Genomic DNA, 53,714 nt, shown 5'->3' on the forward strand with positions numbered 1-53,714 from the left:
GGTTCGATGTCATCACCATCGAAGGACACACGGACCGGCTCGGGCGCGATGCATACAACCAGAAGCTCTCGTTGCGGCGCGCGGAGTCGGTGAAGGCGTACTTTGTCGCAGGCGGACGCTTTGCGCCTGACAAGTTCTCTGTGACGGGCAAAGGCGAGACTGCGCCAGTCACCCGTCCGGAAGACTGCAAAGGCACGGCGCCGACTGCGGCGTTGATCGCCTGCCTGCAGCCTGATCGCCGTGTGGTGGTCGAGGTCACCGGCGTCCCGTGACGACGGGTGCGAGGTCTTACTCGCGCGCGAAGAAGGCCTCGACCAGCCGCACCCAGTAGGTCGAGCCCACCGGCAGCAACGCGTCGTTGAAGTCGTAGTTCGGGTTGTGCAGCTCGCACGGGCCCATGCCGTGGTAGGTCTCTTCGCGGTGGCCGCCGCCCCCGTTGCCGACGAAGAGGTAGCAGCCGGGCACCTTCTGCAGGTAGAACGAGAAGTCCTCGGCGCCGCCGTGCTGCGGCGTGTTGCCGTCGACCTTGTCGGCACCGAAGGTGTCCTTGGCGACCTGCATGGCGAAGTCGGTCTGCGCGTCCCAGTTGACCAGCGGCGGGTAGGCGCGGTGGAACTTCAGCTCGCCGGTGCCGCCGTGCGCCTGCGGCAGCATTTCGGCGATGCGGCGCATGTTGGCCTCGATCTCGTCGAGCACCTCGGTGCTGAAGGTGCGCACGGTGCCTTTGATCACGGCCTCGCCGGGCAGCACGTTGTAGGCATCGCCCGCATGGATCTGCGTGACGCTCACCACCGCGACGTCGATCGGATTCTTGTGGCGCGAGATCAGCGTTTGCAGCGCGCCGACCATCTGCGCGGCGATGACGATGGTGTCGACCGACTTGTGCGGCTGCGCCGCATGGCCGCCGGTGCCGCGCACGATGATGTCGAAACGGTTGCTCGAGGCCATCGTCGGGCCCTTGCGGAAGGCGAAGTGGCCGACCTCGAAGCCCGGCATGTTGTGGATGCCGTAGATCTCTTCGCAGGGGAATTTGTCGAACAGGCCGTCGTCCATCATCGCCTTGGCACCGGCGTTGCCGCCCTCTTCCGCCGGCTGGAAGATGAAGTTGACGGTGCCTTCGAAGTCGCGGTGGGTCGACAGGTAGTGCGCTGCGCCCAGCAGCATCGCCGTGTGGCCGTCGTGGCCGCAGCCGTGCATGCGGCCGGGGTTCTTCGAAGCGTGCAGGAAGCGGTTGTGCTCGGGCATGGGCAGCGCGTCCATGTCGGCGCGCAGGCCGATGGCGCGCTCGCCGGGGCCGCGCGTGCCGTGCAGCACGCCGACCACGCCCGTCGTGCCGAGCCCGCGGTGCACCTCGATGCCCCACGCCGCGAGGCGCTCGGCCACCAGGTCGGAGGTGCGCGTTTCCTTGAACGCGAGTTCGGGGTGCGCATGGATGTCGCGGCGCAGCGCGGTGAACTCCGCGTGCTTGTCTTCGATGTCGGCGATGACGGTCATTTCAGGTGGTCCTTCACGTAGGTTGCGATGTCCTGGGAGACGCCCTTGAGCGCATCTTGCAGGGCCTGGAAACCTGCACTGCGCTCGCGGGTGATTTCGTTCATGTAGAGGCCGCGGTGCACCTCGATCTGCAGGCTGTGCCGGCGTTCCGCCGGCCGGCCCAGGCGGGCGATCAGCGCCACGCCCTTGAAGGGGTCGTTGATGGCGACGTTGAAGCCACGCTTCTTGAGCGCCTCGGCCACCATCGCGGTGAACTCGGGCGCGGCGGTGGTGCCGTCGCGGTCGCCCAGCACGAAGTCCGCGAGCGGATGGTCGCTCTGGATCTGCAGGCCCTCGTACGAGTCGGCGGGCATCGAGTGCAGGTTCAGGTGCCACACGGCACCGAAGCGCGCATAGGCGGCCTCGATGTGCTCACGCATCGCTGCGTGGTAGGGCGCGTGGTAGGTCGCGATGCGGTTCTGGACCTCGGCCACCGGCAGCTTCCGGTCGTAGATGGCACCGTTGCCGTTCTTCTTCGCGTCGCGCCAGATCAGGCCGATGCCCAGGCGCGTCTTCTCACTGGGGTTGAGTGGCGTAGGCCAGGGTTCGGCGAGCATGCCCGCGTCGATGTCCTCGATGTCGCGGTTCGGGTCGATGTAGGCGCGCGGGAACTCGGCCGCCAGCAGCGTGGCGCCGACGGAAGGCAACGCGTCCCACAGCACATGCACGTCGGTGTCTTCGCCGGCACGCAGCAGGTTGAAGGGCACGGCATAGCCGAAGTCGTCGGGGTACTTCGTGCCGCTGTGCGGCGAGTCGCAGATCAGCGGCAGCGGCTCGCCTTCGGGCAGGCGCAGCGTGAAAGGCGGGAACGGCGTGGGAACGCTGGGGAGAACGGTTGTCGAAGCGGTCATGCAGGAAGGTCGTTGAGGTGGCACGCGCTGGTGTGGCCGGGCTGCAGGGTGCGCAGCTGCGGCGCCTCGACCTGGCAGCGCGGCATCGCATGCGGGCAGCGCGGATGGAAGGCGCAGCCGGAGGGCGGCGCCAGCGGGGATGGCAGTTCGCCCTTGATGGGCTGGTAGGCGCGGCGCGTCGTTTCGAGCGTCGGCAGCTCGGACAGCAGCGCCTGCGTGTACGGATGGTTCGGCGCGTTGAAGATGGTCTCCGTCGGCGCCACCTCGACGATGCGGCCGAGGTACATGATGACCACGCGGTCCGACACATGCCCCACCACCCCGAGGTTGTGGCTGATGAAGAGATAGGTCAGATCGAACTCGCGGCGCAGTGCCAGGAACAGGTTGAGCACCTGCGCCTGGATCGACACGTCGAGTGCCGCCACCGCTTCATCGCAGACGATCAGCCGCGGCTTGAGCGCCAGCGCCCGTGCGATGCCGATGCGCTGGCGCTGCCCGCCCGAGAACTGGTGCGGGTAGCGCTGCGCGTAGTCGGGGTCGAGCCCGACCTGGCGCATCAGCGCGCCGACATACTCGGCCTTGTCCTTGGCCTTCACGAGCCCGTGCACCACCGGCGCCTCGCCCACGATGTCCATCACCCGCATGCGCGGGTTGAGCGAGGCCATCGGGTTCTGGAAGATCATCTGCACGCCCAGGCCCCAGGCACGGCGCTCGGTCGCGTTCATGTCGCCGATCGGCTTGCCGAGGTAGCTGACGGTGCCTTCGGTCGGCGGGTTGATGCCGGCGATGACGCGGCCCAGCGTCGACTTGCCGCAGCCGGACTCGCCGACCACGCCGATCACCTCGCCGGGCCGGATCTCCAGGTCGACATCGGCCACCGCATGCACGACGGACGCGCGGTTGTCCGCGCCCATCAGGTTCGCGATGCGCCCGGCCAGGTCGATGTCCTGCACGAAGCGCTTGGAAATGCCCTGGAGCTGCAGCAGCGGCGTGCCGGTGCCGACATGGCTCACGGGGGTGGGTTCGAGAAGGGTTTCCATTGAACGTTCAGGCCATCTCGGGGGTCAGCATGTGCCAGCAGCGCACCGTCTTGCCCGCCGGTGCGGGCTCGGGCTGCGGCACGGCCAGGCAGGTGTCGGTCGCGTGGCTGCAGCGCGGGCGGAAGGCGCAGCCCTGCGGCAGGTGCAGCAGGGACGGCGTCATGCCCGGGATCTGCCGCAGCAGCGTGCCGTGCGTGGCGCGCGTGGGAATCGAATCGATCAGCCCGCGCGTGTACGGGTGCGATGGCGCGCGGATCACGTCGGCGGTCGCACCGCTCTCGACGATGCGCCCGGCATACATCACGGCGATGCGGTCGGCCAGACCCGACACCACGGCCAGGTCGTGCGTGATCCAGATCATCGCGGTGCCGGTCTCGCGGCACAGCTTCTGCACCTCGTAGAGGATCTGCGCCTGGATGGTCACGTCGAGCGCGGTGGTCGGCTCGTCCGCGATGATGAGTTTGGGCCGGTTGAGCAGCGCGATGGCGATCGCCACGCGCTGACGCATGCCGCCCGAGAGCTGGTGCGGGTAGGTCTGCAACCGCTCTTCGGGCGACGGGATGCCGACCATCGCGAGCGCATCGCGCGCCCGCGCCAGCGCGGCCTTGGCACTGACCTTCTCGTGCGCGTGGATCGCCTCGACCATCTGCGTGTCGACCCGCAGCACCGGGTTGAGCGTCATCATCGGGTCCTGGAAGATCATCGCGATCTCCTTGCCGCGCAGCTTCTGCAGCCGCTGCTCGGTCGCGCCGACCAACTCTTCACCGAGGTAGCGGATGTGGCCGCCGGCGATGCGGCCGGGCGCATCGATCAGGCCGATGACGGAGAAGCCGGTGATGCTCTTGCCCGAGCCCGATTCGCCGACCAAGCCGAGGATCTCGCCGGCATGCACCTTCAAGTCGACGCCGTCGACCGCCTTGACCACGCCGCCGTGGGTGAAGAAGTGCGTCTGCAGGCCCTGCACCTCGAGCACGGGTGTCGAATGATCGTGCGTCATCTGGCGTTGTGCGGGTTGAGGATGTCGCGCAGATGGTCGCCCACCAGGTTGATGCCCACGATCGACAGCGCCAGCGCGATGCCCGGGAAGAACGAGATCCAGTAGTTGCCCGACAGCAGAAACTCGAAGCCGTTGGCGATCAACATGCCCAGCGACGGCTCGGTCACCGGCACGCCGACGCCGAGGAAGGACAGCGTCGACTCGAGTGCGATGGCGTGTGCCAGGTCGATGGTCGCGATCACGATCAGCGGGGGCATGCAGTTGGGCAGCATGTGACGCAGCAGCACGCGCGGCCAGCCGAGCGACATGCACTGCGCGGCCTCGACGTATTCCTTGGCACGCTCCACCAGCGCGGCACCGCGCGCGGCCCGCGCGAAGTAGGCCCACTGCACGATGATGAGCGCGATGATCACCTTGTCGACGCCCTTGCCCAGGATGGCCAGCAGGATCAGCGCGACCAGGATGGCCGGGAACGACAGCTGGATGTCGACGATGCGCATCAGCAGCGCGTCGATCCAGCCGCCGAAATAGGCGGCCGCCAGCCCGACCACGCTGCCGATGGCGAGCGCCGCCGCCACCGAGATGCCGCCCACCATCAAGCTGGTGCGCAGGCCATAGAAGATGGCCGAAAGCAGGTCGCGCGCCTGGCCGTCGGTACCCAGCCAGTAGGTCATGGTGTCGGCCGCATCCCGGCTGCCGGGCGGCAGCTTCGAATCGAAGATGTCGAGCTTGCCGATGTCGTACGGGTTCTGCGGCGAGATCCACGGCGCGAACACCGCGGCGAACACCGCCAGCGCGAGCAGCACCAGGCCGAACATCGCCAGCTTGTTGGCCATGAACTCGCGGCGAAAGCGCTGCCACGGCGTCTCGGGCGGCGGCAGCTTGGCCACCGGCCCTTCGGCCACGATGGCCGGTACGACTTCGGGAAGCTGAGCCACGTGGTTAGATGCAGGAAGGATCGTGTCGTTCATGCCTTGGCTCCCTGCAAGCGCACGCGCGGGTCGAGCACCGAGTAGAGGATGTCCACCGCGAGATTGAGCATCACGAGGAAGAACACGATGAGGATCAGGTAGGCCACCACCACCGGGCGGTCCAACGTGATGATGGAGTCGAGCAGCAGCTTGCCCATGCCGGGCCACGCGAAGATGGTTTCGGTGACCACCGCGAAGGCGACCACCTGGCCGAACTCCAGCCCGCCGACCGTGATGATCGGGATCATGATGTTCTTGAGCAGGTGCACGCGCAGGATGCGGCTCCAGCCCAGGCCCTTGGCACGCGCGAACTTGATGTAGTCCATCGGCAGCGCCTCGCGCGTGGCGGCGCGCGTGACGCGGATGATCAGCGCGCCCTTGGCCAGCGCGATGGTGACGGCCGGCAGCAGCAGGCGCGACCAGCCGTCGAGCGTGAGCACGCTTAGGTCGAGCGGCCCGATGTGCCGCGTGGCCCCGCGCCCGCTCGCCGGCAGCCAGCCCAGGTACACCGCGAACACCATGATGAGCATCAGCCCGACCCAAAAGTTGGGCAACGAGAAACCCAGCACCGAGCCGGTCATGATGCCGCGCGTGCTGATCGCGTTGGGCCGCAGCCCGGCCCAGATGCCCAGCGGCACGCCGACGAGCATCGACAGGCCCATCGACACGATGGCCAGTTCGAGCGTCGCCGGCATGCGCTCCAGGATCAACCCCATGGCCGACTGGCCGGTGAGGAAGCTCTTGCCGAAGTCCAGCTGCAGCGCATGCGACATGAAGATGCCGTACTGCTGCCACAGCGGCTTGTCGAGCCCGAAATTGGCGCGGATCTCGTCGCGTTCGAGGTCGGTCGCCTCGGCGCTCGCCATCATCGACACGGGGTCGCCGACGACGTAGAGGCCGACGAAGACCAGGCCCGACATCACGGCCATGACGAGCATGGCCTGCAGCAGGCGGCGAATGATGAAGGCCAGCACCTGCTACTTCTTGGCGGGCACCGCGTACTGGATCATCGTCTGCTGGTCGGCGCGGCCCTTGAAGCTCACGTCCTTCTTCATCGCCCACACCGAATGCTCGAAGTGGATCGGCAGCATCGCGAAGTCGGCCATCGCGAGCTCGCTGGCCTTGGCCAGCGTGGCGGCGCGCACCGTGTCGTCCATCTGCGTCGCCGAGTCGGCGACCAGCTTGTCCATCGCCGGGTTGGAGTAGCGGCTGCGGTTGGTCGTGCCCACGCCCTTGTCCTTGTTCGGCGTGACCAGCAGCGAATTCAGCGTGTTCGACATCTCGCCGGTCGCTGTGCCCCAACCGGCCAGGTAGGCGCTGTAGACATAGCTGTCGCGGTTCTTGAAGAACACGGCCGGCGCGTTGGCATCGATCGAGGTCTTCACGCCGATGCGCGTCCACATGGCGGCGAGCGTCTGCGCGACCTTGCTGTCGTTGATGTAGCGGCCGTTGGGCGTGCCCAACACGAGCGTGAAGCCGTTCGGGTAGCCGGCTTCCTTCAGCAGCGCCTTGGCCTTCTCGGGGTTCGGCTTGGCGGCGGTCGTGAGGTTCTTGCTGGCGCCGAACATCGGGTACGGCAGCAGTTGCGCGGCCGGCGACGCGACGCCGCCCATGGTGCGTGCGACCAGCGCCTGCCGATCGATGGCCAGCGACAGCGCCTCGCGCACACGCTTGTCGAGCAGCGGGTTCTTGCCGTTGGTGTCGGTGATGCCGGGCGTGGTCTCGCCGTTCTGGTCGAGCGCGACATAGATGACGCGGTTCGAGGCCTTGGTCTCGACCGTGAGCTTGGGCTCCTTCTTCAGGCGCTCCAGGTCGTCTGTCGGCGGGTCTTCCACCAGGTCGACGTCCCCCGCAAGCAGCGCCGCCGTGCGGGCGGCCGGGTTGCTGATGGGGCGGTAGATCACCTTGTCCCACGCGGGCGCCTTGCCCCAGTAGTTCGGGTTGCGCTCGAAGATGATTTCCGAGCCGCGCTTCCACGACACGAACTTGTACGGGCCGGTGCCCACCAGGCCGGTGCCGGCGTTCAGCTCGGTGGTGGTCTTGCCCTCGGGTGCCGAGCCCGCAGCGGCCTTGGCCGACATGATGGGCAGGCCCACCATGTTGATCGGCAGCAGCGGGTAGGGCTCGGTCGTGGTGATGCGCACCGTCAGCGCGTCGGGCGCCTCGATCTTCTCGACCTTCTGCAGATAGATCTTGAAGGACGACGGGCTGTTGGGCACCTTGGGCACGCGGTCGAAGGTGAACAACACGTCGGCCGAGGTCATCGGCGAGCCGTCGGAGAACTTGACGTTGGGCCGCAGCTTGAAGGTCCAGACATTGCCCTCGGCTTTCCAGGACTCCGCCAGGCAGGGCTCGGGCTTCAAGTCGGCATCGACGCACACCAGCGGGTCGAACAGTGTCTGCGACAGCTGGATGTTCGGCGTGAGCGCGTGGTACTGCGGGTCCATCGACGTGGGCTCGGTCTTCAGGGCGACGACCAGGTCACGCGCAAACACAGAACCCGAAAACGCGGCACCGGCAACGACGGCGGCGATCAGCAGGCGGCGCGCATGAGGCCGAAAGGATGCGGTTGAAGCAATGCCTCGCATGTGTGTATCTCTCCAGAGCTGGGTCATAAAAAAAGCGCCTCGGCGCGTTGCGGGAGGAGCATGCAAGAAGTGCACCACTTTGCAGGTGCCCGCCGGATCAGGATAGGCGTGTGCACCAGGGTGATGCACCCGTGATAACCCGCTTCACATGCGAGCAGGCGCGCCGCCGTTCAGAGCGGCCGGGTGAGGTAGACCGCCTCGCGTCCGACGATCGTCCGCTGCGCCGGCATGAAGACGGTGCAGTCGTCACAGGGCGAACGAATTTCCTCGTCGCCGTTGGTCGCAATGAGCTCGCCCTTGGCGAAGGTTTCGAAGCCGATCAGCGGGCGCACGAAATGGAAGTTGGCGTCCTTGATCATGTGTGTCTGCAGCAGCTCGAAGCGCCGTTGCGGGCCGGGCGCCGGCGCCGCCGGATCCTTGTCGATCAGGCCGAAATGCGCGAGGAAACGCAAGGTCACGGTGGTGGCCAGGTCGGCGGCCGACTGCTTGAAATGCTGGCCGCACTCGACCACCATCGCCGCGCCCTTGCCGTCCGCCTTGCCGTGGTGGCCGTACTGGATCAGCGGCGTGCCGGAGCCCAGGCCGTTGGGCATGACCAGGTGCACCGCCGGAATGCCGACGGCCAGCGCCACTTCGGCGTTGCGCTCGTAGGCGGGGTAGACCCAGAAGGGCACCACGTCCTGGCTGGTGGAGTGGATGTCGAGGATGTAGTCGGCCGCGTCGATCACCGGGCGCAGCACGCGTGCGCGCCGCAGCTCGGGGCTGTCTTCGGTGCCGTCGAGCATCTCGGCCGACCAGATGCGGTTGAGGTTGTGCACGATCTGCCGGTTGTCGAAGGGCTTCTCGGCATCGAAGGCGTTGTAGGCCTCGATGTGCGAGAAGCTCACGGTCAGCGTCCCGATCTTCGGGCGCACGCCGGTGTCGAGCAGGTGGGTGGCAGCGACCATGCCGCAGATCTCGTTGCCGTGCGTCAGGGCGTTGATCAGCACGTGCGGGCCCGGCTGGCCGGACTCGAAGCGGTGGACATACGCGATGCCGATGTTGCCTTCGCGGTAGGCGGCGATGTCGCGCGGCAGGACTTCGAGAACGGGTGGGGCTTGCGTCATGGGGTGGGAGAAAGGTGGAAGTTTTTTTCGGACGAACGCCGGAGCGCCTTCGAAGTTTGCTACAAGTACAGGCGTCGCATGACGAGGCGGCCATTTCTCCGACAGGCGCGCTCGGCCGGATCGCGTCCAATCAACGTTTCATCCATGAAGGAGGATCCAAGAATGAGCCAGTTCGCCACCATCCAGGGCCACGTCAGTTATTCGCCGGGGGACGGCGTGCCGCTGATCATCCCGGTCGGCACCCTCGTCGAAGTGGTGCTCGCACCGGACAGCGCGACGCTGAGCTGGGAAGCCGAGAAAGGCGTGGTCGGCCTCACGGCCATTCCGCGGATGCAGTACGACGAGTACGTCGAGGCCGGGAAGATCGTCCTGAAGCCCTGAGAAGCTGTGAACGAATCATCCACAGCCTCTGACGCGATCTAGGTGCCCGCGTCCGCCGCGGGCGCACGCTTGCCCTTGCCGCTGCGCGCCTCCTTCTTGGCGCGTCGTTCGGCATCGAGCTGCTCGCCCTCCGCGAGCCAGGCCGCGAATTCCTCCGGCGTCTCAAGCGTGATGCGACCGAGGCTGCCGTCGCGGAAGGCATGCATCACGATCTCCGCCGCCTTCTGCAGATTGACACGGCCCTTGCCCAGCAACGCACCGCGCTTGCGACCGATCGCGTCGAGCAGTTCTTCGTCCTGCATGTCCGCGACCGTTGCCGCATCGAGGTCGAGCTTGAAGCGCGCCGCGAGCCCCTTGGCATAGTGCCGCTTGACATAGTCGAGCAGTTCCAGCGCGACTTCCTCGTCGTCGAAGGCATTGCGCCCCACCGCACCGCTCGCCGCCAGGTTGTAGCCGCTCTTGGCCACGATGATGCGCGGCCACAGCATACCGGGCGTGTCCCACAGGTAGAAGTCGTCGGCCAGCGTGATGCGCTGCTCGAGCTTGGTGATGCCGGCCTCGTCGCCGGTCTTGGCCTTGCGCCCGCCCGCCAGCGTGTTGATCAGCGTCGACTTGCCCACGTTCGGGATGCCGCAGATCAGCACCCGCATCGGCTTGGCCATGCCGCCGCGGTTGGGCGCCAGCGCGTGGCAGGCTTCGACCAGTTGCCGGGCCGGCGTCGTCTGGCTGGCGTCCAGGCCGATGGCGCGCGTGTCGGGCAGCGCGTTGTAGTGCGCCAGCCATTGCTGGGTGCGTTCGGGGTCGGCCAGGTCCTGCTTGTTGAGCACCTTCAGGCCGGGTTTGTGGCCGGTGAGCTCGGCCAGCATCGGGTTCGCACTGGAAGCGGGCAACCGGGCGTCGAGCAGCTCGATCACCACGTCGATGTCCTTGATGCGCTCGCCGATGGCCTTCTTGGTCAGGTGCATGTGACCGGGGAACCACTGGATCGCCATCGGTGTATCTCTTTCTATCGTTCGTCCGGAAGGGACTGCATTGTGCGGGACGCTTGCGGCGGCCCCCAAAACGACGAAAAGGGACCGAAGCCCCCTGTCGCGTACGGCGGGGTCGCCCTACTTTCGGATCGTCACCTCGACACGCCGCGATTCGGCGTTGGTGTCGCCCGTGCCGGTGATGTCGGCCGGCTTCTCGAGCACGATGCTCGATGCGGGCACACCGGCGGCCTCGAGGGCGCCCGACACGGCCTGCGCGCGCTGCTGCGACATGGCGACATTGGCCGTCGCGCTGCCGGTCGGGTCGCTGTAGCCCGACACCACCGCCTTGGCCTCGGCGTGGGTGCGCAGGTAATCGACCAGCGCCTGGGCGCGCGCGGCGAACTCCGGCGAAATCTCGGCCTTGCCGCTGTCGAAGTACACCTTGAGCGACGGCTGTCCATCGATCAACGAGGCGAGCGCACCGGCGCCCGCCGGAATGGCCTCGACCGTCGTCGGTTGCGCGGCACCCGAGACGGCCGGCACCACCACCGGCGCGGGCGGCGCGACATCGGTTGCGGGTTGTTGGCAGCGCGTGACGTAGAACAGGATGGCCAGCAGCAGCACGAGCCATGGCAGCCACGTCAGAAGCCCGCCGCGACGCGCAGGGCGTGTGCGGGGTGACGCCTGGGCGCCGAGGCTGGGCCCACCGGCCTGCATCGACTCGATCTCGCCCGGCGTGAACGCGCGCCAGCGGCCCCCGACGGCCAGGCGCCGCATGATCACCGGCGCGGCGAGCGCGACGGCGCTGGCGACGGTCGCCGAGTCGAGGCCGAGCCGCCCCGCAAAGCGCGCCAGGAGTCCATCCGGCCCGCCCAGCACGGTGTCGACCTGCGTCGCGCTGAGGACGGGCGCCGACGTCGCACCGGAGGGCGGCGTCAGCCAGCCCTGCACGACATCGCCGAAACCGCGCTGCGTGAAGCGCTCGGCAAAGCCCTCCAGGCCGTCGGTGTCGGGGTCGGCCATGGTGCCGAGCAGCATCTGCACGAGTTCGCCGGCCTTGGGGCCGAGCGCGAAGCGTTCGGCGATATCCCGGCTGAGTTCATCAAACATGTTGTTTCTCCCTGAGTGAAGCCGCGGTCGAAGCGCCGCCGGCGGCGCGGACCATAGCCCACGCCGCCGTGCAGCGAAACCGGGCATCGCGCAAAGAACCGCAAAGGCGGGAATTGCGCACGCCAACTGGCGTTCAGGCCATGTCGGTGCGGTGGATGCGCGGGTCGATCAGCGCCTGCGGCACCAGGTAGGCCCGGTCGTCGAACAGGTCGATGCCGCACATCAGCGACTCGACCCAGTCGAAGAAGTCCGAGATGGCCGCCCGCCCCTCGATGGGCGCGCCGTGCTGCGGCACGAGCATCGCGATGTCGAGCGTGCGCGCCATGCGCGCCCACAGCCGCAGGATCTTGTTCGACACCATGTAGCGGCGATGGAAGGCTTCCATGCGCGGGATGTGCGGCGCCAGGTCGCGCACGGGGGTCCGGGCCTCGCGGCCGCTGGTCATCGACACGCCGAGGTCGCCGGTGAAGAGGATGCGGCTGACCGGATCGTAGAAGTGGAAGTTGCCCTCGGCGTGCAGGAAGTGCGCCGGCAGCAGCCACAGCTCGCTGTCGCCCAGGGGCAGCCGGCCGCCGAGGTCGGGCACGCCGATGATCCGCTCCTCGGTCTTGCCGACCTTGGTGAAGTGCGGCACGAAACGCTCCCACACGCGCGAGATCACGAGCTGTGCGCGGGTCGAGGTCAGCCAGCGGTCGAGCGAGGCGATGATGTCCGGATCGGCATGCGAGGCGACGATGTACGACAGCTTGTGCGGGCTGAAGTGGCGCGTCATGCCGAGGTACAGCTCGTTGAAGGCGAGGTTGCCGCCCGGATCGATGACCGCACCGGTGCCGTGGTCGACGATGAGGAACTGGTTCGCCTGCACCGCCTGGCCATCCGCGCCGACCAGGTCGGTGAACATCAGGCAGGCATGCTGCGGGTCGCGGTAGAGCTCGATCGGCACGGGCAGGTCTGGAAGGTCGGAGGAAAGAGGCCCGACTGTAGAGAGCCCGGCGGTGTCGGCGGTTGATGGGGATCAAGGGCACAGAAGCCGTTCACCCATTTGTCTACCTAGCCACGGAGCCCGAGCCGCCCCTATGATGAATCCGATGCACCCGCGCATCGTTCCCCCACTGTCCGGAGAAAGCTCATGAAACCCGTGTCCGCCCTGCTCGCCCAACGACGAAATGCCGGCCTCTGGCACACCACCCCCGACGCCACGGTCTTCGACGCACTGCATGTGCTGGCCAAGCACGAAGTCGGCGCGCTGGTGGTGATGGAAGGCGACCGGCTCGCGGGCGTTTTCTCCGAACGCGACTACACGCGCAAGGTGGCCCTGCTGGGCAAGAACTCGAAAGCGATGCAGGTGGCAGAGATCATGACCGCCCATGTCATCACCGTGACGCCGAACACCCCCACCCACGACTGCATGGCGCTCATGAGCCAGAAACGCATTCGTCACTTGCCGGTGGTCGACAACGGCAAGGTGGTCGGCATGCTGTCGATCCGCGACCTGATGGACGACATCATTGCCGATCACGAGAAGACGATCGAGCAACTGACAACTTACATCCAGAGTTGATCAGATCGATTGCGTGTTCTTCGCACGCTGGTACGCGGCGTGCAGCCGCGCGAAGACCGGGCCGGGCGTGCCGCTGCCGATGGGCCGGCCATCGAGCAGCGTCACCGGCATGATTTCCTTGCTGGCCGAACTGAGCAGCAGCTCGTCGGCGGCGCGGACTTCCGCCTCGGCGATCGGGCGCAGGTCGTAGGGAATGCCTTCGGCCTCGCACAGCTCCCGGATCAGGTCGTAGCGAATGCCTTCGAGCACGTGCTCGCTCTTGGGCGCACCGAACAGCGCGCCGCCCTGCACCACCCACACGTTCGACGACGAGGCCTCGGTCAGCAGCCCGTCGCGGAACAGGATCGTCTCGACCGCCCCGACGTCGGCCGAGATCTGGCGCGCCAGCACATTGCCCAGCAGCGAGGTGCTCTTGATGTCGGCACGCTCCCAGCGGAAGTCTCGCGAGGTGACGCAGGCCACGCCCTTGGCGAGCAGCGCTGCCGATGGCGGCTTCATGGCGTTGGTCATCATGAAGACCGTGGGCACGACGTCCTCAGGCATCACGTGGTCGCGCGGCGCCACGCCGCGGCTGACCTGGATGTAGAGCATCTGGTCGTCGGCGGGATGCTCGGCGACGAGGCGGCGTGCCCGCTCGAGCCAGCCGGCTTCGTCGAACGGATTGACGATGCGCACGCTGCCCAGGCTTCGGTTCAAGCGCGCCATGTGCTGCGCGAAACGGAAGAACCTGCGCCCGTACACGGGCACGACCTCATAGATGCCGTCGCCGAAGATGAAGCCGCGGTCGAGCACGGAAATCTTGGCCTCGGCCAGCGGCGTGTAGTCGCCGTTGAGGTAGCAAAGGGAGTCGGGAAGAGCCTGCATGCGGAAACCGAAAGGAGATGAAGCCCGCCATTCTCCCCGCAGTGCACTCGCGATGCCCGCTCGACCGTCGCGCACCCGCTTTTGGCCGGACGGCCTACGCGCGCGCCCGGCGAGCTGCGAAAGACTCGACCTCCCATTCCTTCCGAAGAAAGTTCTAGCTCGATGTCTGTTGCAGCCCATGCATGGCAGTTCTTCCGCGCTGGCGGCGTGGACCAGGTGCTCATTCGAAACGGCGCGGACCTCGCCCACCTCGGCGAACTCGACCAGAAACTGTGGGTCGCGCTGGCCTGCCCCACCCGCGGCACGGAACTCGACCCGCGCACGCTCGACCTGATCGACACCGACCGCGATGGCCGCATCCGGCCCCCGGAACTCATCGCGGCCTGCGCCTGGGCCTGCCGGCATCTCGCGGACCCTGACCTGCTGCTGCAGGGCGGCGACAGCCTGCCGCTGTCGGCGATCACCTCGGGCGACGGCAGCGAGACCCCGCTGGTCGACGAGGCGCGCCGCATCCTGCAACTGCGCGGCAAGGAAGGCGCCGACACGCTGACCCTGGCCGACGTGACCGACCGCAGCGACCTGCTGGCCGCGATGCGTTTCAACGGCGACGGCGTGATCCCGCCGGAAAGTGCGGACGACGAGGCGGTGCGAAGCCTGATCCGGCAGATCATGAAGGCGCACGGCCACACGAAGGACCGCGCGGGCGTCGACGGCCTTCACCGCCAGCAGGCCGAGGCCTTCTTCGCCGAAGCCCATGCGCTGCACGACTGGCAGGCCGGCGCCGGCAGCGATGCCGCGTCCGACGCCGCGACGCTGGCGGCGGCCCAGGCCGTGGGCGCCGTGCGGGAGAAGGTCGACGACTTCTTCGCGCGCTGCCGCGTGGCCGCCTACGACCCGCGGTCGATCGCGGCACTGAACCCGTCCAAGGAAACCTACGAAGCACTGGCCGCGCAAGGCAGCCTCGCGCTCGGCACCGAGAGCATCGCGCAACTGCCGCTGGCGCCGATCGCGCCGGGCCGCACGCTGCCGCTGCGCCAGGGCGTGAATCCGGCCTGGGCCGACGCGCTGGCGGCGCTCCATCGCGACGCCGTCCTGCCCATGCTGGCGCGCGCCGCGGGTACCGCCGACGTGCTCGCCGAAGACGACTGGCACGCATTGCAGGCGCGCGTGGCCTCGTGTCGGCGATGGCTCGCGGCCAAGCCGAGCACGAAGCTCGGCGCGCTGTCGGCGGCCCAGGTGCAGGAAGCGCTCGCGTTGCAGGGCGCGGTGATGGGGCTGATCGACGAGGACGAGCGGGTCGAGCCGCACAACGCGCGCATCGCCGACCTCGAGAAGCTGCTGCGCTTCAAGCGCGACCTGCTCACGCTGGTGAACAACTTCGTGGCCTTCAAGGACTTCTACCGGCGCGAGGGTGCGATCTTCCAGGCCGGCCGGCTCTACCTCGACGGCCGCAGCTGCGACCTCAGCGTGGCGGTGGCCGACGCGGCCCGCCACGCACCGCTGGCCGGCCTGGCCAAGGCCTACCTCGCCTACTGCCTGTGCACGCGCCAGGGCAAGACGATGACGGTGGTGTCGGCCTTCACCGCGGGCGACACCGACTTCCTCTTCGTCGGCCGCAACGGCGTGTTCTACGACCGCCAGGGCCAGGACTGGGACGCCACCATCACCAAGGTGATCGAGAACCCGACCAGCGTGGCCCAGGCCTTCCTCTCGCCCTACAAGAAGTTCCTGCGGCTCATCGAGGAGCAGGTCGCCAAGCGGGCGGCCGCCAGCGACAGCCTCGCGCAGGGATCGCTCGGCACCCTCGCCAGCACGCTCACGACCGCGGACAAGGCCGCCGCCCCCGGGGCGAAATCTGCCCCGCCCGTGAAGCTGCCCGGCCGGGTCGACGTCGGCACCGTGGCGGCGATCGGCGTGGCCCTGGGCAGCATCAGCGCCGTGCTGGTGGCGGTGTTCAGCAAGTTCGTCGACCTGGGCGTGTGGATCCCGATCGCGATCCTCGGCATCGTCATGGCCATCTCCGGGCCGAGCATGCTGATCGCCTGGCTGAAGCTGCGCCAGCGCAGCCTGGGGCCGATCCTGGATGCCAGCGGCTGGGCCATCAACGGCCGGATGCGGGTGAACGTGCGGCTGGGCGGCTCGCTGTCGCAGGCTGCGCGGCTGCCGGCGCATGCGCATCGGGCGTTGCGCGACCCCTTCGCGGAGACGCACGGCACGGCCACGCTCGTCGCCGGGCTGGTCGTCGTGACAGCCTTCGCCGTGCTGGCGTGGCGCATGGGGTGGATCGATGCGCACTTGCCAGCCGCCTGGCAGCGCACGCCGCCGGCCGTCACGGCGCCGGCGGCCTAGCGTCCCGCGGCCTGGGTCGCCTTGGCGATCTCGACGGTGCCCTGGGCGGCGCCGCTCTGCGGCACCTGCTCGCCCTGGCGGTCGGTGACCTCGGCCAGGCGTGCGGCGAGCTGCTCGGGCGCGTCCGCGCCCAAGCCGACAAACACGCCCTGCGTCAGGGTGACATGCGCGGCCTCGAAACCACCCGCACCGGCGCAGAGAATGGTGCGGTTCGGTGCGTCCTGCGAGGCCAGCACGAGCATGGCCGGCACCACCGCCTCGGGCTTAAGGGCATCGAGCACGGCCTGCGGCATCAGGTCCTCGGTCATGCGGGTGGCGGCCGTGGGCGCCAGGCAATTGACGCGGATGTCGTGCTTGGCGCCTTCCAGGCTCAGCGTCTGCATCAGGCCGACCAGCGCCATCTTGGCCGCGCCGTAGTTGCTCTGGCCGAAGTTGCCGTACAGGCCCGACGACGAGGTGGTCATCACGATGCGGCCGTATTTCTGCTCGGTCATGACCGGCCAGACCGCCTTGGTGCAGTGCACCGCGCCCATCAGGTGAACGTCCATCACGAGCCGGAAGTCCGCCAGCTCCATCTTGGCGAAGCTCTTGTCGCGCAGGATGCCGGCGTTGTTGACCAGCACGTCCACGCGGCCCCAGGTGTCGATGGCCTGCTGCACCATGGCCTGCACCGCGGCAAAGTCGGTGACCGACGCGCCGTTGGCGATCGCCTCGCCGCCGGCCGCACGGATTTCGGCGACGACGGCTTCGGCCGCGCCCACCGAACCGCCCGATCCGTCGCGTGCGCCGCCCAGATCGTTCACCACCACCCGGGCACCCCGTGCCGCAAGGGCCAGGGCGTGCTGGCGGCCCAACCCACCGCCTGCGCCGGTGACGATGGCGACACGGCCCTTGAAGTCGATCGATGCATTCATCTCGTTGAAATTCGTGGTTGCGAGGGCTGCGGTTGTACCGCAGCGGCGCTGCCACGCCGGGAACGCGCGAGACAGCCCGGCTACCGATGCGCGTGTTCGAAATAGTCGAGCAGCTGGTCGATCTCGGCGGACTTGTCGAAGAAGGCATCCGCGCCCAGTGCCCGGGAGCGTTCGCGCATGTCGGCCGTGGCGTAGTTGCTCAGCACGACCACCTTCTGGTGCGATGCGCGGTTGCGGCACGCATCGACCACGCCGAAGCCATTGCCCTCCTGGAGGAACAGGTCGACGATGGCCATGTCCCATTCGTCGCGATGGCCGTCCAGCCACTTCACGGCCTCCTGCTCGCCGCTGGCATGCGCCACGACCGTGGTGTCGGCCACGTCCTCCAGGAAACCGACGAGGTTCTCGCGGATCACGGGGTTGTCTTCGACCAGGTAGGTCTTGTAGGGCTTGGTGGAACGGATCACGGCGAACGATGTGGCTGGTGTGCTTGCTTGAAAGCCATCATCCGCACCGCTCGACGCCCGGCAGTGAGCCATGCCGGCCAATCGAGGTAGGCGAGCACCTACTGGGTGCGTGCGCCGGGGCGCGCCCGGCCTGATGCGCGCCCCCGATCGCCCTCAGACCGGGACCGGGCTGCGTGCCCGCACGCCGAGGCCCAGGCGGGCCGGCGACACGTACTGCTGGCGGTAGATCTCGAAGGGCATGGTGTCGGCCGCTTCGATGGCCTTCTGCGCCTCGATCGAATCGGCGCTGGCCTGGACAAAACGTGCGTGGTCCTCCGCAGCGAAGGGCCGCAGCAGCAGCGCCTGGCGGGTCGACTCGGAACGCGCCCGCACGAAACCGGTGAACGAATCGCCGTGGTCGGCCGCCATCGCGGCCAGCACGCGGGCAGACGGCAGGCTGTGCGGATCGCGCAGGCCGGTGACGGCCGCGTCGAGCGATTGCGTGTAGTCGGAACCGCCATGCGCCGCATCGAGCGCCTGGGCGATCGGCCGGCATTGGGCGACCAGGTCGGCGCCCCATTCGGTCAATGCGATCTCCTGGCCGCCGCGCAGCAGCTGCAGGCCGGGCTCGCGCCCGCGCGCCGCCGTCAGGTGCTGGTTGTGGGCCAGCTCGGCGATCTCCTGCGGCGTGTCGTCCGGGCTGTCGCTGAGCAGGCAGTGCAGCAGGAAGACGTCGAGGAAGCGGATGGTCTGCGCCGTGATGCCGACCGGCACGAAGGGGTCGAGATCCATCAGGCGCACCTCGACGTATTCCACGCCGCGCTCGCGCAGCGCATGCAGCGGGCGCTCGCCGGGGTAGATCACGCGCTTGGGGCGGATGGTGCCGTAGAACTCGTTCTCGATCTGCAGCAGCGTGGTGCCCAGCTGGTTGTAGTCGCCGCCGGGGTTCCGGATGCCGATGCTCTCGTACGCGGGCCAGGGGCGGGTCAGTGCGTCCTGCAGCGATGCGCCATAGCCTTCGAGGCTGTTGTAGCTGACCTGCAGCGACGACTGCGCCTCGCTCTGGTAGCCCAGGCGACCCATGCGCAGCGACGTGCCGAAGGGCATGTGCATGCTGCCCTCGCCGATCGGACGCAGCTCGTGCGGCCGGCCGGCCACGAAGCTCGAGCACAGCGCCGGCGACGCACCGAAGAGGTACAGCAGCAGGAAGGCGTGCCGGCGGAAGTTGCGGATCAGCGCGAAGTACTGTTCGCTCGACACCTCGGGCAACGACCAGTTGTAGTGGATGCCCGAAATGGTCTGCATGCGCCGGCCGTAGCGGTGGCTCAGCCCCATGCGGTAGACGCTCTTGGCGCGGCCCACGTTCGAGCTGCCGTAGCGGCCGATCGGGATCGTCTCGTCGGTCGGCAGGCCGCAGGGCATGCTCGACACCCACAGGCGCTCGTCGCCCAGCTCGTTCAGCACGCGGTAGGTGAACTGGTGCACCTGGGTCAATTCGTCGAGCGCGGCTTCGACGCCGCTGTGCACGCCGGTGATCAGCTCCAGCTGCGATTCGCTGAAGTCCGTGGTGATGTGGGGATGCGTGAGCGCCGAGCCCAGCGCCGCCGGGTGCGGCGTCAGCGCGAGCTGCCCATCGGGCTGCGCGCGCAGGCTTTCCTTCTCGATGCCCCGCCGCACGCCCCTCAAGCGTGCGGGCGAGAGCGCGGCGAGCCGCTCCTGCAATGTGCTCATGTTCTTATCACTTGTCCGTCTTTGGTGGGGCTGGAAGGTAGCACTTCTGGCGGACGGCTGCTGGCACGGGGAAACTGCCCGGATTCGGCTTCGGCTCAGCCCAGCACACGCTGCAGGAAGGCCCCCAGGTCGGCGATTTCCTCCAGGCAGACCGAATGCGCCATCGGGTAGTCGTGCCATTCCACCGCGTACCCCAGCCGCTCCAGCGCCGCGCGCGTGTCGAGCGCGCGTGGCAGCACCACCACGCCGTCCTGCGTGCCGTGCGCCAGGAACACCGGCGTCGACTGGTTGGCCGGATGGCGTTCGGCCTCGGTCGTGGCCGCCAGCGGCAGGTAGCCCGACAGGCCGACGATGCCGGCCAGCCGCTCCGGATGGCGCAGCCCGGTCATGAGTGCCATCGCGCAGCCCTGCGAGAAGCCCATCAGCACGATGCGCCCGGCCGGGATGCCGCGCGCCTTCTCCTGGGCGATCAGCGCCTCGATGGCATCGCGCGAGTGGCGCAGGCCCGGTTCGTCCTCGCGGCGCACCAGGTCGGGCGCGAAGATGTCGTACCAGGCAGGCATGGGGTAGCCGCCATTGATGCTCACCGGCATCGACGGCGCGCTGGGGAAGACGAAGCGCACCGGGCCGACGTCGCCGAGGTCGAGCTCCTTGGCGATCGGCACGAAATCGTTGCCGTCGGCGCCCAGGCCGTGCATCACGATGACGGAGGCGGTGGGGTTGGGCGCGGTTTCGATCTCGATGGTGGGCAGGGACATGGCGGGTAGGGCAACGGGTGACAGACCGACACGATAGCGCACGGCGTGCGGCTACCCTGTCCGGATATCCCGAGGAACCGCATGTCCCACACGCCCATCGCCCTCCCCGATGCACCGCCGCCCCCCGACGCGCCGGCGCCGGCCGAGGCGAGCTTGCCCTTCGCGAAGGCCAAGTTCGACGCCCTGCTCATGGTGTGCAGCCGGTGCGCCGAGCGCAGCAGCGGCCCGTCCAGGCGAAAGGCGAAGAAGCTGCCGGGCGAATTCAAGAAGGCGCTGGGCCCCGAACGGCCGCGCTTTCGCATCGTCGAGTCGTCCTGCCTGGGCCTGTGCCCCAAGAAGGCCACCGCCGTGGCCGCCGCGACCGGCGAAGGCCCGTTGCGGCTGGCGGCGGTGGGCGGCAAGTCGGACGTGCAGGCGGTGGCCGATCGCCTGCGGGGCCGCCGCTGAGCGCGCCTGCAGCGCACAAGCCGCCGGCACGCAATACTCGCTGCATGCACAGCACCCACGCCACCCGCCATTTCTCCGGCAGCTACGCCGAAGCCCGCCGCAAGTTCCTCGACGCGGCCAGCGACCGCCAGGCCAGCGTCCAGACCTACCCCATGGACGGCCATGTCGGCGCGCTGGGCGAGGCCCTCGCCACCGACACCGCTTACCTCGGCACGCCGGGCGCCGACAAGCTGCTGATTGTCAGTTCTGGCACGCACGGACCGGAGGGCTTCTGCGGCTCCGGCTGCCAGGTCGCCCTGCTGAAGGACGCCGACCTGATGGCGCGCCTGGAACGCGCCGGCGTGGCGCTGCTGCTGGTGCATGCGGTGAACCCGTACGGGTTCTCGCACCTGCACCGCACCAACGAAGACAACATCGACCTCAACCGCAACCACATCGATTTCGGCGCGCCGCTGCCGGTGAACCCCGCCTACGCCGATGTCGAGCCCTTCGTGCTGCCGCCGCAGTGGCCACCGACCGCGGCCGATGACGCCGCGATGGCCGCGTACATCGAGAAGCACGGCGTGCGCGGCTACCGCGCGGCCGTGACCACCGGCCAGTACACCTCGCCCGACGGCGTGTTCTACGGCGGCACGGCGCCGTCATGGAGCAACCGCACGATGCGCAGCATCCTGCGCCAGCACGGCGCGGCCGCCCGGCATGTCGCGTGGATCGACGTGCACACCGGCCTCGGCCCCTACGGCCACGGCGAGAAGATCTACCCCGGCCGGCCCGACGGCCTGCCGCGCGCGCTGGCCTGGTGGGGCGCCGACGTGTTCGCGCCCTTCGAAGGCACGTCCGCCTCGGCCGACGTGACGGGGCCGGTCGTGACCATCGTCTACGACGAGTGCCCGCAGGCCAGTGCCACGTTGATGGGGCTGGAATTCGGCACCCTGCCCGACCTGCAGGTGCTCGACCGGCTGCGCGCCGACACCTGGCTGCGCCGCCACCCGGAAGCGCCCGATGCACAACAGCGCGCCATCCGCCGCGACCTGCGCGACGCGTTCTACTGCGACAACGAGGAATGGAAGGGCATGGTGCTCGGCCAGGCCCGCGTGGTGATGCTGCAGACGCTGCAGGGCCTGCAGAAGGCGGTCTGAGCGCGCGCCGGTTCCGCTGACAGGCCGCTCAGCGGGCCGCCGCCTGCCGGCACTGACGCAGGTTGGCGTCGAAGCGGCTGGCGAGCATCGCGTCGCACTCGCTGCCGTTGGGCATGAGGCGGCAGAGGCCGACGATCACGAAGTCCGACACGGCCTCGGTGCAGCTGCGGTACGGCGCCAGCGCGGGGTTGGCGTGGGTCTTGAAGCCCCAGTCGGCCGAAAACGCCACGGTGCGGCCCATCGCCTCCTCGAAATAGTCGCGGTCGCGCTCCTTCACGGCGTTTTCCATCCGCGGCAGTTCCCCGTCGAGGAAACGCACGGCGGCCGCAGGGAACTGGGCAGCGTCCTGTGCTGCGGCACCGCCGGCCGCGAAGGCGGCCAGCGCGAGAAGGCGCCGGAGGGCGCGCAAGGGCGGAAGGGCTCGGGTCATGGGTGCCGATTCTCCTATGCGCCGCCCCTACACTCGCCGGATGGCATCCAAACCTTCACGCGCACCACGCATGGCCGAACGCGGCGTTCTCTGTCTGCTGATCGGCATCGCGGTGCTGGTCGCGCCGCACTTCCTGACCTCGCCCGGCTGGCACGACATGATCGCGGGCGCCGCGACGGTCGGCTGGTTCGCCCTGGTGCTGGGCGTGGCGCTGATCGTGGTCGACTTGGTGCAGCGGGCCAAGGGCAAGACACGACGCTAGCGCCTGCCCAGCGCTTTCTTCACGAGTTCCACCACCCCCAGCACGACCGCGCCGGCGACGATGCCGACGCCCGCGTTGACGAGCATCGACCCCACGGTGCCGAGCGCGCCTGCGCCGGCGGCCCAGGCCTCGACCGCATGGCCCAAGGCCGGCACACCGTGCACCAGGATGCCGCCGCCGACCAGGAACATGGCGGCGGTGCCGGCCACCGACAGCGCCTTCATGAGCCAGGGCGCGGTCGCCAGGATGCCGCGGCCCAGGGCCTGCTGCGCAGCGCTGGCGCGGCGGGTCAGCCAGAGGCCGGCGTCGTCCAGCTTCACGATGCCCGCCACCAGCCCGTAGACGCCGACGGTCATGATGATCGCGATGCCCGACAGCACGGCGACCTGCGTGCCGAAGGGCTGGCCGCCGACCGTGCCGAGGGTGATGACGATGATCTCGGCCGACAGGATGAAGTCGGTGCGCACCGCGCCCTTGACCTTGGCCTTCTCGGCCGCGACGACATCGACCGCCGGGTCGGCCACGGCCTGCAGGTGCTGCGCCACCTCGGCGTCATGCTCGGCCTTGTGCAGGAACTTGTGGGCCAGCTTCTCGACGCCTTCGAAGCACAGGAAGGCACCGCCGATCATCAGCAGCGGCGTGATCGCCCACGGCAGGAAACTGCCGATGAGCAAGGCGGCCGGCACCAGGATCAGCTTGTTGACGAAGGAGCCCTTGCACACCGCCCAGACCACCGGCAGCTCGCGGTCGGCCTTGACGCCGGCCACCTGCTGGGCGTTGAGCGCCAGGTCGTCGCCCAGGACGCCCGCGGTCTTCTTGGCGGCCACCTTGGTGAGGATGGACACGTCGTCCAGGACGGTCGCGATGTCGTCGAGCAGGAGAAAAAGGCTGGCGGCCATGGGGCGGGACGTCGAAGTGATGAAGCCGCGCAGCTTAGCCGCTGGTCAGCCCCGGGTCAGGGAATCCCGCAACCGTCCTACGCCGCCACGAGCGATACAGGCGGCGCAGACAAAACGCTCAGCTCACGCTGCGCTTGAGGCGGATCTCTTCGATCTTCACCGTCCCGACGGCGGTGGTCTTGGCGGTCTTCATCTCGCGCTTGAAGCCGGCCAGTTCGTGAAAGCGCATGGCGCGCTCGTTGCGCAGCGGCACCCAGATGGTGACGGTGGTGCAGCCCTCTTCCTCGAGGCCGTCGCGCGCGGCATCCCAGAGGGCCACGCCGGCGCCCTTGTCCCAGTGCTCGGGCTTGAGGTAGATGGCCCAGATCTCGCCCGTGGTCGAGGGCGTCTTGGGGTCGCGCGAGCGGTCGTAGCCGACGAAGCCGACGACTTCGCCGTCCAGCACCGCCACCTGCACCTGCGGCTCGCTGAATTCGATGGCCTCGCGCCACTTGGCTTCACGGGTGGCCGGCGCCAGGGCCAGGAGCTGGTCTTCGGGCAGGATGTCCGCATAGGCCGCGCGGGCGGCGGCGGCGTGGATTTCGGCGATGGCTTTGGCGTCGCGCATCGTGGCGGGACGGACTTCGTAGTGGGACATGAATGCTGAGTTCTTCGATGGAACCGCGTATTGTCGCCGCCCGCTAAACTCGCCGCCACCTTCATCATTCATCCCCGGAGAGTCCACCATGGCCAAAGGTCAGCAACGCGCCAACAAAGAGGCGAAGAAGCCCAAGAAGGACACCTCGCCACCGAAGGTTCCGTCGTCGTCCTCCGACGAGCCGATCCGCACCATGACCACCGCCGTGATCCCGCGCGGCAAGCTCAAGAACAAGTGACCGAGGACGCCGCCCCGCCGACGCCAGCCCCCCAGCCGCGCAATCCGCTGCACGGCCTGACGCTGGAGGCCATCGTGCGGGCGCTGGAGGCGGAATACGGCTGGCCCGGCCTGAACGAGCGCATTCCGCTGCGCTGCTTCGGGCAGGACCCGAGCGTGGGCTCGAGCCTCAAGTTCCTGCGCAAGACGCCCTGGGCGCGCGAGAAGGTCGAGAGCCTCTACCTCTTCATGCTGCGTGACCAGCGCCGCCAATCGCAGGGCGCGGCACCGCGCTGAGCCGGATGCGGGTGCGCATCGCCCCCCTCGGTGTCGAGTTCGACACCGCCCCCGGCCAGACCCTGCTGCGCGCCGCCGACGCCGCCGGCATCGAACTGCCGAGTTCCTGCCGCAACGGCACCTGCCGCACCTGCATCTGCCGGCTGCGCGCGGGCCAGGTGCGCCACACCATCGACTGGCCCGGCCTCAGTGCCGAGGAAAAGATCGAAGGCTGGATCCTGCCCTGCGTGGCGGAGCCGCTCTCGGATGTCGTGCTCGACGTGCCAGAAGCTTTCTCGCTATTCGAGGACTAACCGACGATCCGGTCCCTCCGCGCCAGCGACGGGAAGAGCTTGAACCACGCGAGCGCGACGGCCATGGTGCCGACGCCGCCCAGCACGACCGAACCCACGGGGCCGAGCAGCGCCGCGGTGGCGCCCGATTCGAACTCGCCGAGCTGGTTGCTCGCCCCGATGAAGATCGAGCTGACCGCGCTCACGCGGCCGCGCATGTCGTCGGGCGTCTCGAGCTGCACCAGCGTCTGGCGGATCACCACGTTCACCATGTCCGCGCCCCCCGAGATGGCCAGCGCGATGAGCGACACCGTGAAGCTGCGCGAGATGCCGAACACCACCATGCACAGCCCGAAGGCGGCCACCGCGATGAGCAGCGTGCGGCCCACATGCCGCTCGATCGGCTGGCGCGTGAGCCAGATCGACGTGAGCAGCGCCCCCACGGCCGGCGCGCTGCGCAGCAGGCCCATGCCCCAAGCGCCGGTGTGCAGGATGTCCTTGGCATAGATCGGCAGCAGCGCCACGGCACCGCCGAGCAGCACCGCGAACAGGTCGAGCGAGATGGCGCCGAGCACCGGCTTGCGGCGCCAGATGAAATTCACGCCCGCGAACACCGTGGCCAGCGTGACCGGCTCGCGCACCCGCGCCGGCTGCAGGTAGCGCAACCGAGCGACCAGCACGCCGCCCACCACGAACAACGCCACGCTCGCACCGTAGACCACGCCGGTGCCGGCAGCGAACAGCAGGCCGCCCAGCGCCGGGCCGCCGATGATGGCGCCCTGCATGCCGGCCGAGCTGAAGGCCATCGCACGCGGCAGCATCAGCGGCGGCACCAGCATCGGCGTGAGCGACTGCTGCGCCGGCATCTGAAAGGCCCGCACGGCGCCCAGCACCACCGACAGGCCCAGCAACAGCGCACGCGAGTCGTGGTGCAGTTCGTGCGCCATCAGCAGCGCCAGCCCGACCGCCCCCTGCACCGCGAAGCAGGCGGCCACGATGCGGCCACGGTGATGCCGGTCGACCACATGGCCGGCATAGAGCGCCAGCACCAGCGCCGGCACGAACTGGTAGAGCCCGACCAGGCCCAGGTCCCAGGCGCTGCCGGTCAGGTCGTACATGTGCCAGCCGATGGCCACCAGCAGCATCTGACTGGCGGCCGTGCCGAAGAGCCGTGCCACCCACAGCCGCATGAAGGGACGCTCGCGCGTCAGGTCGGAAAAATTCGGGGCGGTGGGCGAGGCTTCGGGAACGGCGGACATCCGGTCGAGAATAGCCGAGCCATGAACACGCTGCTCGCGCCCGCCCTGACCGTCGTCCACGAAGACGCCCACCTGCTGGTGCTCGACAAACCCGCCGGCCTGCTGTGCGTGCCGGGCCGCGGCGAGGACAAGCAGGACTGCCTGAGCGCACGCGCCACGGCGCGCTGGCCCGACGCGCGGGTGGTGCACCGGCTCGACATGGCCACCAGCGGCCTGGTGCTGATGGCGCGCAGCCTCGAGGTGCAGCGGGCACTGGGCGACGCCTTTGCCGCGCAGCAGGTGTGGAAGCGTTACGAGGCGGTGGTCGACGGCGTGCTGGACGAGAGCCCGCACTGGTCGGTGATCGACGCCCCGCTGATGGCCGACTGGCCGCGCCGGCCGCTACAGAAGGTCGACCCGGCCGGCAAGCCGAGCGTGACGCGATGGCGGGTGCTGGAACCGCTGCCGCTGCGGGGTGCGAGCCGGCTGCTGCTGGAGCCGCGCACCGGGCGCTCGCACCAGCTGCGCGTGCACCTGGCATCGATCGGCCACACGATCCTGGGCGATGCGTTGTACGGCGACGAAGACAACCAGCGCCGGGCGCCGCGGCTGATGCTGCACGCCAGCGTGCTGCAGTTGCGCCACCCGGTCACCGGCGAGGCGGTGCGCTTCGAGAGTCCGTCGGGCTTCGACGCGCTGGGCTTCGGGGACGACGCCCGCGCCGCCTGATCAGAGTCCCTTGACCACCATCACCGGCATGGTGGCGTCCTGCAGCACGCGCTGCGTCACGCTGCCGAGCAGGAGCTTCTCGATGCCCGCACGGCCGTGCGAACCCATCACGATCAGGTCGACACCGAGCGCCACCGCGGTGTCGACGATGCCTTCGTGCACCACGTGGCCATCGATCACGCGCTGGTCGCTGTGCAGGCCTTCGGCCGCGAGGGCAGCCACGCCGCGGGCGAGCGCGGCATTGGCGCTCGATGTGGCCGCGGCCAGGTATTCGTTCTGCCCCAGCGCGTAGTCCGCGCCGACGCCGATGAAGGGGTAGTTGTCGATCACATGGATCAGCGTGATGCGGCTGCCGAAGGCGAGCGCGAGCCCGCTGGCCTTGCTGACCGCATACATCGACGTTTCGGAACCATCGATCGGAACCAGGATGTGATTGAACATGGATGCCCTCTCTGCGTTCGCGGGGCTCGCGGTGGAGCCGGAGCCGCAATTTAACCCGGCCGCCTGTTACCGGTTGTAGGACGCGCGCGAGCGCGCCCCCTTCCCCGTTCAGTCGCCCTGGAAACCGCCGGCGCGGCAGGTGACGACCAGCGTGTCACGGTGGCCGCTCTGCCCCTCGACCAGCGGCTGGATCGGCGTCGACTCGTGGATCACGCGGGCGTCGTCGACCAGCATCAGCGTCCAGGGTTCGGTCAGCGTGAAGCGCTCGCCGCGGCGGCCGTCGGCCTCGAACACGCGCGTCTCGCCACCCTTGATGCCCTGGCGGCCGACCAGCATCACCGCCACCAGGTCGACGCCGTCGCGGTGCGCGCCTTCCGGCGTGGGCCGGCCGATGCCGTGCGTGGTGTCGATGCGGAACTGGTGCGCCTCGACGAACCAGCGCTGCGTGCCGCGCAGGCCCGTGGCCGCATCGGCGATGCGCACCAGCAGGCGCTGCCAGGCCGCGTTGGCCAGCGTCCCCTCGTTCATCGGCGCGAACCAGCGCTGCATGCCGCCGTGCAGGGCGTTGTATTCGACCGGCTGCCAGTGCGCGCGGTGCGGCACGGGGGCCAGCGCGGCGCCGTCGACCGTGAAGCACGAATGCCGGCGCAGGCGGTAGCGGCCGCCATCCTTCAGGTATTCGTCGGGCGGCAACGTGTCCCAATCGGCGCGCAGGGCCTCCAGCGCCTCGAGCGGCACACCGAGCCATTCGGCCACGCCTTCGGGGCTGAGCACGGCGTAGCCCTGCAGGCGCAGGGCGTCGACGAGTCGCGAAGGTGGATCGAACGACGGCGCGAAAACCGCCGCGCTCACGCCTCGACCTTCACGCCCTTCCAGAAGGCCACGCGGTCTTTCACCTCTTCGGCTTCGGGCTTGGGGTCGGCGTAGTACCAGGCGGCATCGGCGTTGAGTTCGCCGTTGACCAGCAGCGAGTAGTAGCTGGCCGAGCCCTTCCAGGGGCAGGTCGTCTTGTGGTTGCTGAAGGTGACGTGCTCGCGCTTGAGCGAGTCCATCGGGAAGTAGTGGTTGCCTTCGACGACCACGGTGTCGTCGCTCTCGGCGATGGTGACGCCGTTCCAGGTTGCTTTCATGGGAGATCTCCGGATGCCCAGGCCGGCGCAGCGCGCGCCAGCGTTTCACAAGGGTGCGTGCCGGCGCATCGGGCGGCGGCAGGCCCCTATTGTGCCGCCGGCGCCTGCAGCCAGTGCACGCTGAACAGGCGGTCGGGGTCGGTCCACACGGCCGTCGGCGTGAAACCGGCCTTTTCGGCCAGCGCGCGCAGGCCGTCGACCGTGAATTTGTGCGAGTACTCGGTGTGGATCGTCTCGCCCTCGGCGAAGCCGAAGCGCCGGCCGTCGAGCGTCACGCTCTGCGCGCGTCGGCTCACCAGGTGCATCTCGATGCGCTGCATCGGCGCGTTGTAGAAGGCGGCGTGCGAGAAGCCGTCGAGCTCGAAATCGGTCTGCAGCTCGGCATTGGCGCGGCGCAGCAGGTTGAGGTTGAAGGCGGCCGTCACACCCTGCGCGTCGTTGTAGGCGGCATGCAGCACCGCGGGGTCCTTCACCAGGTCGACGCCGAGCAGCAGTCCGCCGCCGCGCAGCAGCCGGGCCGACAGCTGCAGGAAGGCCAGCGCCTCGTCGGGCGTGAAGTTGCCCAGCGTCGAACCGGGGAAGAAGCCGACGCGGCGGCCCGCGCCCTCGCCCGGTGCCGGCAGCACCAGCGGCATCGTGTAGTCGGCCGCGACCGGCTGCACCGCAAGCTGCGGATAGTCCGCGCGCAGCCGCTCGGCCGCGGCGCCCAGGTGCTCGCCGGAGATATCGATGGGCACGTAGCGCCGCGGCGTCTCGAGCGCGTCGAGCAGCAGCCGCACCTTGGTGAGCGAGCCGGCGCCGAACTCGATGATCTCGGCGTTCGGCCCGATCTGCGCGGCGATGTCGCCGGCGCGCTCGGTGAGGATGCGCAGCTCGGTGCGCGTCGGGTAGTACTCGGGCAGGTCGCAGATGCGGTCGAACAGCGCCGAACCCTCCACGTCGTAGAAGAACTTGGGCGAGATGCTTTTCGCGCGGCGCGACAGGCCGGCATGCAGTTCGCGGCCGAACTCGCTGAGCGCGGGCGTGGTGCGCGTGTCGTCGCGTTGAAGATCGAGCGGGAGTGAGGCGGGATTGCGCATCAGAGGTCCTTCGCGAGCCGCAGCCCCGAAAACTGCCAGCGCGCGGCCGGCGGGAAGAAATTGCGGTAGCTCGGCCGCGTGTGGCCCGCGGGCGTGGCGACGCTGCCGCCACGCAGCACCAGCTGGCCGACCATGAACTTGCCGTTGTATTCCGCGGCCACGCCAGGCAGCGGGCGGAAGCCGGGGTACGGATCGTAGGACGAGCGCGTCCATTGCCAGACGTGGCCGGTCATCTCGGTCATGCCGTCGTCAGCGCACGCGGCCTCCCACTCGAACTCGGTCGGCAGGCGGGCGCCGGCCCACTCGGCGTACGCCGCCGCTTCGTAGAAGCTCAGCTGCGACACCGGCGCCTCGGGCGCCATCGGCCGCACGCCGTGCAGGCCGAAGACCTGCCAGCCCGTCGCGCCGCCGCCTTGGAACGCAAGCCGCGGATCGTCCGGCGCGAGCCAGTAGGCCGGCGCCCGCCAGCCCTGGGACTGCACCGCGGCCCAGCCGTCGGACAGCCACAGCTCGGGCCGCTGGTAGCCACCATCGGCGATGAACTGCGCATAGTCGCCGCAGCTCACCAAGCGATCGGCGATGGCGTAGGGACGCAGCAACGCACGATGGCGCGGCGTCTCGTTGTCGAAGGCGAAACCGGCGCCACCGTGCCCGACTTCCACATGCCCGCCCGGCTGCGCGCGCCACTGCATGGCCGGTGGCACCGTGGCCAGCCGCAGCGCAGGCGCCGCAGCGGGACGGTAGGCCGGCAGCAACGGGTTGCAGGAGAAGGCGTGGAGGATGTCGGTGAGCAGCAATTCCTGGTGCTGCTGCTCATGGTGCAGGCCGAGGGTGAGGATGGGCTCCACCGTCGCCCAGGCCGCGTCGTCGACCGTGTCGAGCAGGCGCTCCACGCCGGCCTCGACATGCGCACGGTAGGCGTGTACTTCGTCGATCGACGGCCGCGTGAGCAGGCCGCGCTGCGGGCGCGGATGGCGCGGGCCCAGCGCCTCGTAATAGGAATTGAACAGGTACTGGAAGCGCGGGTCGAAGGCGCGATAGCCATCGGCATGCGGCTGCAGCAGCACCGTCTCGAAGAACCAGGTGGTGTGGGCCAGATGCCATTTGGTCGGGCTGGCGTCCGGCATCGACTGGATGCACTGATCTTCTGGCGACAGCGGCGCGGCCAGTTCGCGGCTGGCGCTGCGCACGGTCCGGAAGGCGTCGCGCAAGGCGTGGGGAGCCTGCGGGCTCGGCCGGGAAAGCGTCATGGGGTCTCCAGATTTGGCAGCGGTGGTTTTAGTCGATGGGCCCGGGCGGCGTCCGTAGGACAAGCCCGCGCACCGCCCTCGCGGCCGGTCGGGCGGCTGCCGATAATGCGTGAATGCCCATCCCCGATCCTGCCCGCCGCCCCCATGTCCTCATCGTGGGCTGTGGTTTTGGTGGCCTCGAAGCCGCCCGTCGCCTGCAACGTGCTGACGTCGACGTGACGGTGGTCGAAAAGACCAACCACCACCTGTTCCAGCCGCTGCTCTACCAGGTGGCGACCGCCGGCCTGGCGGCGCCGTCGATCGCCGCGCCCACGCGCCTGTTGTTCCGCGGGGCGCGCAACATCACCACCCTGCTGGGCGAGGTGACCGAGATCCTTCCGGCCGAACGCGCGGTGCTGCTGCGCGACGGCCTGCGCCTGGGCTACGACCACCTGATCGTCGCCGCCGGCGCCACCCACAGCTACTTCGGCAACGACGCCTGGGCCGCGCACGCGCCCGGCCTGAAGACGCTGGCCGACGCCTTCGCGATCCGCCGGCACGTGCTGATGTCGTACGAAGCGGCCGAGAAGGAACCCGATCCGGCCCGCCGCCGCGCATTTCTGACCTTCGCCGTCATCGGCGGCGGGCCGACCGGCGTCGAGATGGCCGGCACGCTGGCCGAGATCGCCCGCCACACGCTCGAAGGCGAGTTCCGCCACATCGACCCGGCCAGCGCCGAGGTGCTGCTGATCGAGGGCGGCCCGCGCGTGCTGCAGGCCATGCCCGAAGGGCTGAGCCAGAAGGCGAAGGAACAGCTCGAGCGGCTCGGCGTCAAGGTGCGGCTCGGTGCCAAGGTGACGGCCATCGACGCGACCGGGTTGGACATCGAAACCGCCGCGGGCCACGAACGCATCGCCAGCCACTGCGTGGTGTGGGCCGCCGGGGTGGCCGCCTCGCCCCTGGGCAGGCTGCTGGCCTCGGCCACGGGCGCCGACACCGACCGCGCCGGGCGCGTGCGCGTCGAGCCCGACCTGAGCCTGGCGGGCCACCCGGAGATCAGCGTGGTGGGCGACCTCGCCGCCGCCATGAGCCACGTGCCGGGCCAGGAGCCGAAGCCCGTGCCCGGCGTCTCGCCCGGCGCCAAGCAGATGGGCCGCACCGCCGCGGCCAACGTGCTGCACCGCATCGCGGGCACGCCGACCCAGGCGTTCCGCTATGCCGACTACGGCAACCTCGCGACCATCGGCCGCAACTCGGCGGTGGTCGACCTGGGCACGCCCTTCGGCCCGCTGCGCTTCAGCGGCAAGCTCGCGTGGCTGTTCTGGCTGTTCGCGCACGTCTACTTCCTCATCGGCTTTCGCAACCGGCTGGTCGTGTTGATGGACTGGGCCAGCGCCTACTGGAGCTTCCGGCGCTATGCGCGCGTGGTAGCCGACGTGGACGGTGCGGGCAAGGGCGAGTCGTAGGCCAACGCAGGCCGGCACCCCAGCGAGCGTGCCGAACAGGCGTCAGGCGTTGCCCGGCAGCGGCGCCGCCGCGTGCACCAGCCCCGCTTGGCGAAGCTCGCGCCAGAAGTCGACGGGCACCACCTCGTTCAGCGCCGACCGGTCTTCCGCGATGCGGCTCGGCTGGCTGGCGCCCGGAATGACGGCCGCCACGGCCGGGTTGGCGAGCGCGAACTGCAGGCCGGCCGCCTTCATGCTGACGCCATGGCGATCGGCGATCGCCTTGATGCGGGCGACCTTGTCCAGGATCTGCGGCGTGGCTGGCGCGTATTCGAAGTTCGGGCCGCCGACCAGCGCGCCCGAGCTGTACGGGCCCCCCACGACAATGCCCAGCCCGCGCTCCACCACCTGCGGCATCACGCGCTGCAGTGCACGCTCGTGGTCGAGCAGCGTGTAGCGGCCGGCGAGCAGAAAGCCGTCGGGGCGCGGCGCGTCCAGCGCCAGCAGCAGCTCGATGGGCTCCACCCGATTGACGCCCAGGCCCCAGGCCTTGATCACGCCTTCGTCGCGCAGCCGGTCGAGCGTCCTGAACGCGCCCTTGCGTGCGCTCTCGAAGGCGGCCAGCCATTCGTCGCCGTAGAAATCCTGGGCCACGTCATGGACCCAGACGATCTCGATGCGGTCGGTCTTCAAGCGTTTGAGGCTGTCCTCGATCGAACGCAGCGTCGCATCCGCCGAATAGTCGTTGACGATCTTGTTGGCGCGCCCGTGCTTGAAGACCTCGCCCTTCTCGCCGAGGTCGCGCGCATTCACGTCCTCGACCTCGTCGAGGATCAGGCGACCGACCTTGGTGCTGATGACATAGTCGTCGCGCGGCCGATCGGCCAGCGCCTCGCCCATGCGAATCTCCGCCAGCCCGGCGCCGTAGAAGGGCGCGTTGTCGAAGTAGCGGATGCCGTCGTTCCACGCGGCATCGACGGTCGCGCGCGCTTCGGCTTCGGGAATGTCGCGGAACATGTTGCCCAGCGGCGCCGTACCGAAACCCAGCTTGCCGGGGAGGAGATCTTTGAGTGCCATGGTGTGTCCTTCGATGGAGGGTGGGACCTCGGGTTGCCAGATAGATGCCCGCGAGCCGGGCGAGACGCCGACGCGGCTAGCGCTCGGCGTCTGGCCGAGCCGGACCCGCGCGCGGGTCTTCCACGCGAACATGGCGCACGACCAGCTCGTCGATCTCGAGCCGCCGGATGCGAGCCCGTCCCACCGAGAGCCGGCCGATGGCCAGCGCACCGATCGCCACGGCACCGACGGCCAGGGTGGCCGCCGCGAGCGAGCCCAATGCCACGGTACCCATGGCGTGCGCGCCCGTCGCGGCGGCGGGTGCCTTCTTCACGTGTGCCATCTTGCGCTTCATGCGCGCGATTCTTCCGGACCTCGGCGCGAAGCACAACGCCCCCCGTTCAGGGCGGACTCGCGCGTTCAGGCCGTGCTCGTTTCCTTCTCCTGCAGCAGCCGCCACATCACCTTGCCCGCGCCGCTCTTGGGCAGTGCGTCGACGAACTGCACCTGGCGCGGGATCTTGTAGACCGCCATGTTCTCGCGGCACCAGTCGATGATCTGCTGCTCGGTCGTGTCCTGGTGGGTGGACCGGAGCACCACCACAGCTTTGACCGACTCGCCGCGGTACGCGTCCTTGGTGCCGATGACGCAGGCCTCCTGGATCGCCGGGTTCTTGAACATCAGGAGCTCGACCTCGGCCGGCCAGACCTTGAAGCCGCTGGCGTTGATCATGCGCTTGAGACGGTCGGTCATGAAGAAGTAGCCATCCTCGTCGACGCGGCCCATGTCGCCGGTGCGGAAGTAGCGCTTGCCCTCGAAGTCGACGAAGGCCGCGGCCGTGGCGTCCGGGCGCTTCCAGTAGCCCTGGAAGACCTCGGGGCCGCAGGTGATGATCTCGCCGGATTCGCCCACGGGCAGTTCCTCGAGCGTGTCCGGGTCGACCACGCGCGAATCGCTGCTCATGTAGGGGATGCCCAGGCACTGCTGCTTCGGGTGATCGAAGGGCTGGGCGTGCGACGGTGCGGCGGTTTCGGTGAGGCCGTAGCCTTCCTGATAGCGCAGGCCGTACTGCTCGAACAGGCGCTGCGCAACGGCCTGGGGCATCGCCGCGCCGCCACCACCGATGTAGGTGAGGCTGCTGAGGTCGAAGCTGGCGAAATTAGGACTGCTCATCAGGTCGATCACCATCGTCGGGATGTTGGTCCAGGTCGTGACCTTGCGCAGCGAAATCAGGCGGCCCGCCACCTCGCGGTCCCAGCGCGGCATGATGACCAGCGTGCCGCCCGCATAGATGGCGGTGTGCATCATGCTCACCACGCCGGTGATGTGGAACATCGGCACCACGGCCAGCACCACCGCCTCGTGCGACACCGAACCCCACAGCTGGCTGGCCACCGCGTTGTGCATCAGGCTGGAATGGTGATGGACGCAGCCCTTGGGCAGGCCGGTGGTGCCGCTGGTGTAGGGCAGCAGCGCCATGTCGTCGGCACCCACGACATGCGCGGGCGGCGCGTGGCCCGCCTCCAGTGCGTCCTGCCAATGCAGGGCGCTGCCACCGGCCAGCACGGGCAAGGGGTGGCGCGTGAGCAGCCAGTCGCGCCAGGCCGGCGCGGGCGATTCGTCGCCGGTCACGTCGGGGTCGAAGGCGTCGGTGAACTGCGTGACGATCAGGTGCGACAGCCGCTGCGCCGGCTCGAGCGCATCGCTGGCCTTGGCCAGTTCGGGCGCGAGGTCGCCGGTGGTGATCGCGACCTTGGCGTCGGGGTCGACGATGTAGTGCTTGAGCTCCTCGGCCCGGTTCATCGGGTTGACCGGCACCACCACGGCGTTGGCGCGGAGGATCGCGAAATGGGCGATGACCAGCTGCGGGCAGTTCTGCATGTCGAGCACCACCCGGTCGCCGCGCTGCACGCCCAGCGCATGCAGCGTGCCGGCCAGCCGCTCCGCGCGCGCTACCAGCTCCCGGTAGCTCACGACCGTGCCGAAGAAGACCAGCGCGGCCTTGTCCGGATAGCGCGCGGCGGTGGTCGCGAGGTTGTGCCACAGCGAGGTCGCCGGCACGGTGATGGCATGGGGCAGGCGCTTGGGCCAGAACTTGTGATGCGGACGGTCCATGAAGTCTCCAGACGAGAGCCGCCAAGGGTACGACGCGTGGAGGAGGAAGCTCATGGGGGAAGCCCCGAAGCCGTCGCGCAGGCGACGCGTCGCCTGCACCGCCTCCAACGGGGGGAGCCGATTCGCGCCCCAGGCCGACAGACGGCGGGGCCGATTCGCTCTAAAAGAAAGGCCTTTTCACCGGATCACACCCCAAGGAGTTCCTCATGGCAGCAGACAAGAAGGCAAGCGTTCACTGGGAAGGCGCCGGCAAAACCGGCCAGGGCAAGATCAGTACCGAGACCGGCGCGCTCAAGGACTATCCGTACGGCTTCGCGAGCCGCTTCGGCGACGACCGCACCGGCACCAACCCGGAGGAGATCGTGGGCGCGGCCCATGCCGCCTGCCTGACCATGGCCTTCGCCTTCGCGCTGGAGGCCGAAGGCCTGGCCGCCACGGCCATCGACACGCGTGCCGCCGTGCGCCTGGCCAAGGACGGCGCCGGCTTCAAGATCGACCGCATCGTGCTGGAGCTCGACGCGAGCATTCCCGGCATCGACGAGGCGAAGTTCCAGGCCATCGCCGCCGCCGCCAAGGCCGGCTGCCCGCTGTCGAAGGCGCTGGCCAGCGTGCCGGAAATCACCCTGAAGGCGACGCTGAAGACCTGAGCACCGGCGCGCCGCGCGCGTAGAGCTGAACGCTGGCCGCGCCCTGCACCTTGGCGACGTACATCGCACTGTCCGCGTGCCGCATGAGCAGGTCGGCATCGTCGCCCGCCTCGGGATACAGCGCGATGCCGATCGATGCCCCCACGGTCAGGCGATGGCCTTCGACCTCCATCGGCGGCGCCAGAGCCGCCAGCAGGCGGTCGGCCAGGGACCGCGCCGACTGTTCGTTGCCGACGCGGTACTGCAGCACGGCGAACTCGTCTCCCCCCAGACGTGCCACGACCTCGCCGTCCTTGGCGGTCTGCCGCATGCGATCGGCCACCATCACCAGCACCTGGTCCCCCACGGCGTGGCCGAAGCGGTCGTTGATCGGCTTGAAGTTGTCGATGTCGATGTAGTGCACCGCGAAGGGCGCGGCGCCCAGACGGGCGACGTGGACCGCCTCCGTCAGGCTTTCGAGGAAGGCATCGCGGTTGACGAGGGCCGTCAGCCCGTCATGGCGCGCCAGATGGCGAATGCGCGCCTCGCTGCGACGCCGGTCGCTGATGTCGGTGTAGGTCCGCACCACGCCGCCGCCTTCGATCGGCACGCTGAAGATCTCGATCACGCGCCCGTCGGGCCGTGGCCGCTCGTAGCGCTGGGAGACCCCGAGGATGCCGCCTTCGCGGATGAAGTCCAACACATCCGCCGGTGTGTGGTCGAACTCGCCTTGCGCCATCTGGTAGTCGAGCACCGACTGGAAACTGGGCCGCGACGCCATCAGGTCTTCCGGCAGGTCGAGCAGCTGCATCGCGCGGCGATTGCACACCTCGACCACCCGCTGTGCATTGACCATCATGATGCCCTGCTCCATCCGTTCGAGCGTGGCTTCGAGCAGCGCCGACTTCTGGCGCAGCAGGGTTTCACTCTCGCGCGCACGGCGCTCGGCCGCCAGCAGTTGCTGCTGCTGGCGCTTGAGCACCGTGATGTCGACATGGGCGAAGTAGCCCCGGCCGTCGGGGCCGTGCTGCGCCACCACACGGCTCCAGCGCGCCTGCGGCAGCGGGACTTCGAAGGGCGCGCCAGCAAAGCGCAGGTTCTCCTCGAGCACGACCAGACCTTGCTCGAACAGGGGGTGCTCCTGCGGCGCGGCACCCGACCAGGCCAGGCGGTAGACCGCCTCGAAGCGCAGGCCCCGGGCCGCCGCGCGGTCCACCAGTCCATAGAGGTGGACGAACGGCTCGTTGACCCAGGCGATGCAGTGGTCGGGGTCGGTCACCATGAAGCCGTCCGCCACGTGGTCGAACAGGGCGGTGCCGTCGAGGTCGGCGACATCCGTGAAACAGCGCGCCATCGACGCGGGGCCACCCGCCGACTCGTCGCGCCACAGGCGGATGCGGCCCACGCCCGGCAATGGCAGCGAGGCCACCCGCAGCTGGCGCCCGCCGTGGCTGAAGACGAAGGGCTGCTGCTGCGCCTGGTGGCGCGCGATGCCCTCGGCGATGTAACGCTCGATGGCCGGCTTCTCGAGGTCATCGAGCCGTTTTTCATAGAAGCGCCGCAGGTTGTGGGCGTAAGGCTCGCCGACCTGGATGGCGCCCGCATGCTCCGGGAAGAACTGGAGGAAGCTGCGGTTCCACAGCAGCGTGGCATCGGCCGTGTCGAACAGGCAGCACGCGATGCCCAGGCCGTCGAGCGCCTCGACCAGAGGCCGCAACAGATCCAACGCGGCGGCGGCGGCCCGGAGGGGGGCCGGCTGGAGATCGACGCTCATCGGGAGGCCATCGCGCTGCTGCATGCGGAGTCGGGGGCTCTGTTGTAGTGCATGGATTCTGCCTGCGAACCGCCCTGCCACCGCCCCATGCCCCAGGCGCCCGGTGGGTCGGCGTCCCTGGCGCGGTGCGGTCGGGGCGCACCAAGGAGGCCGGCGCACCGCGAAGTTGCTCACCGGCTTGGTGCGCACATCTTGCATACCAGCAGGCATGAAAACTGCTCCGGCTTCAGGCATGTCCATCTCCGCATCCGAAATCAGTGCGCGCATCGTCGAAGCAGTGATGGCGCGCAAGCTGGCGCCCGGCTCGCGCCTGGGCGAGCAGCAGCTCGCCATGCTGTTCGACTGCAGCCGCACCATCGTGCGCGAGGCCCTCACCCGGCTGGCGGCGCGCGGCATCGTCACCGTGTCAGCGCGCCGGGGCTGGTTCGTGATCGAGCCGTCCGAGGAGGAAGCGCGCGAGGCCTTCGAGGCCCGCCGCGTGATCGAGGTCGGCCTCATCCGCAGCGCAGGCAGTGCCGGCGGCATCGACAAGGCGGCGCTGCGCCGCCTGAAGCAACACCTGCAGCGCGAGAAGACCGCCATCAAGGAGAGCGACGTCGGCGCGCGCAGCTACCTGCTGGGCGACTTCCACGTCTGCCTGGCCGAGTGCCTGGGCAACAACCTGCTGGCCGACACGCTGCGCGACTTCACGGCGCGCACCACGCTGATCGCCATGCTCTACCAGTCGACGCACGACGCCGCGCAATCGTGCGACGACCACGTGCGCATCGTCGACGCACTGGCCCGGGGCGACGCCGCGGAGGCCGAGGCGCTCATGGCGGAACACATCGGAACGGTGCATTCCGCCCTGCGTCAACAGACCCAGAACGACCCGCTCGCGCACCTGCGCGATGCACTGGCCCCGCTGCAGGGCGCCCCTTCGGGCGACAAGCCTAAGGCACAGCTCTTGCATACAAGCACTGCCGTGAAAGGCAAGGCTGCGCGCAAGACGCCCGCCAAGCCCGCAACCCCTTCCGACGATTCATCGACTTACCTAGGAGCCTTGCTATGAAGTCCGTTCTCTCCCTGTCCAAGCGCCAGTTCGCCCTTCTCGCGCTGGCCTCCTCCGCCTTGTTCGCCGCCGGCGGCGCACAGGCCCAGGCCGCGCTGGACAACATCCTGAAGTCCAAGACCCTGAAGGTGGCCGTGCCCACCGACTACCCGCCCTACGGCTCGGTCGACAAGACGATGACGCCGGTCGGCCTGGACATCGAGATGGCGCAGCTCATCGCCGCCAAGCTCGGCGTGAAGGTCGAACTGGTGCCGGTCACCAGCGCCAACCGCATCCCCTACCTGCAGACCAAGAAGGCTGACCTCGTGATCTCCACGCTGGGCAAGAACGCCGAGCGCGAGAAGGTCATCGACTTTTCCTCCGCCTACGCGCCCTTCTTCCAGGCCGTGTACGCCGCCAAGAGCCTGAAGCTCACCAGCTTCGCCGACATGGCCGGCAAGACCGTCGCCGTGACGCGCGGCGCGATGGAAGACCAGGAGCTGAACAAGGTGGCGCCGCCCAACGTCGACTACCGCCGCTTCGAGGACAACAACGCGACCATCGCCGCCTTCGTGGCCGGCCAGACGCAGACCATCGCCACCAGCGCCGCCGTGGCGGCCGACATGCTCGCCAAGAACCCGAAGGTCAGTGCCGAGTACAAGCTGCTGCTCAAGGACAGCCCGTGCTTCGTGGGCATCGCGAAGAACGAGACCGCCCTGAAGGCCAAGGTCAACGAGATCATCGCCGCCGCCAAGAAGGACGGCACGCTCGACAAGATGTCGATGAAGTGGCTGGGCAAGGCTGCTGGCGACCTGCCTGTATGAGTCCCACCCCCGAAGCGGCTCACTTCGTGTAGCCGCCCGGGGTCGCCACCGGAGGTGGCGGCTCTTCGAGGCCGTCCAAGCCTGCGCGGGCAGGCTTGGAGCCGCGGCCCTCAGCCCCTCGAGGGGCAACACCAGTGGCCCGGCGAAGCCGGTTCCACGGTGTTCCTGGAATGAATACCAGCGTGGCTGGACCGCACTTCGTGATCGGAGAACTCAGATGGAATTCGACTTCGGCGCCGTTCTGGTCGACTGGCGGCTGCTCGCCAAGGGCGTGGCGTGGACCATCGGCCTGACGGCCATCGCCACGCTCATCGGCATGGTGGTGGGCGTGGCCTGCGCCTGGGCCCGCGCCAGCGGACCAGCCTGGCTGCGCTGGGTGGTGGGCACCTATGTGGAGCTGATCCGCAACACGCCCTTCATCGTCCAGCTCTTCTTCATCTTCTTCGGACTGCCGGCCGCGGGCGTCAAGCTCACGCCGGAGACGGCCTCGATCATCGCGATGGTGGCCAACCTCGGCGCCTATGCGACCGAGATCATCCGCGCCGGCATCGAGGCCACGCCCAAGGGGCAGATCGAAGCTGCCGTGAGCCTGGCGCTCAACCGCATGCAGGTGTTCCTGCGCGTGGTGCTGCCACCCGCACTCAAGAAGGTCTGGCCCGCCATGGTGAGCCAGATCATCATCGTCATGCTCGGCTCGGCGGTGTGCAGCCAGATCTCGGTGGAAGACCTGAGCTACGCGGCCAACCTGATCCAGAGCCGCAACTTCCGCGCCTTCGAGGCCTTCATCATCGCCACGCTGATCTACCTGGCGCTGTCGATCGGCCTGCGCCGCCTGCTCAACTGGGCCGGCCCCAAACTCTTCTTCGGCCGCTGACATGAAGCCCACCCCCGATGCGCCTACGGCGCTTCCCCCTCAAGGGGGCGCACCCAGCGGCCTGGCGGAGCCAGTTCCGCGGGCGCCCTGGACTCTGGCCGCGCCGGTTTCATCGGCTGCGCCCAGGCTTCGCGCAACAACACTCGAGGAGCTCCGTCCATGAATGATTTCTCTCTCTGGGACATCCTGCGCAACCTGCTGCTGGCCCTGCGCTGGACCGTGGTGCTCTCGCTGATCGCCTTCGTCGGCGGCGGGCTGGTGGGCGGGCTGCTGCTCTTCCTGCGGCTGCGCGCGGGCAAGTGGCTCGACCGCGCGATCGGCACCTACGTCCAGCTGTTCCAGGGCACGCCGCTGCTCATGCAGCTGTTCCTGGCCTACTTCGGCATCGCACTGATGGGCGTCGAGGTATCGGCATGGACGGCTGCGACCGTGGCGCTCACGCTCTACACCAGTGCCTTCCTCACCGAGATCTGGCGCGGCTGCGTCGCCTCCATTCCCAAGGGGCAATGGGAAGCGTCGGGCAGCCTGGCCCTGACCTTCGGCGAGCAGATGCGCCACGTGATCCTGCCGCAGGCCGTGAAGATCGCGACCGCCCCCACCGTCGGCTTCCTGGTGCAGGTGGTCAAGGGCACGGCACTGGCCTCGGTGATCGGCTTCGTCGAACTCACCAAGGCCGGCAGCATGATTTCCAACGCCACCTTCCAGCCCTTCGTGGTCTTCAGCTGCGTCGCGCTGATGTATTTCGCGCTGTGTTTCCCCATCAGTCTGTTCGCCAAACATCTCGAGAGGAAGACCCATGTCCGCCGTGCTTGATCCATCCGCTTCCACCACCGTCGCCGCTTCCGATGCAGGCGGTGCCCATGTCGTCGCCGGTGCACCCATCGTGCAGATCACGGCGCTGCGCAAGTCCTACGGAACCAACGAGGTGCTCAAGGGCATCGACCTGACCGTCAAGCGCGGCGAGGTGATCGCCATCATCGGCAAGAGCGGCTCGGGCAAGAGCACGCTGCTGCGCTGCATCAACGGGCTGGAGGTGTTCCAGGAGGGCTCGCTCTCGGTGGACAACAAGCCGTTGCTGCACGAGAGCGCGATGGCCATGCGCGAGCTGCGCCAGCGCGTGGGCATGATCTTCCAGGGCTTCAACCTCTTCCCGCACCTCACGGTGGGCAAGAACGTGATGCTCGCACCCACGCTGGTGAAGAAGCGCGGCCAGGTCGAAGCCGCCGCGCAGGCGCGCAAGCTGCTCGCACGTGTCGGCCTGGCCGAGAAGTTCGACGCCATGCCCGACCAGCTCTCGGGCGGCCAGCAGCAGCGCGTGGCCATCGCCCGCGCGCTGGCGATGGAGCCGGCGGTGCTGCTGTGCGACGAGATCACCTCCGCCCTCGACCCCGAACTGGTGGGCGAGGTGCTGCGCGTGGTCGAGTCGCTGGCCGACGAGGGCATGACGCTCCTGATGGTCACGCACGAGATGAGCTTCGCCCGCAAGGTGGGCGACCGCGTGATCTTCATGCACCAGGGCCGCGTCCACGAGATGGGGCCGCCGGCCGAGCTGTTCAGCAATCCTCAAACGCCGGAGCTGAAGCAGTTCCTGTCGTCGCTGCACGACTGACGCCCTGCAGTGCCCCGTCCGGCCGCCGGCCGGAGAATCCACGCCATGCAACTCAAGTGGATGGAAGACTTCATCGTGCTGGCGCAGACCCGCAGCTTCACGCGCGCGGCCGAACTGCGCCATGTCACGCACCCAGCCTTCGGCCGCCGCATCCGCGCGCTGGAGTCGTGGGCCGGAACGGCACTGGTCGAGCGCGGCAGTTCGCCCGTGGCATTGACGCCTGCCGGCGACAGCTTCCTGGAAAACGCCACGCAGGTGGTGCGGGGCGTTGAAGGCTCGCGCGAGGAAATGCGCAGCGTGGCCGGCCGTCAGGCGCGCACGGTGACGGTGGCCACCGGCCGTACCCTGGCACGCACGGTGCTGGCCGACGCGCTGGTGCGGCTGCAACCCGTGCTGCGGCAGGGCGAGGTGCGGGTGCTGACCGGCGCGCTGGCCGAGATCGTTCGCATGCTCGAACACAACGAGGTGGACTTCTCGTTGATCTTCCATCACGCCGCGCTCACCTTCCGGCTCGACGGGCGGCAGTTCGCCCACGCGACAGTCGCCTCCGACAAGCTGGTGCCGGTGTCCCGCACCGATGCGCGCGGCGTTGCGCTCCATGGGTTCGACGTGCCCGGCGACGTGCCCTTCCTGTCGTATGCGCGCACCCTGGCCATGGGCCGCATGGTGGAAGACCTGCTCGTGAACAACATGCAGGCGCCGCGCCTGAAACGCCATATCGAATGCGATTCGGCCGACGCGCTGTATGAATACGTGCTCCGCGGCCTGGGCGTCGCGTGGCTGCCGTGGTCGATGGTGCAGGCGGACTGCAAGGCCGGCCGCCTGATCGCCGTGGGCGGCCGGCGCCTGGAGATCCGCTTCGAGGTGCGGCTGTACCGGCCCAAGCGCCGGCTGGGCGAACTGGCCGAGGCCGTCTGGCACGCGATGACGCCGCGTTGACCAGGCCCCAATCGGCACGGGATCGTGCTCCGACGGCACCACGGTGGGCCGCCGGGATTCGCAGAATTCGCGCAGTCCCACCCAACCCGAGGCACCCACGATGCATCATTTCCGTCCCCTCTTTTCCTGCGTCACCCTGGCCCTGTGCGGCCTGGCCTGGTCGGCCGGCGCTGCCCTGGCCGATGTGTACCCGAGCAAGCCCATCACCCTGGTGGTCGGCTACCCGCCGGGCGGCTCCACCGACCTGACCGGGCGCGCGCTGGGCCTGGAGCTGTCGCAGCGCCTGGGCGTGCCGGTCGTCATCGAGAACGTGGGCGGTGCGGGTGGCGCCATCGGCGCGCAGAAGGTGGCCAATGCCGCGCCCGACGGCTACACGCTGCTGGTCGGTGCCAACAACGAGGTGGCGATCAGCCGACTGGTCAACCCCAGCGTGCGCTACGACCTGAAGGACTTCACGCCCATCGGCCTGGTCGCGTCGCAACCGCTGGTCCTGGTCGCCTCGCCCACGGCCGGCGTGAAGAATGCCAACGACCTGCTGGCGCTGCTGAAGAAGAACCCCGGCAAGTTCAGCTATGGCAGTTCCGGCGTGGGCACCTCGCTGCACCTGGCGGGCGAAATGGTCAAGCAGCAGGGCGGCGTGTTCATGACGCATGTGCCGTACCGGGGCGTGGCCCCGCTCACCAACGACCTGCTCGGCGGCAACATCGAGTTCGGCATGTTCGTGCTCTCCAGTGCCCTGCCCTACATCCGCAACGGCAAGATGGTGGCGCTGGGCACCACCGAGGCGAAGCGTTCGGCCATCACGCCGGACCTGCCCGCACTCGGCGAGAGCCCCGCGCTGAAGGGCCTGGACATCGGCGTCTGGTTCGCCCTGCTGGGGCCGGCCAGGTTGCCTGAGCCGGTGCAGGTCAGCCTCAAGAAGGCGCTGGCCGACATCCTGCAATCGCCCGACTTCCGCAAGAAGATGGAAGCCAGCAGTTCGGTCGTCCCGGCGGTGCCAGTGGACCTTGACCGGTTCCTGGTCTCGGAGACCGCCAAGTACCAGAAGATCGTCCAGTTCGCGAACATCAAGGAGTGAGCGTGCCCCCATCGACATTCGACCTCTCCGCCCCCGACCTGTCGGCCTGGCGGGCCGGCAACACCGGCACCGAAGGCGTGTGGCGCTTCGAAGCGGACGCGGCCGGCCGCCACGTGATGATCTCTGCGCTGGTCCACGGCAACGAGGTCTGCGGCGCCTGGGCCTTGAAGGGTCTGCTGGACGCCGGCGTGCGACCGCAACGCGGCAGCCTCACGCTGGCTTTCTGCAATCTCGAGGCCTTCGATCGCTTCGACCCCGCCGACCATGACGCGTCGCGCTTCGTCGACGAAGACCTCAACCGCCAATGGTCGGCCGATCGCATCGCCGAAGGCGGCACGCGCGAACGCCGCCGCGCCGCCGCGCTGCAGCCGCATCTCGCCCAGGCCGACTGGCTGCTCGACCTGCATTCGATGCACGAGCCTTCCCCGCCGCTGACGCTCACCGGCCCGCTGCCACGCAATCTCGCGCTGGCGCGGCAGTTGCGCAGCCCGGAACACGTCGTCATCGACGCCGGCCACCAGGACGGCGTTCGCATGCGCGACTTCGGCCGCTTCGGTGCGCCCGATGCCGACCCGACGAACGACGCGCTGGCCCTGCTGGTCGAATGCGGCTTTCACGGCGCCCTGGCCAGCCGCACGGTGGCGCAGGACCAGTGCGCACGGATCCTGCGCGCCGCCGGCACGCTCGACGAGGCGGCGATCGCGCAGCAGCTGGCTGGCTGGCTGCAGCCGGATGCCCCGCGCCAGTGGGCGCTGGACGTGACCGGCCCGGTGGTCGCGCGCAGCGCGGACTTCCGCTTCGCCCAGCCCTTCACCGGCCTCGAGGTCATCGCACAGGCCGGCACCGTGATCGGCTGGAACGACGGCGAGCCGGTCACCGCGCCCTACGACGACTGCGTGCTGGTGATGCCCTCCACGCGCCAGGCACGCGCGGGCGTGACGGTGGTGCGCTACGCCCACCGACGGGCGCTCTGACGACAGCGCCCGCAGCGACCTCGGACGGCCGGGGAATCTTTGGACTGTGGCAAGCTCTGAAGGCTATGCACCTCCACGCCAAGCCCCTTGCCACTCGCCGCCAGGCGCTGCACGCTTTGCTGGGCGCTGCCGCTTTGCACGCCCCGTTCGCCGCCCTGGCCGGCTTCAACTTCTTCACCAGCGAATACACCATCGGCCGCGACGAGTTGCAGGCGCAGATCGCCAAGCGCTTCCCGGTGCGCCAGCGCTATGCCGAGCTGTTCTCGGTCAACCTGCGCGACCCGAAGCTGACGCTCGATGCGGCCGGCAACCGTGCAGGGATCACGGCGCTGATGACCATCGGCAGCCCGCTGATCCAGCCGTCGAGCGTCGAGGGCATCGTGTCGGTGAGCAGCGCGCTGAAGTACGACGTGCCGGCCCTGACGCTGCGCCTGCACGACCCGCGCGCCGAGCGCATCGAGCTGCAGGGCCTGACCGGCCGCGATGCCGAGCGGCTGCAGCAGATCGGTGGCCTCGTGGCGCAGGAGCTGCTGCGCGACTACCCGCTGCGCACCTTCAAGCCCGAAGAGCTGACCGTGGGCCGCAAGACGTACGAGATCGGCGACATCACGGTGCAACAGGACGACATCAAAGTGGCGTTGAAATGAAAAGCACACGCGCCGTCTTCGTCGCGACGCTGATGACGCTCGCGCTCACTGCTACCCACGCCTTCGACATCCAGGCGCACCGCGGTGGCCGAGGCCTGTGGCCGGAGAACACGCTGCACGCCTTCGACCAGGCCATCACGCTCGGCGTGAGCACACTCGAGCTCGACATCGCGCTGACGGCCGACGACGTGGTCGTGGTGTCGCACGACATGGCGCTGAACCCGGACCACACGCGCGATGCCACCGGCGCCTGGCTACCCGCCACCGGCCCGCTGATCCGTTCGCTCACGCTGGCCCAGGTGCAGGCCTACGACGTGGGCCGGCTGCAGCCGGGCAGCCAGTACGCGGAGCAGTTCGCCACGCAGGTGCCGAAGGACGGCGAGCGCATCCCGACGCTGGCCGCGGTGTTCGCGCGGGTCAAGGAACGCCGCGCCCACGCGGTGCGCTTCAACATCGAGACCAAGCTGGACCCGACCCGCCCCGGCGACAGCGCCTCGCCCGAAGCGATGGTGCGTGCGCTGCTGGCCGAGATCGACAAGGCCGGCATGGCGGAGCGCGTGACGATCCAGAGCTTCGACTGGCGTTCGCTCGCGCTCGTCGGCCAGTTGGCGCCGACGATGCCACGGGCCTACCTCACGACCGCGCGGACGCTCAAGGACAGCCGCTGGACCGCCGGGCTGAACGCGGCGGACGTCGGTTCGACGCCGCAGTTGGTGAAGGCGGCGGCCGGCGCCACGCCGGGCCAGGTTATCTGGTCGCCGGCCGGCAACACCGTGACCGCCGCGGCGGTGAAGGAAGCGCATGCCCTGGGCTTCCAGGTGATTCCCTGGACCATCAACACGCGCGCCGACATGGCAAACCTGATCGACCTGGGCGTCGACGGGCTGATCAGCGACTTCCCCGACCTGCTGCGCACCGAGGTGCGCCAACGCGGCTTGCCGATGCCGTTGCCGACCGGACCGGTCAACTAGCGGCAGTCAAACATGCCGCGTGGCCGACGTGCCGCGCTCGCCGCGCAGCGGCTGCGCATCGGCCCGTGCGTGCAGCGACTCGATGATGTGGCATTGCGCATCGCTGCCGTCGCAGCTGTTGCGCAACGCGAGCAGGTCTTTCTCCAGCGCGCGCAGTTCGCGCAGCCGTTCGCGCACATGGCCCAGGTGCGCATCGAGCGCGACGCAGGCGGCGTCGCAATCGGTCTTGCTGCGCAGATCGAGCCCGAGCAGCGTGCGCACCTCGTCCAGCGACATGTCCATGGCCCGGCACAGGCGGATGAAGCGCAGCGTGTGCACGTCGGCATCGCTGTAGAGCCGGTAGCTGTTGTCGCTGCGGCCCTGCGGTGCCATCAGGCCCTGCTTCTCGTAATAGCGGATGTTGGCAGCGCTCACCCCACTGGCGTGCGCGGCCTCGCCGATGCGTAAACCTTCAGCGACTCGCGGCATGGGAGCAGACATGGCTTGACCTTCAAGTGACTTCAACGTTTCCAATCGTGGCACATCTTCAGAAACGAGAAAGCGCACGCCCCGAATGTCCCAGGACCACGCCTCCGTTACGACCGCGCCACGGCGCCCGGTGAACGACACTGCCGCGCCCGCGGCCGGCTGCGAAAGCTGCTGCGGCGCTCCAGTGCGGCTGCGCCCCGCCAGCGCGCCAGTGCCGCCCGCCCATGGCGAGGCCGGACACGACCATGACCACGACCACGCGCATGACGCCCCAGGCGGCGACGGGCACGACCACGGCCCCCTGCCCGCGCTGCCGCGCATCATCGCTGCGCTGGTCGTCGCGGTGCTGGCCGAGGGGGGCCACCTGCTCCTGCCCGAGACCACCGTGGGCCGCATCGGCGGCATGGTGCTCGCGGCGGTGGCCATCGCGCTGGCCGGCACCGGCATCTACCGAAGCGGCCTGAAATCGCTGCTGCGCGGCAAGCTGGGCATCGACGCGCTGATGGCGGTGGCGGTCACCGGCGCCTTCCTCATCGGCCAGTGGCCCGAAGCGGCGATGGTGATGGCGCTCTACGCCCTGGCCGAATTCATCGAGCACAAGGCGGCCGACCGCGCGCGCAACGCCATCGGCGGCCTGATGGCGCTGGCGCCGGACGAGGCCGAGGTGCGCGGCGCCGACGGCGCCTGGCAGCGCGTGGCGGCACGCAGCGTGGCGGTCGACGCGGTGGTGCGCATCCGACCCGGCGAGCGCGTGCCGCTCGACGGCGTGGTGACCGCCGGCAGCAGCGCGGTCGACCAGGCAAGCGTCACCGGCGAGAGCATCCCGGTGGACAAGGCCGTCGGCGATGCGGTCTTCGCCGCCACGGTCAACCAGACCGGCGAGCTGGAGATGCGCGTGACCGCGGCGGCCGGGCACACCACGCTCGATCGCATCATCGAATCGGTCGAGCAGGCGCAGGCCTCGCGGGCGCCGACGCAGCGCTTCGTCGAGCGCTTCGCTGCGGTCTACACGCCGGCCGTGTTCGCGCTGGCCGTGCTCGTCGCGGTGCTGCCGCCGCTGCTGCTCGACTGGGCCTGGCTCGACGCGATCTACAAGGCCCTGGTGCTGCTGGTCATCGCCTGCCCGTGCGCGCTGGTGATCTCGACGCCGGTGACGGTCGTGAGCGGCCTGACCGCCGCGGCGCGGCGCGGCATCCTCATCAAGGGCGGCACGCACCTCGAAGGCGCGCGCAAGCTGCGCGCGGTGGCGTTCGACAAGACCGGCACGCTGACCGAAGGCAAGCCCACGCTGGTCGCCTTCCAGGCCTGGAGCGATGCGGACGAAGCACAGGCGCGCGGTGCCGCGGGCAGCCTGGCCGGACGCTCCGACCACCCGGTGTCGAAGGCGATCGCCGCGGGCATCGACCTGCCGCGTGAAGAGGTGACGGACGTCCAAGCCCTGGCCGGGCGCGGCACCGAAGGCCGCATCGGCGGCCGCACGCTGGTGCTTGGCAACCTGCGGCTGATCGACGAGCGCGGGCTGCGCAGCGACGCGCTGGTGCAGGCCCTGGCCGCGCACGAGCGGCAAGGCCGCACCGTGACGCTGCTGGCCGACGAACACGCGGTGCTCGGGCTCTTCGCGGTCGCCGACACCGTGAAGCCCGGCTCGCGCCAGGCGGTGGCCGACCTGAAGGCGATGGGCGTGACGCCCGTGATGCTGACCGGCGACAACGCCCTCACCGCCCGCGCCGTGGCCGATGCCGCCGGCATCGACGACGCGCGCGGCGACCTGCTGCCGGGCGACAAGCTCCAGGCCGTGCAGGCCATGCGCCAACGCTATGGCATGACCGGCATGACCGGCGACGGCATCAACGACGCACCCGCGCTGGCGCAGGCCGACATCGGCTTCGCGATGGGCGCCGCCGGCACCGACATCGCGATGGAGGCGGCCGATGTCGTGATCATGAACGACGACCTCGGTCGCATCGCCGAGACCATCCGCCTGTCGCGCCGCACGCACACGGTGCTGTGGCAGAACATCTCGCTCGCCCTGGGCATCAAGGTGGTGTTCTTCGCACTCGCCGTTTTCGGCAGCGCGACCATGTGGATGGCGGTGTTCGCGGACATGGGGGCGAGCCTGCTGGTGGTGGCCAACGGCTTGAGGCTGCTGCGCAGCGCCTAGCGGACCGTCCGCCCGGCCGGCGCGCTCGCCGGCGCGAGCAGCATGTCCGCGAATGCGCGCCCTTTCGCGATGATGTGTTCGCGCATGGCCTGGGCGGCGCGCTCCGCATCGCTGTCGACAATGGCCGCCACCACCGCGTCGTGCTCCATGGCCGCCGACTGCAACCGGCCCGGTTGGTCACGCACCCGGCGACGGAAGGCCGCCAACCGCAGCCGCAACTGCCGCACCTGTTCCACGACGACCGGATTGCCGCAGCCCTCGTACAGCGCCTCGTGAAAGTGCTGGTTCTCGGTTTCGTAGCCATGCCGGTCGCCGGCCGCCGCCGCATGGCGCGTCGCTTCGGTCAGGCGCTGCATCCGGTCGCGCTGCTCGGGATCCATGCGGAGCGCGCAAAGGCGCGCCACCACGGCTTCGAGTTCCGACAGCGCCTCCAGCATGCTCACGAGCTCCGAGGCCGCAGGCGCGTGGACGTGAATACCCGAGCGGGGGACGATGCGCACCAGGTGCTGCGCCGCCAGGGTGAGCAGCGCCTCGCGGACCGGCGTGCGCGACACCCCGAAACGGTCGGCCAGCGCTTTCTCGTCGACCGCATCGCCAGGCAGCAATTCGCCCGCTTCGATCGCCTGCAGCAACGCCGACCGGATGCGCTCCGGCTGGCTGGTCGCGTCACCGGCACTGGTTTCCTCTAGTTGCATATCAATCGGCTCTCTGAATATATTAGATTCTCAATCTGATATTTCTATGCGGCGACCCTGCCGATCATACGAAGGAGACGAAACCATGCAATCGAAACTCGCCGCAGTCGCCCTGTGCCTCGCTGCGCTCGCGGCACCCGCTGCGGCCCAGCCTGCCTATCCCGACCGCCCGGTCACCATGATCGTTCCGGTTCCCCCGGGTGGCATTCTCGACACCGTGGCGCGCATGGTCGTGCCCTCGATGGGGCAGACCCTCGGCCAGCCGGTGGTGATCGACAACCGCGCCGGGGCGGGCGGCAACATCGCGGCGAGCGCCGTGGCGCGGGCCGCGCCCGACGGCTACACCCTGCTGGTCGGCTATTCGATGTTCCACGTCGGCAACCCGTCGATGTATTCGAACCTCACCTGGGACCCGCTGCGCGACTTCGTGCCCGTGGGCATGCTGGTGGTGTCGCCGCACGTCGTGGCCGTGCACCCGTCGACCCCGGTGAAGAACCTGCGCGAACTGGTCGACTACGCCAAGGCCAATCCCGGCAAGCTGAATTACGCGACCTCGGGCACGGGCTCGGTCCCGCACGTGGGCGTGGAACTGTTCAAGCAGCTCAACCACATCGACATCGTGCATGTGCCCTACAAGGGCGCCGGGCCGGCGATGCAGGACGTGATCGCAGGCAACGTCCAGATGACGGTGGCCACACCGCCGTCCGTGATGGGCTTCGTGCAGAACGGCAAGGTGCGCGCGCTCGCCGTGGCCGCCAAGCAGCGTCTGCCGCAAATGCCCGATGTGCCGACATCTGCCGAGGCAGGCTTCCCGGGCTTCGAGCTCGAAGCCTGGGTGGCTCTGTTCGCGCCCAAGGGCACGCCGCCGGCTGCGATCGCCAAGCTCACCGAGGCCGCAAAGATCGCCTTGCAAACGCCGCAGGTCAAGAAATCGGCCGAAGCCGCCGGCGTCGAGATCCGCTACATGCCCCCGACGCAACTCGATGCCGTCGTGCGCAAGGACATCCAGTACTGGTCCAAGGTCATCAAGACGGCCAACATCCGGGCCGACTGACGCCTCGCGGCCTTCTCACGCTTTCCATCCTCATCGACGCCAACACCATGACCGATACCTTCTCACCGACACCCGACGCCGACTTCGTCGCGCGCGCCTTGCGCCTGGACTGCGCCGCCCTGAGCGATGCGCTGGACCGCTCCGGCATCGTCGGCCAGTGCTACGAGATCAGCCCGCGCGACCCCGGCTTCCGGATGGCGGGCCATGCCTACACGGTGCTCTACCGGCCAGCCGGCCACGACGAGGACGGCTTCGTCGGCGACTTCATCGACGACGTGCCGCCCGGGAGCGTGATCACGATCGACAACCGTGGCCGCGACACGATGGGCACCTGGGGCAACATCCTCACCGAGATGGCGCACCACCGCGGCATGGCCGGCACGGTGATCGACGGCATCAACCGCGATGTCGCGCTGTGCCGCGAACTGAACTACCCGATCTTCAGCAAGGGCCACTGGATGCGCACCGGCAAGGGCCGCATCCAGCTCGCCGGACTCCAGGTGCCGGTGCAGATCGGCGGCGTGAACGTGCACCCGGGCGACCTGCTGCGCGGCGATGCCGACGGCGTGGTCGTCATCCCGCAGGCGATGCAGGCGCAGGTGCTGCAGTACGCCGAGGAAATCACCGAACAAGAGAACGCCATTCGCGCCGGCATCCGTGCCGGCCTGCGGATGGACGAAGCCCGCCGCCGGTACCACTACCACCATCTGCAGAACCCCGGCTACGACAAGCTGCGCTGAGGCGGCGACACGCCCAGGCTCGCTCTCTTTCACCTCCAGGACATGCCATGACACGACCTCTTTTTTTCTCCACCATCGCGGGCAGCCTGCCCAAGCCGGCCTGGCTGTCGGAAACCCAGAAGCTCTGGCCGCAATGGCGCGCCGAGGGGGCCGAACTCGCGCAGGCCAAGGCCGACGCGACACTGCTGTGGATCAAGGCGCAGGAAGACGCCGGCCTGGACGTGATCGGCGACGGGGAACAATCACGTCAGCACTTCGTGCACGGTTTCCTCGAGCAGGTCGAAGGCATCGACTTCGAGCACAAGGTGAAGATGGGCATCCGCAACAACCGGTATGACGCGATGGTCCCGCAGGTGGTCGCGCCCTTGCGCCTGAAAGGCCGCGTTCACGCGACCGAGGCGCGCCTGCTGCGTGCGCACACCGATCGCAAGATCAAGTTCACGCTGCCCGGCCCCATGACCATCGTCGACACCGTGGCGGACCAGTACTACGGCGACCGCGTGAAGATGGCGATGGCGTTTGCGGAACTGTTGAACCAGGAAGCGCTGGCGCTGCAGGCCGACGGCGTGGACATCGTGCAGTTCGACGAGCCCGCCTTCAACGTCTACATGAAGGAGGCGGCCGACTGGGGCGTGAAGGCGCTAGAGCGCGCCGCCCAGGGCCTGACCTGCACCACGGCCGTGCACATCTGCTACGGCTACGGCATCAAGGCCAACGTCGACTGGAAAGCCTCGCTCGGGGAGGAGTGGCGCCAGTACGAGGACGTGTTCCCCGCACTCGCGAAGAGCAGCATCGACCAGGTCAGCCTCGAGTGCTTCCACTCGCATGTACCGCCGCATCTGATGAAGCTGCTGGACGGCAAGGACGTCATGGTCGGCGTGATCGACGTCGCGAGCGACGACATCGAGACGCCCGAGCAGGTGGCGGACACCATCGGCCAGGCGCTTCAGTACGTGCCCAAGGACCGGCTTCTGCCCTGCACCAACTGCGGCCTGGCGCCCATGGATCGCGCGGTGGCACTGGCGAAGCTCAAAGCCCTGGCGGACGGTGCCGCCCTGGCACGTCGACGCTACGGCTGAGGCCCCCCGGCGCCCGGGGCGCATACCGATCCGCCGACCTGGGCTCGCGAACCCCGGTCGGCCATGTGTCGCGTCCCGCCCACAGCACGGGAACGCTTCTGCGCAGTTGTGCACAAGACCGGAGGCCATGTCCTTCGGACGCGTCGAACCGCAACGGCTTCTACGTATCCTCGGTGCGCCCCTCGACTGCCCGCGCGACGTCCTTGCCTTCAGTCGCCACGACGACCGTGACCGGAACACGATGAACCACACAGCGTTCCTTGACGCGCACTACAACTTCAGCATCGTGGCGGCTTCGGTCTTCATCGCGGTGCTCGCCTCGTATGTCACCCTCGACCTCTCGCTGCGCGTACGGACGGCGAGCGGCGGGTTGAACCACATCTGGTGGGTCGCGGGTTCGCTGGTCATGGGCACCGGGATCTGGTCCATGCATTTCGTCGGCATGATGGCCTTCGACCTTCCCATCGAACTGGGGTACACGGTCCTGATGACGGGGCTGTCGTGGATCGCGGCAGTCGCCGCCGCCGCCATCGCCTTGCACATGGCGAGCGAGGGCCGCTACAGCGTCAGGTCGCTGCTCTGCGCGTCGCTCGCCATGGGGCTGGGCATCACCGGCATGCACTACATCGGGATGGCCGCGCTCGACCTCACGATCCCGATCGTCTGGGAGCTGCGCCTGGTGGCGCTGTCGTTCGCCATCGCGGTGGTCGCGTCGGCCGCGGCGCTGCTCATCTTTCGGCTGCTGCTCAGGATCAGTGCGGATCGGCGACTCCTCACGCAGGGCGCTGCCGCCGTCGTCATGGGCGCTGCGATCTGCAGCATGCACTACACGGGCATGGCCGCCGCGCACTTTCCCGAGGGCACCGTCTGCATCAGTGCGAATGCCCTGGCAGGCGACGGTCTCACGGCCGTCTTGATCGTGGCGACATCGATGCTGCT

The 53,714-nt window shown here is 68.9% G+C and carries 59 protein-coding genes (2 of these 59 running past the window's edge); 28 read left to right on the forward strand and 31 right to left on the reverse strand.

What is annotated here, in order from left to right; all coding sequences use genetic code 11:
• Nucleotides 1-272 carry the end of an OmpA family protein gene (locus tag QTH86_RS22915; RefSeq protein ID WP_286648472.1) on the forward strand. The gene continues 862 nt to the left of window position 1, outside the view, so 272 of the gene's 1,134 nt are visible here — the last part of the coding sequence; the start codon falls outside the window, past its left edge; the stop codon is at nt 270-272.
• A gap of 16 nt (nt 273-288) precedes the next feature.
• On the opposite strand, the gene QTH86_RS22920 is transcribed toward QTH86_RS22915, so the two are convergent.
• From QTH86_RS22920 to QTH86_RS22955, 8 genes are all read right to left on the reverse strand, one after another.
• Nucleotides 289-1,494, reverse strand: a complete 1,206-nt coding sequence (locus QTH86_RS22920) for a M20 aminoacylase family protein (RefSeq protein ID WP_286648473.1) — start codon at nt 1,492-1,494, stop codon at nt 289-291.
• On the reverse strand, nt 1,491-2,384 hold the full coding sequence (locus QTH86_RS22925) for an N-formylglutamate amidohydrolase (RefSeq protein WP_286648474.1): 894 nt from the start codon (nt 2,382-2,384) through the stop codon (nt 1,491-1,493). The genes QTH86_RS22920 and QTH86_RS22925 overlap by 4 nt, the downstream gene beginning before the upstream one ends.
• Nucleotides 2,381-3,424, reverse strand: coding sequence for an ABC transporter ATP-binding protein (locus QTH86_RS22930; protein WP_286648475.1), 1,044 nt, complete (start codon nt 3,422-3,424; stop codon nt 2,381-2,383). Before QTH86_RS22930 ends, QTH86_RS22925 begins: the two co-directional genes overlap by 4 nt.
• Before the next feature lie 7 nt (nt 3,425-3,431).
• Nucleotides 3,432-4,421 (reverse strand): ABC transporter ATP-binding protein, encoded by a 990-nt coding sequence (locus QTH86_RS22935; protein WP_286648476.1) that lies wholly within the window; start codon nt 4,419-4,421, stop codon nt 3,432-3,434.
• Complete coding sequence (locus QTH86_RS22940; protein ID WP_444814108.1) at nt 4,418-5,329, reverse strand: ABC transporter permease; 912 nt, start codon at nt 5,327-5,329, stop codon at nt 4,418-4,420. Before QTH86_RS22940 ends, QTH86_RS22935 begins: the two co-directional genes overlap by 4 nt.
• A gap of 59 nt (nt 5,330-5,388) precedes the next feature.
• Nucleotides 5,389-6,366 carry an ABC transporter permease gene (locus QTH86_RS22945; RefSeq protein ID WP_286648477.1) on the reverse strand — a complete coding sequence of 326 codons (978 nt, stop codon included), beginning with the start codon at nt 6,364-6,366 and terminating at the stop codon, nt 5,389-5,391.
• Nucleotides 6,367-6,369: 3 nt separating this feature from the next.
• Complete coding sequence (locus QTH86_RS22950) at nt 6,370-7,980, reverse strand: ABC transporter substrate-binding protein (protein WP_286648478.1); 1,611 nt, start codon at nt 7,978-7,980, stop codon at nt 6,370-6,372.
• 170 nt (nt 7,981-8,150) lie between these two features.
• Nucleotides 8,151-9,086, reverse strand: coding sequence for a M14 family metallopeptidase (locus QTH86_RS22955; protein WP_286648479.1), 936 nt, complete (start codon nt 9,084-9,086; stop codon nt 8,151-8,153).
• Between the two features lie 162 nt (nt 9,087-9,248).
• Here QTH86_RS22955 and QTH86_RS22960 point away from each other — a divergent pair, with 162 nt between their 5' ends.
• Nucleotides 9,249-9,467: a hypothetical protein gene (locus QTH86_RS22960; protein WP_286648480.1), complete on the forward strand. Its 219-nt coding sequence runs from the start codon at nt 9,249-9,251 to the stop codon at nt 9,465-9,467.
• A 38-nt stretch (nt 9,468-9,505) separates the two neighbouring features.
• Here QTH86_RS22960 and ylqF read toward each other — a convergent pair whose 3' ends face one another.
• The 3 genes from ylqF to QTH86_RS22975 all read right to left on the reverse strand — a co-directional run bounded on the left by ylqF (nt 9,506) and on the right by QTH86_RS22975 (nt 12,491).
• The gene (gene ylqF / locus QTH86_RS22965; RefSeq protein ID WP_286648481.1) at nt 9,506-10,459 is read right to left on the reverse strand and encodes a ribosome biogenesis GTPase YlqF; all 954 of its coding nucleotides are present in this window, start codon (nt 10,457-10,459) and stop codon (nt 9,506-9,508) included.
• Between the two features lie 117 nt (nt 10,460-10,576).
• Nucleotides 10,577-11,548, reverse strand: coding sequence for an OmpA family protein (locus QTH86_RS22970; RefSeq protein WP_286648482.1), 972 nt, complete (start codon nt 11,546-11,548; stop codon nt 10,577-10,579).
• A gap of 133 nt (nt 11,549-11,681) precedes the next feature.
• Entirely contained in the window at nt 11,682-12,491 is an 810-nt protein-coding gene (locus QTH86_RS22975; protein ID WP_286648483.1) for an oxygen-binding di-iron domain-containing protein, read from the reverse strand.
• A gap of 186 nt (nt 12,492-12,677) precedes the next feature.
• On the opposite strand from QTH86_RS22975, the gene QTH86_RS22980 reads away from it, so the two are divergent.
• Entirely contained in the window at nt 12,678-13,109 is a 432-nt protein-coding gene (locus QTH86_RS22980; RefSeq protein WP_286648484.1) for a CBS domain-containing protein, read from the forward strand.
• Here QTH86_RS22980 and QTH86_RS22985 read toward each other — a convergent pair whose 3' ends face one another.
• Nucleotides 13,110-13,973 (reverse strand): D-amino acid aminotransferase, encoded by an 864-nt coding sequence (locus QTH86_RS22985; RefSeq protein ID WP_286648485.1) that lies wholly within the window; start codon nt 13,971-13,973, stop codon nt 13,110-13,112.
• Between the two features lie 162 nt (nt 13,974-14,135).
• On the opposite strand from QTH86_RS22985, the gene QTH86_RS22990 reads away from it, so the two are divergent.
• The gene (locus tag QTH86_RS22990) at nt 14,136-16,322 is read left to right on the forward strand and encodes a hypothetical protein (protein ID WP_286648486.1); all 2,187 of its coding nucleotides are present in this window, start codon (nt 14,136-14,138) and stop codon (nt 16,320-16,322) included.
• Here the strand turns inward: QTH86_RS22990 and QTH86_RS22995 are convergent.
• The 4 genes from QTH86_RS22995 to QTH86_RS23010 all read right to left on the reverse strand — a co-directional run bounded on the left by QTH86_RS22995 (nt 16,319) and on the right by QTH86_RS23010 (nt 20,171).
• A complete protein-coding gene (locus QTH86_RS22995; protein WP_286648487.1) occupies nt 16,319-17,236 on the reverse strand; it encodes an SDR family NAD(P)-dependent oxidoreductase in 918 nt (305 codons plus the stop codon). The two genes, QTH86_RS22990 and QTH86_RS22995, sit on opposite strands and share 4 nt — an antisense overlap.
• A gap of 80 nt (nt 17,237-17,316) precedes the next feature.
• On the reverse strand, nt 17,317-17,703 hold the full coding sequence (locus QTH86_RS23000) for a response regulator (protein WP_286648488.1): 387 nt from the start codon (nt 17,701-17,703) through the stop codon (nt 17,317-17,319).
• Between the two features lie 153 nt (nt 17,704-17,856).
• A complete protein-coding gene (gene gshA / locus QTH86_RS23005) occupies nt 17,857-19,413 on the reverse strand; it encodes a glutamate--cysteine ligase (RefSeq protein ID WP_286648489.1) in 1,557 nt (518 codons plus the stop codon).
• A 95-nt stretch (nt 19,414-19,508) separates the two neighbouring features.
• Nucleotides 19,509-20,171: an alpha/beta hydrolase gene (locus QTH86_RS23010; protein WP_286648490.1), complete on the reverse strand. Its 663-nt coding sequence runs from the start codon at nt 20,169-20,171 to the stop codon at nt 19,509-19,511.
• 81 nt (nt 20,172-20,252) lie between these two features.
• Between QTH86_RS23010 and QTH86_RS23015 the strand changes: the two genes are divergently transcribed.
• Nucleotides 20,253-20,618, forward strand: a complete 366-nt coding sequence (locus tag QTH86_RS23015; RefSeq protein ID WP_286648491.1) for a hypothetical protein — start codon at nt 20,253-20,255, stop codon at nt 20,616-20,618.
• Nucleotides 20,619-20,662: 44 nt separating this feature from the next.
• Nucleotides 20,663-21,757, forward strand: coding sequence for a M14 family metallopeptidase (locus QTH86_RS23020; RefSeq protein ID WP_286648492.1), 1,095 nt, complete (start codon nt 20,663-20,665; stop codon nt 21,755-21,757).
• A gap of 28 nt (nt 21,758-21,785) precedes the next feature.
• On the opposite strand, the gene QTH86_RS23025 is transcribed toward QTH86_RS23020, so the two are convergent.
• Complete coding sequence (locus QTH86_RS23025; protein WP_286648493.1) at nt 21,786-22,187, reverse strand: hypothetical protein; 402 nt, start codon at nt 22,185-22,187, stop codon at nt 21,786-21,788.
• 40 nt (nt 22,188-22,227) lie between these two features.
• On the opposite strand from QTH86_RS23025, the gene QTH86_RS23030 reads away from it, so the two are divergent.
• On the forward strand, nt 22,228-22,449 hold the full coding sequence (locus QTH86_RS23030) for a hypothetical protein (protein WP_286648494.1): 222 nt from the start codon (nt 22,228-22,230) through the stop codon (nt 22,447-22,449).
• Here the strand turns inward: QTH86_RS23030 and QTH86_RS23035 are convergent.
• Nucleotides 22,446-23,348, reverse strand: coding sequence for a DUF808 domain-containing protein (locus tag QTH86_RS23035; protein ID WP_286648495.1), 903 nt, complete (start codon nt 23,346-23,348; stop codon nt 22,446-22,448). The two genes, QTH86_RS23030 and QTH86_RS23035, sit on opposite strands and share 4 nt — an antisense overlap.
• Before the next feature lie 118 nt (nt 23,349-23,466).
• Nucleotides 23,467-23,985, reverse strand: a complete 519-nt coding sequence (locus tag QTH86_RS23040) for a GNAT family N-acetyltransferase (RefSeq protein WP_286648496.1) — start codon at nt 23,983-23,985, stop codon at nt 23,467-23,469.
• 88 nt (nt 23,986-24,073) lie between these two features.
• Here QTH86_RS23040 and QTH86_RS23045 point away from each other — a divergent pair, with 88 nt between their 5' ends.
• The 3 genes from QTH86_RS23045 to QTH86_RS23055 are packed head-to-tail and all read left to right on the forward strand — an operon-like array spanning nt 24,074 to nt 24,791.
• Nucleotides 24,074-24,223 (forward strand): hypothetical protein, encoded by a 150-nt coding sequence (locus QTH86_RS23045; RefSeq protein WP_286648497.1) that lies wholly within the window; start codon nt 24,074-24,076, stop codon nt 24,221-24,223.
• Complete coding sequence (locus tag QTH86_RS23050; RefSeq protein ID WP_286648498.1) at nt 24,220-24,498, forward strand: VF530 family protein; 279 nt, start codon at nt 24,220-24,222, stop codon at nt 24,496-24,498. Before QTH86_RS23045 ends, QTH86_RS23050 begins: the two co-directional genes overlap by 4 nt.
• 5 nt (nt 24,499-24,503) lie before the next feature.
• Nucleotides 24,504-24,791, forward strand: a complete 288-nt coding sequence (locus QTH86_RS23055; RefSeq protein WP_286648499.1) for a 2Fe-2S iron-sulfur cluster-binding protein — start codon at nt 24,504-24,506, stop codon at nt 24,789-24,791.
• On the opposite strand, the gene QTH86_RS23060 is transcribed toward QTH86_RS23055, so the two are convergent.
• The gene (locus tag QTH86_RS23060; RefSeq protein ID WP_286648500.1) at nt 24,788-26,029 is read right to left on the reverse strand and encodes an MFS transporter; all 1,242 of its coding nucleotides are present in this window, start codon (nt 26,027-26,029) and stop codon (nt 24,788-24,790) included. The genes QTH86_RS23055 and QTH86_RS23060 overlap by 4 nt on opposite strands.
• A gap of 21 nt (nt 26,030-26,050) precedes the next feature.
• Here QTH86_RS23060 and QTH86_RS23065 point away from each other — a divergent pair, with 21 nt between their 5' ends.
• Nucleotides 26,051-26,737 carry an RluA family pseudouridine synthase gene (locus QTH86_RS23065; RefSeq protein WP_286648501.1) on the forward strand — a complete coding sequence of 229 codons (687 nt, stop codon included), beginning with the start codon at nt 26,051-26,053 and terminating at the stop codon, nt 26,735-26,737.
• Here the strand turns inward: QTH86_RS23065 and QTH86_RS23070 are convergent, their stop codons facing one another.
• From QTH86_RS23070 to egtB, 5 genes are all read right to left on the reverse strand, one after another.
• Complete coding sequence (locus tag QTH86_RS23070; RefSeq protein ID WP_286648502.1) at nt 26,738-27,178, reverse strand: universal stress protein; 441 nt, start codon at nt 27,176-27,178, stop codon at nt 26,738-26,740.
• A gap of 108 nt (nt 27,179-27,286) precedes the next feature.
• The gene (locus QTH86_RS23075) at nt 27,287-28,030 is read right to left on the reverse strand and encodes a 2OG-Fe dioxygenase family protein (RefSeq protein WP_286648503.1); all 744 of its coding nucleotides are present in this window, start codon (nt 28,028-28,030) and stop codon (nt 27,287-27,289) included.
• Nucleotides 28,027-28,308: a DUF427 domain-containing protein gene (locus QTH86_RS23080; protein WP_286648504.1), complete on the reverse strand. Its 282-nt coding sequence runs from the start codon at nt 28,306-28,308 to the stop codon at nt 28,027-28,029. Before QTH86_RS23080 ends, QTH86_RS23075 begins: the two co-directional genes overlap by 4 nt.
• A gap of 86 nt (nt 28,309-28,394) precedes the next feature.
• A complete protein-coding gene (gene egtD / locus QTH86_RS23085; protein WP_286648505.1) occupies nt 28,395-29,387 on the reverse strand; it encodes an L-histidine N(alpha)-methyltransferase in 993 nt (330 codons plus the stop codon).
• The gene (egtB, locus tag QTH86_RS23090; RefSeq protein ID WP_286648506.1) at nt 29,387-30,637 is read right to left on the reverse strand and encodes an ergothioneine biosynthesis protein EgtB; all 1,251 of its coding nucleotides are present in this window, start codon (nt 30,635-30,637) and stop codon (nt 29,387-29,389) included. The genes egtD and egtB overlap by 1 nt, the downstream gene beginning before the upstream one ends.
• Nucleotides 30,638-30,750: 113 nt before the next feature.
• On the opposite strand from egtB, the gene QTH86_RS23095 reads away from it, so the two are divergent.
• Nucleotides 30,751-32,082, forward strand: coding sequence for an NAD(P)/FAD-dependent oxidoreductase (locus QTH86_RS23095; RefSeq protein WP_286648507.1), 1,332 nt, complete (start codon nt 30,751-30,753; stop codon nt 32,080-32,082).
• Nucleotides 32,083-32,124: 42 nt separating this feature from the next.
• Here the strand turns inward: QTH86_RS23095 and QTH86_RS23100 are convergent, their stop codons facing one another.
• The 3 genes from QTH86_RS23100 to QTH86_RS23110 form a co-directional block, all read right to left on the reverse strand.
• Nucleotides 32,125-33,138 carry an aldo/keto reductase gene (locus QTH86_RS23100; protein WP_286648508.1) on the reverse strand — a complete coding sequence of 338 codons (1,014 nt, stop codon included), beginning with the start codon at nt 33,136-33,138 and terminating at the stop codon, nt 32,125-32,127.
• A gap of 76 nt (nt 33,139-33,214) precedes the next feature.
• Complete coding sequence (locus tag QTH86_RS23105; RefSeq protein WP_286648509.1) at nt 33,215-33,472, reverse strand: hypothetical protein; 258 nt, start codon at nt 33,470-33,472, stop codon at nt 33,215-33,217.
• A 65-nt stretch (nt 33,473-33,537) separates the two neighbouring features.
• Nucleotides 33,538-35,232, reverse strand: coding sequence for a long-chain fatty acid--CoA ligase (locus QTH86_RS23110; RefSeq protein ID WP_286648510.1), 1,695 nt, complete (start codon nt 35,230-35,232; stop codon nt 33,538-33,540).
• A gap of 206 nt (nt 35,233-35,438) precedes the next feature.
• Here QTH86_RS23110 and QTH86_RS23115 point away from each other — a divergent pair, with 206 nt between their 5' ends.
• The gene (locus tag QTH86_RS23115; protein ID WP_286648511.1) at nt 35,439-35,879 is read left to right on the forward strand and encodes an OsmC family peroxiredoxin; all 441 of its coding nucleotides are present in this window, start codon (nt 35,439-35,441) and stop codon (nt 35,877-35,879) included.
• Here QTH86_RS23115 and QTH86_RS23120 read toward each other — a convergent pair.
• Nucleotides 35,851-37,632 carry a diguanylate cyclase domain-containing protein gene (locus QTH86_RS23120; protein WP_286648512.1) on the reverse strand — a complete coding sequence of 594 codons (1,782 nt, stop codon included), beginning with the start codon at nt 37,630-37,632 and terminating at the stop codon, nt 35,851-35,853. The genes QTH86_RS23115 and QTH86_RS23120 overlap by 29 nt on opposite strands.
• Nucleotides 37,633-37,864: 232 nt before the next feature.
• On the opposite strand from QTH86_RS23120, the gene QTH86_RS23125 reads away from it, so the two are divergent.
• The 10 genes from QTH86_RS23125 (at nt 37,865) to QTH86_RS23170 (ending at nt 46,578) form a co-directional block, all read left to right on the forward strand.
• Complete coding sequence (locus QTH86_RS23125; RefSeq protein ID WP_286648513.1) at nt 37,865-38,683, forward strand: GntR family transcriptional regulator; 819 nt, start codon at nt 37,865-37,867, stop codon at nt 38,681-38,683.
• Nucleotides 38,680-39,486 (forward strand): transporter substrate-binding domain-containing protein, encoded by an 807-nt coding sequence (locus QTH86_RS23130; RefSeq protein ID WP_286648514.1) that lies wholly within the window; start codon nt 38,680-38,682, stop codon nt 39,484-39,486. Before QTH86_RS23125 ends, QTH86_RS23130 begins: the two co-directional genes overlap by 4 nt.
• A 217-nt stretch (nt 39,487-39,703) precedes the next feature.
• Nucleotides 39,704-40,360 carry an amino acid ABC transporter permease gene (locus tag QTH86_RS23135; RefSeq protein ID WP_286648515.1) on the forward strand — a complete coding sequence of 219 codons (657 nt, stop codon included), beginning with the start codon at nt 39,704-39,706 and terminating at the stop codon, nt 40,358-40,360.
• A 159-nt stretch (nt 40,361-40,519) separates the two neighbouring features.
• On the forward strand, nt 40,520-41,173 hold the full coding sequence (locus QTH86_RS23140; RefSeq protein ID WP_286648516.1) for an amino acid ABC transporter permease: 654 nt from the start codon (nt 40,520-40,522) through the stop codon (nt 41,171-41,173).
• Nucleotides 41,157-41,969, forward strand: a complete 813-nt coding sequence (locus QTH86_RS23145) for an amino acid ABC transporter ATP-binding protein (protein WP_286648517.1) — start codon at nt 41,157-41,159, stop codon at nt 41,967-41,969. Before QTH86_RS23140 ends, QTH86_RS23145 begins: the two co-directional genes overlap by 17 nt.
• Before the next feature lie 45 nt (nt 41,970-42,014).
• A complete protein-coding gene (locus QTH86_RS23150; protein ID WP_286648518.1) occupies nt 42,015-42,908 on the forward strand; it encodes a LysR family transcriptional regulator in 894 nt (297 codons plus the stop codon).
• 100 nt (nt 42,909-43,008) lie between these two features.
• Complete coding sequence (locus QTH86_RS23155) at nt 43,009-43,986, forward strand: Bug family tripartite tricarboxylate transporter substrate binding protein (protein ID WP_286648519.1); 978 nt, start codon at nt 43,009-43,011, stop codon at nt 43,984-43,986.
• A gap of 2 nt (nt 43,987-43,988) precedes the next feature.
• On the forward strand, nt 43,989-44,960 hold the full coding sequence (locus tag QTH86_RS23160) for a M14 family metallopeptidase (RefSeq protein ID WP_444814052.1): 972 nt from the start codon (nt 43,989-43,991) through the stop codon (nt 44,958-44,960).
• 65 nt (nt 44,961-45,025) lie between these two features.
• Nucleotides 45,026-45,607: a DUF1439 domain-containing protein gene (locus QTH86_RS23165; RefSeq protein ID WP_286648521.1), complete on the forward strand. Its 582-nt coding sequence runs from the start codon at nt 45,026-45,028 to the stop codon at nt 45,605-45,607.
• On the forward strand, nt 45,604-46,578 hold the full coding sequence (locus tag QTH86_RS23170) for a glycerophosphodiester phosphodiesterase (RefSeq protein ID WP_286648522.1): 975 nt from the start codon (nt 45,604-45,606) through the stop codon (nt 46,576-46,578). The genes QTH86_RS23165 and QTH86_RS23170 overlap by 4 nt, the downstream gene beginning before the upstream one ends.
• Before the next feature lie 6 nt (nt 46,579-46,584).
• Here the strand turns inward: QTH86_RS23170 and QTH86_RS23175 are convergent, their stop codons facing one another.
• Nucleotides 46,585-47,058, reverse strand: a complete 474-nt coding sequence (locus QTH86_RS23175) for a Cd(II)/Pb(II)-responsive transcriptional regulator (protein ID WP_286649426.1) — start codon at nt 47,056-47,058, stop codon at nt 46,585-46,587.
• Between the two features lie 73 nt (nt 47,059-47,131).
• Here QTH86_RS23175 and QTH86_RS23180 point away from each other — a divergent pair, with 73 nt between their 5' ends.
• Nucleotides 47,132-49,207 (forward strand): heavy metal translocating P-type ATPase, encoded by a 2,076-nt coding sequence (locus tag QTH86_RS23180; protein ID WP_286648524.1) that lies wholly within the window; start codon nt 47,132-47,134, stop codon nt 49,205-49,207.
• Here QTH86_RS23180 and QTH86_RS23185 read toward each other — a convergent pair.
• A complete protein-coding gene (locus QTH86_RS23185) occupies nt 49,204-49,902 on the reverse strand; it encodes a GntR family transcriptional regulator (RefSeq protein WP_286648525.1) in 699 nt (232 codons plus the stop codon). The two genes, QTH86_RS23180 and QTH86_RS23185, sit on opposite strands and share 4 nt — an antisense overlap.
• An 85-nt stretch (nt 49,903-49,987) precedes the next feature.
• On the opposite strand from QTH86_RS23185, the gene QTH86_RS23190 reads away from it, so the two are divergent.
• The 4 genes from QTH86_RS23190 to QTH86_RS23205 all read left to right on the forward strand — a co-directional run.
• Nucleotides 49,988-50,956 (forward strand): Bug family tripartite tricarboxylate transporter substrate binding protein, encoded by a 969-nt coding sequence (locus QTH86_RS23190; RefSeq protein ID WP_286648526.1) that lies wholly within the window; start codon nt 49,988-49,990, stop codon nt 50,954-50,956.
• A gap of 47 nt (nt 50,957-51,003) precedes the next feature.
• Nucleotides 51,004-51,696 (forward strand): RraA family protein, encoded by a 693-nt coding sequence (locus QTH86_RS23195; RefSeq protein WP_286648527.1) that lies wholly within the window; start codon nt 51,004-51,006, stop codon nt 51,694-51,696.
• 47 nt (nt 51,697-51,743) lie between these two features.
• Nucleotides 51,744-52,775, forward strand: a complete 1,032-nt coding sequence (locus tag QTH86_RS23200; protein ID WP_286648528.1) for a methionine synthase — start codon at nt 51,744-51,746, stop codon at nt 52,773-52,775.
• A 127-nt stretch (nt 52,776-52,902) separates the two neighbouring features.
• On the forward strand, nt 52,903-53,714 hold the 5' end (the start) of the coding sequence (locus QTH86_RS23205; RefSeq protein WP_286648529.1) for a putative bifunctional diguanylate cyclase/phosphodiesterase. 1,462 nt of this gene lie beyond the right edge of the window; 812 of the gene's 2,274 nt are visible here — the first part of the coding sequence; it begins with the start codon at nt 52,903-52,905; its stop codon lies off the right edge, out of view.

The sequence above is a fragment of the Variovorax sp. J2L1-78 genome (genome assembly GCF_030317205.1).
Lineage (GTDB): Bacteria > Pseudomonadota > Gammaproteobacteria > Burkholderiales > Burkholderiaceae_C > Variovorax > Variovorax arabinosiphilus.

What these genes read in the sequence shown, in the direction of transcription:
- QTH86_RS22920 (WP_286648473.1), bottom strand. Translation starts at nt 1,494, where the DNA reads ATGACCGTCATCGCCGACATCGAAGACAAGCACGCGGAGTTCACCGCG.
- QTH86_RS22925 (WP_286648474.1), bottom strand. Translation starts at nt 2,384, where the DNA reads ATGACCGCTTCGACAACCGTTCTCCCCAGCGTTCCCACGCCGTTCCCG.
- QTH86_RS22930 (WP_286648475.1), bottom strand. Translation starts at nt 3,424, where the DNA reads ATGGAAACCCTTCTCGAACCCACCCCCGTGAGCCATGTCGGCACCGGC.
- QTH86_RS22935 (WP_286648476.1), bottom strand. Translation starts at nt 4,421, where the DNA reads ATGACGCACGATCATTCGACACCCGTGCTCGAGGTGCAGGGCCTGCAG.
- QTH86_RS22950 (WP_286648478.1), bottom strand. Translation starts at nt 7,980, where the DNA reads ATGCGAGGCATTGCTTCAACCGCATCCTTTCGGCCTCATGCGCGCCGC.
- QTH86_RS22955 (WP_286648479.1), bottom strand. Translation starts at nt 9,086, where the DNA reads ATGACGCAAGCCCCACCCGTTCTCGAAGTCCTGCCGCGCGACATCGCC.
- QTH86_RS22960 (WP_286648480.1), top strand. Translation starts at nt 9,249, where the DNA reads ATGAGCCAGTTCGCCACCATCCAGGGCCACGTCAGTTATTCGCCGGGG.
- ylqF (WP_286648481.1), bottom strand. Translation starts at nt 10,459, where the DNA reads ATGGCGATCCAGTGGTTCCCCGGTCACATGCACCTGACCAAGAAGGCC.
- QTH86_RS22970 (WP_286648482.1), bottom strand. Translation starts at nt 11,548, where the DNA reads ATGTTTGATGAACTCAGCCGGGATATCGCCGAACGCTTCGCGCTCGGC.
- QTH86_RS22980 (WP_286648484.1), top strand. Translation starts at nt 12,678, where the DNA reads ATGAAACCCGTGTCCGCCCTGCTCGCCCAACGACGAAATGCCGGCCTC.
- QTH86_RS22985 (WP_286648485.1), bottom strand. Translation starts at nt 13,973, where the DNA reads ATGCAGGCTCTTCCCGACTCCCTTTGCTACCTCAACGGCGACTACACG.
- QTH86_RS22990 (WP_286648486.1), top strand. Translation starts at nt 14,136, where the DNA reads ATGTCTGTTGCAGCCCATGCATGGCAGTTCTTCCGCGCTGGCGGCGTG.
- QTH86_RS22995 (WP_286648487.1), bottom strand. Translation starts at nt 17,236, where the DNA reads ATGAATGCATCGATCGACTTCAAGGGCCGTGTCGCCATCGTCACCGGC.
- gshA (WP_286648489.1), bottom strand. Translation starts at nt 19,413, where the DNA reads ATGAGCACATTGCAGGAGCGGCTCGCCGCGCTCTCGCCCGCACGCTTG.
- QTH86_RS23010 (WP_286648490.1), bottom strand. Translation starts at nt 20,171, where the DNA reads ATGTCCCTGCCCACCATCGAGATCGAAACCGCGCCCAACCCCACCGCC.
- QTH86_RS23015 (WP_286648491.1), top strand. Translation starts at nt 20,253, where the DNA reads ATGTCCCACACGCCCATCGCCCTCCCCGATGCACCGCCGCCCCCCGAC.
- QTH86_RS23020 (WP_286648492.1), top strand. Translation starts at nt 20,663, where the DNA reads ATGCACAGCACCCACGCCACCCGCCATTTCTCCGGCAGCTACGCCGAA.
- QTH86_RS23025 (WP_286648493.1), bottom strand. Translation starts at nt 22,187, where the DNA reads ATGACCCGAGCCCTTCCGCCCTTGCGCGCCCTCCGGCGCCTTCTCGCG.
- QTH86_RS23030 (WP_286648494.1), top strand. Translation starts at nt 22,228, where the DNA reads ATGGCATCCAAACCTTCACGCGCACCACGCATGGCCGAACGCGGCGTT.
- QTH86_RS23035 (WP_286648495.1), bottom strand. Translation starts at nt 23,348, where the DNA reads ATGGCCGCCAGCCTTTTTCTCCTGCTCGACGACATCGCGACCGTCCTG.
- QTH86_RS23040 (WP_286648496.1), bottom strand. Translation starts at nt 23,985, where the DNA reads ATGTCCCACTACGAAGTCCGTCCCGCCACGATGCGCGACGCCAAAGCC.
- QTH86_RS23045 (WP_286648497.1), top strand. Translation starts at nt 24,074, where the DNA reads ATGGCCAAAGGTCAGCAACGCGCCAACAAAGAGGCGAAGAAGCCCAAG.
- QTH86_RS23055 (WP_286648499.1), top strand. Translation starts at nt 24,504, where the DNA reads ATGCGGGTGCGCATCGCCCCCCTCGGTGTCGAGTTCGACACCGCCCCC.
- QTH86_RS23060 (WP_286648500.1), bottom strand. Translation starts at nt 26,029, where the DNA reads ATGTCCGCCGTTCCCGAAGCCTCGCCCACCGCCCCGAATTTTTCCGAC.
- QTH86_RS23065 (WP_286648501.1), top strand. Translation starts at nt 26,051, where the DNA reads ATGAACACGCTGCTCGCGCCCGCCCTGACCGTCGTCCACGAAGACGCC.
- QTH86_RS23070 (WP_286648502.1), bottom strand. Translation starts at nt 27,178, where the DNA reads ATGTTCAATCACATCCTGGTTCCGATCGATGGTTCCGAAACGTCGATG.
- QTH86_RS23080 (WP_286648504.1), bottom strand. Translation starts at nt 28,308, where the DNA reads ATGAAAGCAACCTGGAACGGCGTCACCATCGCCGAGAGCGACGACACC.
- egtD (WP_286648505.1), bottom strand. Translation starts at nt 29,387, where the DNA reads ATGCGCAATCCCGCCTCACTCCCGCTCGATCTTCAACGCGACGACACG.
- egtB (WP_286648506.1), bottom strand. Translation starts at nt 30,637, where the DNA reads ATGACGCTTTCCCGGCCGAGCCCGCAGGCTCCCCACGCCTTGCGCGAC.
- QTH86_RS23095 (WP_286648507.1), top strand. Translation starts at nt 30,751, where the DNA reads ATGCCCATCCCCGATCCTGCCCGCCGCCCCCATGTCCTCATCGTGGGC.
- QTH86_RS23100 (WP_286648508.1), bottom strand. Translation starts at nt 33,138, where the DNA reads ATGGCACTCAAAGATCTCCTCCCCGGCAAGCTGGGTTTCGGTACGGCG.
- QTH86_RS23105 (WP_286648509.1), bottom strand. Translation starts at nt 33,472, where the DNA reads ATGAAGCGCAAGATGGCACACGTGAAGAAGGCACCCGCCGCCGCGACG.
- QTH86_RS23110 (WP_286648510.1), bottom strand. Translation starts at nt 35,232, where the DNA reads ATGGACCGTCCGCATCACAAGTTCTGGCCCAAGCGCCTGCCCCATGCC.
- QTH86_RS23115 (WP_286648511.1), top strand. Translation starts at nt 35,439, where the DNA reads ATGGCAGCAGACAAGAAGGCAAGCGTTCACTGGGAAGGCGCCGGCAAA.
- QTH86_RS23120 (WP_286648512.1), bottom strand. Translation starts at nt 37,632, where the DNA reads ATGAGCGTCGATCTCCAGCCGGCCCCCCTCCGGGCCGCCGCCGCCGCG.
- QTH86_RS23125 (WP_286648513.1), top strand. Translation starts at nt 37,865, where the DNA reads ATGTCCATCTCCGCATCCGAAATCAGTGCGCGCATCGTCGAAGCAGTG.
- QTH86_RS23130 (WP_286648514.1), top strand. Translation starts at nt 38,680, where the DNA reads ATGAAGTCCGTTCTCTCCCTGTCCAAGCGCCAGTTCGCCCTTCTCGCG.
- QTH86_RS23135 (WP_286648515.1), top strand. Translation starts at nt 39,704, where the DNA reads ATGGAATTCGACTTCGGCGCCGTTCTGGTCGACTGGCGGCTGCTCGCC.
- QTH86_RS23140 (WP_286648516.1), top strand. Translation starts at nt 40,520, where the DNA reads ATGAATGATTTCTCTCTCTGGGACATCCTGCGCAACCTGCTGCTGGCC.
- QTH86_RS23145 (WP_286648517.1), top strand. Translation starts at nt 41,157, where the DNA reads ATGTCCGCCGTGCTTGATCCATCCGCTTCCACCACCGTCGCCGCTTCC.
- QTH86_RS23150 (WP_286648518.1), top strand. Translation starts at nt 42,015, where the DNA reads ATGCAACTCAAGTGGATGGAAGACTTCATCGTGCTGGCGCAGACCCGC.
- QTH86_RS23155 (WP_286648519.1), top strand. Translation starts at nt 43,009, where the DNA reads ATGCATCATTTCCGTCCCCTCTTTTCCTGCGTCACCCTGGCCCTGTGC.
- QTH86_RS23165 (WP_286648521.1), top strand. Translation starts at nt 45,026, where the DNA reads ATGCACCTCCACGCCAAGCCCCTTGCCACTCGCCGCCAGGCGCTGCAC.
- QTH86_RS23170 (WP_286648522.1), top strand. Translation starts at nt 45,604, where the DNA reads ATGAAAAGCACACGCGCCGTCTTCGTCGCGACGCTGATGACGCTCGCG.
- QTH86_RS23175 (WP_286649426.1), bottom strand. Translation starts at nt 47,058, where the DNA reads ATGTCTGCTCCCATGCCGCGAGTCGCTGAAGGTTTACGCATCGGCGAG.
- QTH86_RS23180 (WP_286648524.1), top strand. Translation starts at nt 47,132, where the DNA reads ATGTCCCAGGACCACGCCTCCGTTACGACCGCGCCACGGCGCCCGGTG.
- QTH86_RS23185 (WP_286648525.1), bottom strand. Translation starts at nt 49,902, where the DNA reads ATGCAACTAGAGGAAACCAGTGCCGGTGACGCGACCAGCCAGCCGGAG.
- QTH86_RS23190 (WP_286648526.1), top strand. Translation starts at nt 49,988, where the DNA reads ATGCAATCGAAACTCGCCGCAGTCGCCCTGTGCCTCGCTGCGCTCGCG.
- QTH86_RS23195 (WP_286648527.1), top strand. Translation starts at nt 51,004, where the DNA reads ATGACCGATACCTTCTCACCGACACCCGACGCCGACTTCGTCGCGCGC.
- QTH86_RS23200 (WP_286648528.1), top strand. Translation starts at nt 51,744, where the DNA reads ATGACACGACCTCTTTTTTTCTCCACCATCGCGGGCAGCCTGCCCAAG.